The sequence below is a fragment of the Tunicatimonas pelagia genome, assembly GCF_030506325.1.
In the GTDB taxonomy this organism is placed as follows: domain Bacteria; phylum Bacteroidota; class Bacteroidia; order Cytophagales; family Cyclobacteriaceae; genus Tunicatimonas; species Tunicatimonas pelagia.
The window spans coordinates 4,328,432-4,386,102 of record NZ_CP120683.1; the positions used below are offsets into that span (position 1 = coordinate 4,328,432).

The window sequence follows — 57,671 nt, forward strand, 5'->3', positions numbered from 1 at the left end:
AATACCCGCAAAGTATTCCAGCCCGACGAGCAGCAGTACGCCGCCGGGATGTACTACCTCACCAAGTCGCTGGACACCACTCGGTTGGTAGATGATAACTCCATCCACAGCTACTGGTGTGCTGAGCATACGGTTACTGACCTAAATTCGTCGCACGACTACCTGATGGGAGTGGAATGGGAGCACCGCCTAAAAGTACGCAGCGATCAGAGCCATCTGGGCAGCACCTTTCAGTACGCCGATGGATTTGTGCAAGGCAATGTGCCGAGCATTAATGCTGAATGTGGCAATGTGTGGGGCTACGAAGGGACTACCGGAGATGTGGACTGGAGCTACGATTACCACCGCATGATGAACACCTTTCGGAAGTACCCCAAGATGGCCGGATGGCTTTACACCGAGCACCACGATGTGATCAAGGAGTGGAACGGTTACTGGCGAGCCGACCGATCACTGAAATTTACGGGGGTGGATGAGCTGGTAGAAGGTATGACGATGAACGACTTTCACGCGTTGGTGTACCTCTCAACCGGAAACGAAATCTGTCAGACGGTGCCGGCCGGGGCTACCGTAGATGTGCCGTTGTATTTATCCTCCATGACCGAGCAGGACTTAGGTGATTCGCTGGCTATTCGCTACGAGCTACAGCTTACCAATACCCTAGCAGAGACTTCGCTCGTCTCGAGAGGCACCCGGAACACGGCCTACCGTCCGTACATACAAGATTCATTATCGCCCCTTGCCCTTCAGATGCCTGAGCAAAAGGGGCTAGCTATCCTGAAGTTGTACCTGGATGATGCTCAGGGCAATACCGTTCATCGCAACTTTATGCACTTTGAGGTAGTAGACGGAGCGAACCCCGCGGATGTTCAGACTATTACGGTAGGCCCCGCCGACTTTAGCGAACAGCAGTGGAGCCAGCAGCAGTGGGCGGTGCTTGATGGTAAAAAAGTAAACGGCACGGGCAGCGGGCATTTTACCTATACCTTTGCCTTGCCGAATGACCTAGCCATCAGCGAAGCAACCGACGCTTACTTTCTGGCGGAGCTGTCGGCCAAACAACTGTTTATCAAAGACCTGACTGATGCAGAAAAGCAAGCCCGAGGGCTGGATCTCGATTATCGTAAGTACCCCGATAGCAATCCCAACGCCTACCCTATGTCGGACGAAATGATGTTTCCTTCTGAAATCAGTATCTCGGTAAATGGTCGGGTATTGACCACCGTAATGTTGCCCGATGACCCCGCCGATCATCGGGGCGTGCTTTCCTGGCACCATCAAAGTATTCCTGAGCCAGAGAAAGATCAGCACGATCTGGATAACTGGTGGTACACTTTATCAGGAACACTACATGAAGCTGGTTCTTATGGTTATCTAACCAAGGTGGCTATTCCGCTGGACATACTTCGGCAAGCACAAGCTGACTCGGGTACGCTTAGCGTGCAAATCCAAACCCGAGGCGAAGGCGGGGTAGCGGTGTATGGTCAATCATTTGGACGCTATCCGCTTGACCCCACGCTAGTTTTAGACTAAAAACTCAGAATGGTATTTGAAATCTAGGGGCTACACCACATATTCCGACTACCCAGTATGAGTAAATTATCCTCAATGCTGCCCTTAATTGTGCTAAGTTTAGTGACGTAAGATTTGAACGATCTTGGAGTATCCCTAGTCAAGACACTATACGGCTGATGGCCACGTTTACTGTTAGTCGTCTGAGTTTTATCCACAAAACTATGTAAGGTTTTGGGGCGTTTAGATGGCAACTTGCAATTTGCCCTGATTGGCATATTTTTTTTAAATAATCGGTAAACCTGTAACTTACAGCGTTTTTACCAAAATTTGCTATAAACCAGATACTATGATACCACGAGAACACCAAAACTATTCTCATTTGCTTCAGCTACGCCGCGTGAATTACGCTTGGATTATACTACTCTTCGGCGTCTTTGTGGCGTTAGGGCCAACCGGATGTAAAGCTAAAAAGGAAGCTAAGGCTGCTGAAAAAGCTCGTTTGGAGCGGATTGCTAAGGCACGGGCCGATTTACTGTCGGTGATTAATGACCAAGGCAGCATGTCTACTGATGAGAAGGAAGCGGTAGTAGAAGGAGTAAAAGATCTGAATCTGCAGGATGCTGAGATTCAAACCTTAATTGACCGAGCCGAGGGAATTATTGCTGATGAACGGGCGGCTGCCCGACGCGACGAAGAACGTCCGGAGGTGACCGAAAGCGGTCCTACTTCCGAATCTGATCTGAATAATCTGTTCCGCAATGTGGCTGGTGCCCGCAATACCGGCGACGCTAACGCTCAAATCCGCAATGCCATTGATATGTTCGCATCATCCGAAACTCCGGTGCTCATTATCATTAGCCAAAGTGGAGGGCAAACGGATTATGACGAACCCACCACAATCAGCAAGTACTTGAACTACCTGAAAGACACTAAAAATAGTCCTGACGAAGTGTACAACATGGTGTTTGATGCTAACGGAAAAATTAAAGAACTAGAACTTATTAAACGATAAACGAATGAAACTTTCTGCCGTATACTTTTGCGTACTTTTCATTGGAGTAGCCCTTCTTCCAGCGCATGCCCAAGAAACCATTAGCCCAGAACGCAAACTGGCTATTGACTCACTGGCATTGGAAAAAGTCCGCGATTTGAGTAAATACATCAGCATTATCGGAAATAAGGATACTCCTTTTTCCGAGGCTAACCGAGTAATTGACCGAGCCGAAGAGCTATTTGCTACTGGGGCTGAAATTGGGGTTTCATCGCTCACCACTGACGAAATTACTTACTACCAAACCAGAGGCTATTTTGAGCATCTTATGGCCTTAAATTACGACCGGGTAACCATTAAGTGGTACGACATTCAGTATATCAGTGATTTGGAACAACAGCCCGATGGCACGTTTGTTGGAGTGATTACGATCTACCAGCGATTTGAAGGCACCTCTGATGATGGCTTGGAATACAAAGACACTACTAAGAAAGATATTACTGTTTTTGTTCAGAAAAAAGAAACGCAAATCGGAGGGCGTATTATTGATTTTTGGGATGTGCTGCTGGGCGATATACGGGTTTCTGAAACCACCACATAACAACATTGATGCATAATAGTGAAAAGTTCTTGGTAAGACTACCGGAGGCCAACTGCCGAAACGTAGTCTTTTTTATCGTGTATTCAGTAGGTGTATTGCTTTGTGGCAATAATCTTCTTTTGGCTCAGGGCATTGGCGAATATTTAGGTGACGAAGATGTGCTATACGCCGAGACTAAGCAAGTAAACCAATTTTTTCGGCGGTTTAATGGTGAAGAAGATATTGAAGGAAAACGCTACTACAACGGCGATAAGGACTACCGCAACCCCAAGCTGCGTCAGAAATACTTAGAAAACTTATTTGATAACCAAACCCGTGAAATATCGGCTACTGAAAAACAAGCGTTTATTAAAACCGTCAATAATTCTTCCAGCCCTACTTATCTGAATTTTCACGGAGGGCAATGGTTTGCCGAAGTAAAAGCTCAGTTCAATTACCAAGGAAGACGGCAGGAAGCGACGCTATTCTTGCGACTGCAAGAAGAAAAAGTAGGGTCGAAGTGGATTTTTGCCAAAGCGTATTTCCCCCCGTTTGCTAAGCTGTTTGATAGCGATACTACCGGAGGAATGCCCTTTCTCCACCCTATGAGCCATGAACTAGATTTTATGAACCTACGGAGGGTGTTTCAGGATAACAAAGAAAAATTAGACCAATTTTTGGCCCGAGGGTATCAGCCTGATTATTTATCAATCTTGCTCTATGAAATTAAAAACTCTAACTTACGTTTCGAAACAGTTAACAACGTTAAGTTTCATTTCTTTCAAGTAGACGGCTGGTACTTTCAGCTAGCGAAGTTCAATCGGCCCGGCTACAATCGTGGTTGGCTCATTGCCGATTTATCCGAAGCAACACCCCAGGAAAAGGAGCTATTGACTAAGTACATTTTTTACGAAGATGAATAAGCGACTCGCTGCTACCTTACTGTCATTCTGGCTAAGCGTAATTACTTGCCCTCTCCTTATCGCTCAGTCAACCGGAAATGAGCTTTCGCCCAAGGCAATTGCTGAGTACCAAGAACAGTCGAAGGAGCTAGTGTCTTTTCTGGAGTACATGATGAACTTTCTGGGTAATCCCGAGGCAACTACCCAGCAAAAAGAAACCATTATTACCCAAAGTTATTTAAAAGCTTTCCGCGATGAGGATGTGCAAGTTGAAGATGATCTGGCCGAAGACCGCAGTGTGGTCACCAATAAAAATGTACAAGCCTATCTGAAAGATATTGATTTTTTCTTTCAGGAGGCCAAATTTGATTTGAGCGTAGATGATGTGAGCTACTACGTAAACAATGGTAAGAAATTTTTCCGAGTAACGCTGAGTCGCAATCTACAAGGTACCACTGTAGATGGCGATACAGTAAATGCTAACCAGATACGCTACGTAGAGATTAATCTGAATGAGTCAGAAAAAGACCTAAAAATTGCCAGTATCTATACCACCAAACTCAGTGAGCGGGAAGAGCTAGCCAATTGGTGGTCGGAAGTATCAACCCCTTGGCAGCAGTTTTTCAAAGCCCAAGTTGGTGCTCAAGATTGGGACTCGGTTAACTACCGAATGCTGCGAGAAATTGTGAGATTAGATGAGATTGATATTTCGGGCAATCAGGCAGTGTACAGTCTGGAGCCACTGGGCAAACTGATTGATTTGCGCTACCTGAATATTTCTGATACCCGACTGGATGATCTGTACCCGCTACGGAATCTCACCAAACTGGAGGTGCTTGATTGTAGTCAAACCTCAGTATCAGACTTATCACCGCTAAAATACGCCACTAGCCTGCGAGAAATTAGCTGTGAGCATACGCGCGTTGGTGACCTGAGCGTATTAGCCAATTTTACCAAGCTAGAGAAGCTGTACTGTAGCCACACCTACGTGAACCAGATACCTGTACTGAAGGGCTTACAAGATCTACGCTGTGCCAGCACGGCAATCACCAGCATAGAACCGCTGGCTTCTATGCGTAAGTTGGTTTACCTCGATGCCTCTGAAACCAGTATTAGCGATTTGCAACCGGTAGCAAGTACGGCCAGCGTTACCTGGCTCAACCTGGAAAATACTCCGGTAATAAACCTAGCACCGCTACAGGCACTGGTTAATCTGGAAACCCTCGTCATTAATAATACTCCTGTTGAGAACCTCGAGGCATTAAATGGTTTGCCTAAACTGCAAAAAGTATACTGCGATAATACGCCGATTAAGAAACCTGAAGCTAACCGCTTTATGGCAATTAACCCCCAAGTGCTGGTTATTTATGCCTCCGAGCAGATGCTAGACTGGTGGCAAGCCCTAGCCCCTGAGTGGCAAGAGATTTTTGGGAAATATGTGTCGTTAGAAACGGTTAATAAAGAAAATTTGGCTCAAGTGGCTAACTTGGCGGAGATAGACATTAGTGACCATCCTTCGGTGCAAACGTTGGAACCGCTGGCAGCCCTAACCAACCTCAAAATATTGCGCTGCCAAAATACTAATATTCGCGACCTAACGCCACTGGAAGGGATGGTGAACCTGGAGCAACTAAACTTGGCAGGTACTGAAGTGGATAGTATTGGAGCGCTGAGCAGTGCCCGTAATCTTAAGATACTGAATTTTGACCAAACCCAAGTTCGCAGTCTTTCGCCACTTAATAGCATCTCGGGTATCCAGCGGCTTAGTTGCGAAAACACTCCTATTGAGCCGGATACAATCCGGCAGTTTATTCGGGAGCATCCCAAAACCATCGTTATTTATAAAACTGAGCAACTGAGTTTGTGGTGGAACGCACTCTCTCCGGCTTGGAAAAAAGAATTGAAGGAACAAGTAGTGGTAGGCGATATTCCTGACCGAGAGCAACTACACGAATTGGCGTTCTTGAGTTCACTGACAATTGAAGATAATAGCCGAATTAACTCCCTGGCACCGCTAAGCGAATTTGTTCGGTTAACTGAGCTAACGCTTACGGGTACCCGGGTGGCTGACTTGTCGCCTTTGAGTGATATGCAAACCCTTCGGGCGTTAATCTGCGCTCGTAATCCTATTCGTAGCTTAGAACCACTTTCTTCCCTGACTGACCTGGTTTATCTCGACTTTCAGAACACCCCGGTAGAAGATTTGCGCCCAGTGCGGGATATGATATCATTAGAAACACTGAAATGTTCGGGCACTCAGGTAGACAAGCTGAAACACCTCTCTTCCCTAATTAACTTGCGACAGTTGGAGTGCTATAATACCGATGTGAAGAAACTGAAGCATCTTCGTGACTTGAACCAGCTAGAGATGCTACGTTGCTACAATACTCGGATTTCGGAACGAGAGGTGAGAAAGTTTCGTCAGGCCCACCCCGACTGTGAGGTAGTATATTACTAGCCTTAAAAGAGAAGAACCCATTCTAGCTATTCCGTTTTACCTAGGGTATGTGTTAATATTGCTCCTTCTTTAGCCCTGGTACCATCCTAAGAAGGGCTGTATTGCTAGCATCAACGTGTTTATTACATCTTTTCTTCTCTAGGTATATTCGTTCTACCACCTTCTATTCACCCCATTAGCTGTTTATCGGCTGTAAATTTTGCAGTGTTAGCATAGAACTTACAATATATTAATTTGTATTAATAATATATTATATTGCATAATATCAACAAACTAAAATTGCAATGAAGAAATTAGATTTTTGGCTCCTTTCGTTCACTATAGGAGTAGTCACATTCACTACAGCGTGTGAAGAACCCACTCTTGAAGAGATGAATTCAGGTGTTTCCTCGGATACAACATCTGTTGGAGAGGAGGAGAGAGTAGTAAATGACTCAGTATCCACTAAAACGGGGTTATTGGCCTATTATCCATTCAATGGAAATACGAATGATGAGAGTGGTAACAACCACCACGCTACGGCTACTGGAGGTGAGTTTGCTACAGATCGTTCGGGTAACACCAACAAGGCTTTCCGTCTCACCAGCAAAAGCGATGCACTCGATATCGATGACATCGCTAATGAACAACTTTCGGTATCTATGTGGTACTATTATGAAGGGACCGAAAGCTTTTGGAACACGTTGTTGTACGGCAATAATAGTCGTCATCACCTGTTAGTGAGTCATTCAGACAACCATGGCAGCAAAGGGGAGATTGGTACGTATGCCCCGGGTTTCCAGCAGTCAGATTATGTGCTGAAAGAGAAGCAGTGGTATCATATCGTACTAGTCAAAGATGGTAGCCAGACTAAACTGTATGTAGATAAGACCTTGGTAATGGAAACAACGGATTTCAGCAATGCTGACCATCCGTTAACAGTAATTGGTAACTTTGATGCTGGCAATGGTACTCAAGGCGCACTAGGTAAATTAGATGAAATCAGAATCTATGGTAAAGTACTTACCAGTAATGAGGTAGAGTATCTCTTTAGTAAATAACTAAAATCATAATTCTTGTTAAGGGGCTAGCTAATGCTTATTGGTTAGCCTTTTTATTTTATACTACTCAAATACCACCCATTAGGAATATTTTATAAAAGTATTGTTTTGCGAGTGTGCTTTCAAGAGCTTAGCCAAAAACTCTTTAGTTTATGAAGGTGTTATGGGAGACAATGATACCTAAACTTAATGAAGCTATTTTTTAAGGATACCTGGATGCTAATACGGGAAACTGCTCAGAAACTACAGGAACATGATCCGGTAGTATATGCAGCAGCTATTGCTTTTTTCACGGTTTTCTCTCTACCCTCAGTCCTTATTATTATTGCTCAGACGCTGGGTACTATTTTAGATGAAGAACTAGTGCGAAACCAGTTGGCTGACCAGGTTTCAGGGTTGATTGGCGCAGCCAGTACCGAAGAGGTTATCAAAATTATTCAGAACCGAGGTTGGAATACGTCTAACCTCTTCGTCAATATTCTAAGTATTATTTTTCTCCTGATAAGTGCTACGGTTATCTTCGGGTTTGTGCAGAAGGCACTAGATACCATCTGGGGAGTAAAGCCAAAGCCTAAGAAGGGGGTTATTAAATTCCTACGTGACCGACTGCTATCCTTCTCACTCATCGTCATCTTGGGTTTTCTTTTATTGGTATCATTAATTATTGATGCTTTAACATCTATCTTCCGCGATTTTCTTAATTCAGTTTTCATCAATGAATTTACAGTATACATCATTCAGGTAGCGAGTGGTATTGCATCACTAATGATTGTTTCTTTGATCTTCGCACTGATTTTTAAGTTTCTGCCTGATGCCAAGGTTCGTTGGAAAGACGTTAGCGTAGGTGCGCTAGTAACGGGTATCTTATTTACTATTGGCAAGTTTCTGATCGGTCTGCTACTGGCCAATACCCGCGTAGCCTCAACCTACGGTGCTGCCGGTTCGTTGGCGGGTATTTTAATTTGGGTATTTTACTCTTCGCTGCTATTACTGGTAGGGGCCATGTTTACTCGGGTATACGCCGCCAAGTTGGGCGAGCGAATTACTCCTAAAAAACATTCGGTACGGGTGGTGACCAAGGAAGTAGAAATGGGTGATTAACTACCTGCTCGGAGGCAGTTGCTTGAGGGAAATCGCCAAGAATTCTACTGAAAGTAAGAGCATTACTTAGTTTCTGTAGCATTGCTATTCCAAATATCGTGGGTGGTCTTCCAGCTACGTTAGGCTGGCGGCGAAGAATATTCAAATATTTAGACGTAGAAGTAGTCGGCTTACCACCCTCGTTCGGAGTCAGAGTCACAGTAGCCTCACCTCGTCCGTAGGCTAAATCTCCTTCAATTGAGACTTCCTCGTAATGGCTTTTCAGTACCGGTTGGTATTGATCAAAAATAGCTTGGTAGTATGCTTGCACTGAATCCCGCCCGACCATTACTGATTTACCGGGAGCCATCAGAAGAGCATCACTGGTAAAATACTTAGCAATGCCCGCCGCATCACTTTGGTTGAAAGCTTCAGCTCGGGCAGCACTCACTTGGGTAATGGCTTGCTCGTCGTTGGTGGCAGTGGTTAACGGTACTTCTTCAGGTTGAGATGTGCAATTGACCAATAGCAAGAAAAGAGATACATAGGTTCTAATAGCAAGCATTTGCTATGATTTAATAGTTCTACCAAATTTCACTGTGAGTTCTGGCAAGTTGTGGTCGGCAACTTACGTGTATGTTCTTTTCCCACTCTATTCTAGGTGATTTTAGGATACTCCCACGGATCGCGGTACTTGCGTTGCAATAGGGCATTGGCCTCGGGGTCATTTGGAATTACTCCTTTATCATCATCCCAGGTAACGCTTCGCCCTAGCTGGTGAGACAACATTCCTAACAAACTCATATTGGTAGAACGGTGGCCGATTTCAATATCACAAACCGGAAGCTTATCACTCTCAATAGACGATAGGAAGTCAGTCCACAGCTCTTTAATATTCTGTTTATCTGGGTCGCGCAACTGCGGTTCAACGTGAATAATTTCACCGCCTTTTTTGCTGGGGTAAAACGTCCAACCGTCCAACCAACCCATATGGAAGGTGCCCTCAGTTCCGTAGAAGTAGCAACCGATATTGTGTTTCTCAGCTTGGTTGGCCGCGTACTGCCGATGTTCCCAAACGGCAGTAAAGTCTTCAAACTCATAGTTCACTACCTGTGTATCGGGGGCAGTGGTACTGTCTTCTCTGATATGGCGAGCCGCCACCGAATGCACTGATTTAGGTGCTTTCTCCTCCGTCCACCACAAAACCTGATCCAGCCAATGGATACCCCAGTCGCCGATCTGCCCGTTGGCAAACTCCAGAAAATGTCGAAATCCCTTAGGGTGAATGCGTTCATTGTAGGGAACTAACGCAGCGGGGCCGCACCACATATCCCAATCTAAACCAGCCGGAGGTTCAGAATTAGGCGTAATCTCTCCAGCTCCTCCAGGATAGTGGACGAAAGCCCGTACCATTCCAATTTTTCCGGCTCGCCCCGACTTCAAAAATTCCATTCCAGAAATGTTATGAGGCGAAACCCGACGATGAGTACCTACCTGCACCATACGATTGTTGGCCCGAGCCGCCTGCACCATTGCCTTGCCTTCGTTAACAGTATGCCCGATAGGTTTTTCTACGTACACGTGCGCCCCGGCTTCTACTGCCGCAATGGTTTGCAGCGGGTGCCAGTGATCGGGGGTAGCTACAATAACGATCTCGGGCTTCTCAGCCGCCAGTAACTCTCGGTAGTCGGTATAACGCTTAGGGCGATCACTGGTAAGTTTTCCTGTTTCTTCCATAGCCTGATCGAGCTGGCGTTGATCTACATCGCAAAGAGCAACCACTTTAGATCGGTCAGCCGCGATGGCTTCGCGAAGAATATTCATGCCCCACCAACCACTACCAATTAGGGCGGTGGTATACTTTTTATTTTGGGAAGGAGAAGGTAAAGAGAAAGGCGAATAAGCCAAACTAGCTCCGGCGGTAGCCCCCGCACTAGATTTAATAAAGTCTCGTCGATTCATCCAGAATGTAGGTTGTGTATGGTTTATGACGAAGATACACAGGATTTTTGCAAAATGAAAAGTACTTTGCCCAAGGCGTAAGAAGCAAGATTACTGACTTTAGGCTATCGTTAAATGCGTGCTCTTACAAAAGCAAAATTTGACTGCCTTACTTCAAAAAGGTATAAAAAGTTACAAGGTAAGAACAGACTTTTGATAACAATGTATAAGTGAATTTAACCTTTCACCTTTGAATACTAGTTTTAGTAATCCTAAAACGTTATTAGACTGCAACATTGATGACCCCTTCAGAGAAATCGAGAAAGCTCATTGACTTACACCGAATCAAGGATAAAGTTGTGGCTTTAGTAGCTATTTCTGTATTAGTACTTATTGTCACATCGGTTACCCAATACTTTCTTGGTAAGAGCACCCAGCGCGTACTAAACACCATACAAACGCTCCGGATTCAGGTACCTATCGCTACATCGGAAATTATCAGTGGTGCCAATCGAGTAGCCGCATCGCAAAGAGCTTATCTGATGACGGGCAAAAATGATTTTAAAGAAGAAAGAAAAGCTGTATGGAAAGAACAGATAGAGCCTGCTGTGGAGAATCTATCTGAACTTCGGGAGCTAATGCAAGTAGAGGAACACCAACAAGCGGTTGACCAAGCGATAATAATAATTGACCAATACAACACAATACAGGAAGGAATAGACAAGTTTTTTGAGAGTCGTTTGAAGGGAATTAGTGCGGCTTCTATGATTAATGCAGATATTCCCCTAGAAGATGTTCAGCGAAAGATAGCCGAACGTGAGCAATTGGTTGACCAACTGAATGAGCTTATTGTTACGAAAGCGTCGCCAGCCAGGAAAGCACTCAGAAACTACCTGATGCCCTTGAAAAAGGCGCAAGAAGAGCTACTACGAAAAGATAATATCAGTGCAACGCGGAACATTGACCAATCTAATCTTATTGTTACACTGGTAGCCATTGTGGCCAATATTTTAGTGATTATTGTGGCGACTACCTTAATACGAAGCTTACGAAGATCAATCGCTCAGCCTACCAATCTACTCAAGAAAATGGCCAAGGGAGAATTAAACGAAAATATAGAAGCCTCTCATGACGAACTTAATGAAGTTATTGATGCTTCCCGAATACTAAGCTCTAACTTGGAGCGGGCTAGCGAGTTTGCCGTTGAAATTGGTGAAGGTAACTTTGACCATGAGTTTACTCCCGCCAGTGAAAATGACTTACTAGGTAATTCGCTACTGCAAATGCGAAATAAGCTACAGCAGGTAGCCGAACAAGACCGCCAAACAAATTGGGTAACGAACGGACAGGCTCAACTGAGTGATATCTTACGAAGGGAGGCTAAGCACGAAGATGAGCTGCACGATGCTATTATTCAGTTCTTAGTAAAATACTTTAATGCTAACCAAGGTGTACTGTTTTTACTGGAAACAGAAGAGGATCAGGAAGTACTAAAACTTACGGCATCTTACGCCTACGGAAGAAAGAAATTTATACAGAGTAGTTTTTTACCCGGTGAGGGGCTAATTGGTCAAATATTTTTGGAGAAGGAAATTACGGTGATGAATGAGATACCTGAAGATCATGTCAGCATCACCTCGGGTTTAGGCCAATCTCCACCAAACTACATTGTTATCTGTCCGCTAATTAGCAACGATGTCTGCTACGGTGTATTTGAAATTGCTTCATTCTCAGCGTTTGAAGAGTACCGAATTGAGCTGCTGGCCAAACTAGGAGAGCAAATTGCCACTACGCTGTCGAAGGTTAAAATTAACAATCAAACTCGGCTTCTTTTAGAAGAAGCCCGGCAGCAAACCGAAGAGCTGCGGTCGCAAGAGGAGGAGATGCAACAAAACATGGAGGAGCTATCGGCTACCCAGGAAGAAATGACTCGAAAAGAAAAAGAATATCAGCAGATTATTCAGGAATTGAAAGATAAAATTACTCAACAAGAAGCCTAGACAGTCAGCAGGTTGTTTATCTACCCAAGCAACCAAGTGCTTATTTCTCTTGGTGCATGACTACCGTCATCTTTTTTGTTATTGTTGAGCCAAGTATGGTATCTTGGCCGAATGGAAGGTGAGATCAGTTTGCACGCAATGGCTGGCTTGTACGTGGTAGCCGGTATATTTCATTTCGTAAAGCCCAACATGTACGAAGCGGTAATTCCACCTTATTTGCCAAACCCCAGAGCATTGGTGCTGATTAGTGGTTTTTTTGAGATTGCTTTCGGGGTAGGATTACTGTTTGAAGAAACGAGAGAATTATCTGCCTGGGGCATTATGCTCATGTTGCTGGTCTTTCTTCCGGCTCACATTTACATGCTGCAATCTGAGAAATTTGGGAGCATTCCGGCTTGGGCACTTTGGCTGCGAATCCCGCTACAGTTTGTACTGATCTACTGGGCGTATCAGTTTGCCTAGTTACTCGCTTCGGAGGGAATCTACCGGATTAGCCCGGGCAGTTCGTATCGACTGATAGCCGACCGTTAGCCAAGCGATGAGTAAAGCGGCTATGCCTGCTAAAGCAAAAATTCCTACCGATAATTCTACTTGGTACTCGAAGTCTTGCAGCCATTGTCTCATCAGATAATAAGCGATTGGGCTGGCAATTACGAAACTAATGGTTACTAGTCGGGTGAAATCACTGGACAGAAGCCAAACTAAGTGAGTGATTGAAGCCCCCAGTACCTTACGCACGCCAATTTCTTTAGTACGTTGCTCGGCAGTGAAGGAAGCTAACCCCAATAATCCCAAACAAGAAATAAGAATAGCTAGCGTGGCAAAAATAGTAGATAGCTTGCCAATCGTTTCTTCTCGCTGATACGCTTCCTGAAAGGTTTGGTCTAAAAACTTATACTCAAACGGATAGGCTGGATTAATCGCTTCGGCAACTTTTTTCATACTAGCGAGTGCTTCGGCAGTTTTTCCGGTTTCGGTACGAACAAATATAAGATACGTATCATCTGGAGTTAAACGCATAATGAGTGGGTCAATCTGCTCGTGTAGTGAGGCCGCGTGGAAATCTTCTACTATGCCAATGATCTTCCCAGACTCATCCCACACAGTTAGGCCTTCACCTACCGGATTGACTAAACCCATAGCTCGGGCAGCCGCCTCGTTGATAACATAGTTCGTAGTATCCGTAGAAAAATCAGGGGAGAAATATCTGCCATCCTTAAGCCTCATACCCATGGTTGATACAAAATCGTATTCCGCGTTAACGATCATGAATTCCATATCATCATCTTGCTGCTTTCCTTCCCACTCAACATTTCCGGTAGAGCGACCTACGCTAAGCGGACTTTGGCTACTGGACGTTACTGCTGATATTCCGGGTTGCTGCATAAGCTGTTGTTTATAGGTTTCGTACTGATCGAGGAGAGCACCTTCCCGGTAGGTATAAATCACATTTTCTTTCTCTAAGCCCAAGTCTTTATTTAGGATGTAATTGACCTGCTCGTATACAATGATGGTTCCGATTACCAGCAAAATAGATACGGCAAATTGGAAGACTACCAAGCCCTTTCTAAAGAGTGCTGCTCCCTGACTCTTCTGTACGGTTCCCTTTAGCACTCGGGCGGGTTGAAAAGAGGACAGAAATAAAGCGGGATAACTTCCGGCCAGTAGTCCAGTGAATAGAATAATGCCCGCAGCCATGCTGAGTATGGTGGGGTCAAGATAATTGATGGTGATGCTTTTATCGGTGAGCTGATTGAAAAAAGGAAGTGATAGCTCTACCAGCAGCACAGCTAGCGAAAGAGCAAACAATACCACCAGGGTTGACTCGGTCATGAACTGACCGATCAATGAATTTTTATTGGCGCCAATGGCTTTGCGTACCCCAACTTCTTTCGCTCGCTGACCAGACCGAGCCGTTGCGAGGTTCATGAAATTGATACAGGCGATTATCAGCATAAATACGGCTACTACCGAGAAAATCCGCACATACGTAATTCGCCCACCTATCAGGTGTCCGTTCTCGTACTTGCTGTACAAGTGGCGGTCAGCGTAGGGCTTAAGAAAGACATCAGCATCATCGTATGTCTGACGTTCATCGACTATATCTTTGATTTTACTATTCAGTTGGGTAATGTCAGTTTGGGCAGCGACCAGCACAAACAAACGAAGACCATTGCTACCCCAATCTTCTACCCAACTATTATCGCGGATAAATCGCTTCATCGGTCGCACAAAGTCAAAGTCAATGGAGGATTGCTTCGGTATATCGCGAAACACTCCGCTCACTCGCAAATCTTCCCGATCTTCAAAGCGAAGAATTTTACCTACGGCACTCTGATCGCCGAAATATTTCTGCGCCATTGTTTCCGATATCACAATAGCATTCATTTCGTTAAGCACCGTAGCCGGGTCGCCCTCCGTAAGCGGATAAGAAAATATCTCAAAGAAATCTTCTCCCACGTAGTTGCCCTGCTCACGGTAGCTATTTTCATCGTAAGCAAGTAATGACTCTTCTTCCCAAGAGATTAATTCCGCTGCTTTAATCTCCGGAAATTCGTCTTCTAATGCTTGCGCCAGCGGTTTAGGAGTTGTCTGGTAAGTAAGGGTTGGACCACTGGCGTAATGCACATTTCGCAATACCTGATACAACCTTTGCCCGTTAGCATGAAAACGATCTATCTGGTATTCGCTCTGAACCCATAGAAAAATGAGGAAGCTGCTGGCAAGCCCGATGGCTAAGCCTAGAATATTGATGAAAGTATAGTTTTTTTTCTTAGCAAAACTACGGAGTGCGGTCAGGAGGTAATTACGAAGCATAACGAGTAATGGCTAATGAGTGATGATTAATGGATAATGAGCGATGCTTCTTCATCAGTCATTAATCATAGCTAAGAAAAAGCTATGCCAATGTCCAGAAGAAAGCTACAACCATGTTTAGCCATTTTTTAGCTGTTCAGATGCGGACATTTTTGTACGAGGGCGAACATAGCGAAGCTACAATATGTCTTTCTCAGTTTTAAACTTTACCGCTCGCACCATTTCAGCTTTACCGGGAGGGCCTGGTAATGTTTCTACCTGCAAACTTAGCGACTTTAGGTCACGCTTTAATTGCCCCTTCGCTGAGTAGGTAACCCATATTCCCTCGGAGGATAATAAATTGGTAACTTTCTCAATAATAGGTTTTTCCCAGAGTTCAGGCTGTTTATTGGGAGCAAATGCGTCGAAGTAGATGAGATCATAATGCCCACTAAATTTGACACTTTGCAATTCAATCGGCCACTTTTCCAGGGAAAAGTTACTAGTTAGTGCAACCATTTGGTTTTCATCAGCCTGGTGAATTGCTTTGAAATACGCTTGCTGCTTTTGCGGTTCAGATTGAATATAATTGAGTTGCTGAAGAATTTCTTCCGCAATCGGATAAGGTTCTAGTGTAGTGTACTGAAACTGAATATGAGGAAGTTTATCGGCCTCCAGCATCGTGAGCCAAGCATTCAGACCCGTTCCTAATCCAATCTCTAATATTTTTATGGCCGTGTCGGACGGATGCAATTCCAACCAATGCTGTAACCCATGCTGAATAAACACGTGCTTGGACTCGCGTAACGCTCCGTGCCGAGAGTGGTAAGTTTCGTCTAAGTTGGTGTTGAGCAGGGTATAAGAGCCATCTCCCGTCTCGAGAATCTGAAGAGCAGACATACGATAGAAATTATGGTTGTTTCTCCTAACTTAACTAGGGCGAAGGACAAGAGTTAACAAAATAGCATGAGGCTCTAAATAGAAAGCCACCCTAGCGAGGCCAACGTGGCTAATCTGAATGATTTAGCATATTTGGACTAGCCAAGTGCGTCTGCTCCGGCTACAATCTCCAGAATTTCTTTGGTAATGGCGGCTTGGCGCGTACGGTTGTAGGTAAGTCGCAAATCTTTCAGCAGCTCTCCGGCATTTTCGGTGGCCTGATCCATGGCAGTCATGCGGGCACCCTGCTCAGCCGCGTTCGACTCGAGCATCGCCTTGTAAAACTGCACTTTCAAAGACTGCGGAATTAATTCTTCTACAATAAACGTTTCCGAAGGCTCGTAGATGTAATCAATATTACTCGCCTGATCTTCGTCGTTCGTATCTTCAATCGGCAGAAACTGCTCAAAAGTAGGAATTTGAGTAGCTACATTTTTGAACTGATTGTACACCAAGATCACCTTATCCACCTCACCTTCTTGGTAAAGCTTCATCACATACTCAGCAGCATGACGAGCATTCTCGAAGGTAGATGCAGAAAATAGATCTTTATAGTCATTAATAATAGTGTAGCCCCGGCGTTTATAGTAATCGAATGATTTCTGTCCAATTGTCATAACCGATAAACGCTCATTACGCTCGTAAAACTCGTACTCAGCAGCAATAAACTGCCGAGTGTTCCGAAAAAGGTTCGCATTGAAAGCTCCGCAAAGTCCCCGATCTGATGAGAAGGTAACCAACAATACATTTTTCACGTCGCGCGGTTGAGCGTACTCGCTCACGTTTTCTTCACTTAAATTAGAAGAAACATTGGCTAACAGTTGCGTTAGCTTCTGAGCGTACGGACGCATTTGTAACAAACGGTCTTGCGACTTTCTAAGCTTAGATGCCGCTACCATTTTCATGGCTTTGGTAATCTGCTGAGTAGATTTAACCGTTGCAATCCGGTTTTTAACTTCTTTTAAACTAGCCATTTTTTCTCAATTAGCAGAGAATAATGAACAATGTGCAATTGACTAAAATAACGGCAAGAGTTACGACCGTTAAATTGTTCATTGCACATTGCTAATTGTTCATTGTTGTTTGTAGTTCTTCGCTAGATCGGAGGCAACTTTTTTAATGGTTGCTTGCTGCTCTTCTCCCCACTTGCCCGAACGGATAGCATCTAGCGTATCTTTATGCTGAGCGTTCATGTACGACAAAAACTCTTTCTCAAAGTCTTTCGCTTTATCAATCGGCACTTTATCTAATAAGCCGCTGGTAGAGGCGTAAATAATGGCTACCTGATCTTCTACTGATACCGGAGCATACTGAGGTTGTTTCAGAATTTCTTGGTTACGTTGCCCTCGGTCAATGGTAAGCTGAGTAGCAGCGTCCAGGTCAGAACCAAATTTAGCAAATGCTTCCAACTCCCGGAATTGCGCTTGATCCAGTTTAAGTGTTCCCGCTACTTTCTTCATCGGCTTAATCTGTGCTGAGCCACCTACTCGCGATACCGAGATACCTACGTTAATTGCGGGGCGAATTCCCGAGTTAAATAGGTTAGTTTCCAGGAATATCTGCCCATCGGTAATAGAAATTACATTCGTTGGAATGTAGGCTGAAACGTCGCTAGCTTGGGTTTCAATAATGGGTAGTGCTGTTAATGACCCTCCCCCCTTCACCATCGGTTTGATGGCATCGGGCAAGTCATTCATTTGGGCTACGATTTCACCGTTATCGTTTAGCTTAGCTGCGCGCTCTAACAAGCGAGAGTGCAGGTAAAATACATCTCCGGGGTACGCTTCTCGCCCGGGAGGACGACGTAACAATAGTGATACTTCGCGGTAAGCTACCGCCTGCTTAGAAAGGTCGTCATACACTACCAGTGCCGGACGTCCGGTATCGCGGAAGTACTCCCCAATAACTGCTCCGGTGAAAGGAGCAAAAAACTGCATTGGAGCCGGATCAGAAGCAGTAGCCGCCACTACGGTAGTATAGTCCATCGCTCCATTTTTCTCTAGTGCAGCTACTACCCCAGCTATGGTAGAAGCTTTTTGTCCGCAGGCTACGTAGATACAATACACCGGCTCGCCCTTTTCGTAGAATTCCCGCTGGTTGATAATTGTGTCAATTACTACGGCCGTTTTCCCAGTTTGGCGGTCGCCAATTACCAGCTCTCGCTGTCCGCGACCAATCGGAATCATTGCATCAATAGATTTGATACCGGTTTGAAGAGGCTCACTTACTGGTTGGCGATAAATTACGCCGGGTGCCCGACGTTCTAGCGGAAGTTCAATTACCTCGCCTTGAATAGGACCTTTCCCGTCAATCGGTTCGCCTAGGGTGTTCACCACCCGGCCAACCAGGCCTTCACCTACTTTGATGGAAGCAATACGACCGGTACGGCGTACTGAATCGCCTTCTTTAATATCATCTTGCTCCCCTAAAAGTACGGCACCTACGTTATCTTCTTCCAAGTTAAGTACCAGAGCGTTCAGTCCGTTTTCAAATTCCAGCAATTCACCCGATTGAGCGTGGGTAAGTCCGTAAATTCGGGCTACCCCGTCACCAATCTGAAGGACGGTGCCTACTTCTTCAAGCTCGGCCTCGGTTTTAAAGTTAGATAGTTGTTCGCGTAGTATTGCGGAAACCTCGTCGGGTCTTACTTCTGCCATATTCTTGAATGGTTAAGGGTAAAGGGTTGAGGATAGAAGATGTACGGTAGAAGGTTATTACATTCTATACCTTCCACCCTATACCTTTTACCCTTCACCTTTCGTTTGTATTTGTTAAAATCCTTTTATGTAACTTTCGTCGGTAAATTCGTATTGTAGTGCTTTGAGCTTAGACTTTACTGAGTTGTCCATCATCCGATCACCAATTTGCAGTACGAAACCTCCGATCAAATCAGCATCAACTTTTTCGGTTAAATCTACTTGGTGTCCGGTGCGTTCTTTAATACTACTGATTAGCTTTTGTCGCAAATCAGGGGTAAGCGGAACCGATGAAGTCACCGTAACTTCGTCGATGTTTTTGTAATGATGGTACTGATGGATAAACTCATCAGCCAATGACGGTAAAATAGCTTCCCGGTTTTTGCGCGTAATGATATCGAAAATGGCTAGTGTTGCCTGATTTACCTTGCCATCAAAGATCTTGTAAAGTATTGCTTTTTTCTTTTCATGATTAATGATAGGGTTCTTTAGCATTAGCTGAAAATCGCGGTTAGATTGACACGTTTGAGCAAAGAGCTGCATATCTTGGTAGATTTCCTCCAAGGCATCTCGCTCAATGGCCAGTTCTATTAATGATTTAGCGTAACGCGACGCTACCCGAGAATCTGTCATAAGTAATAATCAAATAAATACTTGCGTTTAGTTTTCGTTAAGATCGTTCACCAACTTATCAATGTACGATTTCTGAGCGGTTTCACCCTGCAAGTTTTCCCGAAGAATCTTTTCAGCAATTTGCACCGACAGAGCAGCCACTTGCTGTTTCACATCAGCCAGTGCCGCCTTTTTCTGACTTTCTATCTCTAAACTAGCATCTTCCACCATGCGCTTTCGCTCCTTTTCTCCCTCTTCCCGAGCGGTGTCCTTAATTTTGTTGGCTGCTGAAGTAGCCTCCTTCAGCATAGTTTCTCGCTCTTTGCGAGCCTCGGCTAGTAGCTGTTCGTTGCTAGCTTGTAGCTGCTTCATTTCTTCTTTGGCTTTTTCGGCCGATAGCAGTGCCTCTTCAATAGAAGATTCTCGCTCGTTTAAGGCATTTAGTATAGGCTTCCAGGCGAATTTGCCCAGAATAAACAGCACTGCCAGAAAAATAAGCAGTTGCCAGATAATGAGTCCCGAAGCAGGTGATATTAAATCCATAGTATTGTTTTATTTTGATACTGACAGAGACACAAAATCTTGTGTCTCAACAGAAATTTTAAAGAACCCGAAGCCGCCTAACGCGGTCTTCGGGTGTCCATTCATTTAAGCAGTCGCAATGATTAGGCAGATAATTACCCCAAAGAGGGCAACCCCTTCAATTAGGGCAGCGGCGATAATCATAGCAGTTTGGATACGGCCAGTGGCTTCCGGCTGACGGGCAATTGCTTCCATGGCAGAGCCACCGATGCGACCAATACCCAGACCCGCGCCTAACGCAACGATTCCGGCACCGATACCAGCACCCATCAAACCATAACCTGCGGCAGCTTCCGCTGCTTGTAGTAAAAGAGCTAACAACATAGTGTTAAACATTTATATGAATTGAACAAAATTTTAAACCATGGCTGAGTCTTGCTGCATTTCGGGCATCTTCTCATCATGTTCGTGCTCGTGATCATGTTCCTCCACTGCCCCGCCAAAGTAAATGGCGGAAAGCAGCGTGAATACATACGCCTGTAAGAACGCCACCAACAACTCTAAGAAAGTCATGATAGTACCGAAAATCACACTCACCGGACCTAACGCAACACTTTTGAAAATAAAAACTAGACCAATCAAACTCAGAATAATAATGTGGCCCGCCGTAATATTAGCAAACAAACGAACCATTAGGGAGAATGGCTTGGTAAATAGACCAACAATCTCAATAGGAATCATAATCGGCAATAGCCACCAGGGTACCCCTGGGGTAGCAACAATGTGTTTCCAGTATCCTTTATTTCCATTGAACTGGGTAATTAAAAAGGTGATAAATGCCAACACAAATGTTACTGCAATATTTCCGGTCACATTAGCTGCACCAGGTAGTAATCCTAGTAGATTATTGATCAGAATAAAGAAGAAAACGGTTAGCAAGTAGGGCATAAACCGTTTGTATTTTTTTTCGCCAATCAGGGGGCGGGCAATATCATCGCGCACAAACAGAATAATAGGTTCTAGCAGCGATTGCAATCCTTTGGGCGGAGTACGCGGATCGCTTTTGTACCGCTTCGCAATCGATAGAAAGATAATGAGCATCACTGCCACGCTAATAAACATGGCAAATACGTTCTTGGTGATAGAGAAATCGTAGAAGGTGCGCCCTTCGTCTACCGCTTCTAGGTGCCCACCATCATCAGTTAGCATGTAGCCATTGTAAGGCGCGTAGTTATGGTCTTCATCTAAAAACTTAGAAGACATAAATACTTCCAACCCCCGATCGGGAGAGTAAAGAATGAGTGGTAGTGGCAGCGTAACGTGGGTATGCCCAATAGTAATAAAGTGCCACTCATAGGCATCTTTTACGTGGTGGAAGATGAACTCAGTAGACCCTTCGGTTTCCGGGTCGGCTTCTCCATCAGCTGCCCAAGTGGGTGAAGTAGAGAGTATAGTAAGTAAAAAAGTAAAAAGTACGGCTGTGATTGTGCGGTTACTGGCTTTCCCCATGTTGATCGGTATCCTTTTCCAAATGCGCGCGCAAGTTAGTCAACAAACCATAGATTTCAAACCCCAGAAAGGCTAAATACAAAACGGCAAAATTGATAACAAACGTAATTCGGTGAGGTACGTCTTGCATAAGCGCAAAAAATATGATTGCGACGCTAATAAGCAGGCGAAAAACGGTGGTAGCCAGATAGGTGAGAATCATTTGCTGCTGATCTTTTTGCAGGGATCGAAGCGTGACTAAGGAAGCTAGCCCGTTTATAATTAAAAAGAAAGGAACCCAATAAATGGCGGTTGGGTGAAGGTAAGGAACTTGAAGGTGCTGTAGTACAAAAATGATAACAGCGAGTGCAAGAGCAAGCACTACCAGTTGGGTTAGGTGAGAACGAGGCATCGGAAATTATTCGTTTTTCGGCAAGCCGCGGATTAGCGCGTAAAGCGAGGCAGCAAACGCCAGTAGGCCAAAGACCACTACAAAAATAGGAAAGCGATTATCTAATGAATCATCCAGGCGCATTCCACCCCAAACGGCTAGCCCCATTACGGCAATCATCTGAAAGGCCAGCCCTGAGTACTTAACGTACGCGCTAAATTGTGCGTGATTGGGCTTCTTCTTCTGATTCGGGTTCGGCGTATTCGTCGTCGGTGGTTGTTTCGGGTTCATCGGTATAGGAAAGGTCGCTGTCGCTCACCGAAACTCCCATGCGGCACGAACCGTTGAAGGTAGCTCCAGCTTCTACAATTAGTTTATTAGTGGTAATATCACCGTGAATAACGGCGGTAGGCTTCAATGTAAGAAGTTCGCCCACTTCAATCGATCCTTGAATTTCTCCGGCAATAATAGCATTTTCAGCCATTACCTTGCCTTCTACGTAGGAAGATGACCCCAAAGCCACTTTCGCCTGGCAATTCACGTTTCCTTTCACTTCGCCTTCCACACTAATGTTGCCAGAGGTGACAATATCTCCTTGAATGGTAGTGCCTTTACCAATATTACTGGTGCTGCTTGAATCTTCCATCCGGGGTTTTTTATCTTGATTATTGTTAAACATATTGGGTTGAAAGTTTAAAATGATACAAATTCTTCAGGGTTCATGGGATTTCCGTTGTACCACAACTCGAAGTGCAGGTGAGGTCCGGTAGTTAGTTCGCCTGTGTTTCCAATAATAGCTACCACATCACCCGCACTCACAAAATCGCCCGTTTTCTTCAGCAGGCTTGAGTTATGTTTATATACGGATATCACATTACTTCGGTGCTGTACGGCAATTACATAACCAGCGTCTTGCGTCCACGAAGCCATAATCACGGTGCCATCGGCAACACTTTTAATCGGCTCATTCTTCTTAGATACTACATCTACCCCGTAGTGCCCAATTTTAGGATTGTACGGTGCCGAAATAATTCCCCCCAAGGGTGAAAAGAAGAACAACTCATCCAACTGACTAGAAGGAGCTAACGAAGCCGAAGTTAGCATTTCTACGCCACTTTCTTCAAACTCTTCCCTAAATTCAGTATCAATCTTCGAAGGTTGAAGGTCACCCTCGGCCTGATCATTCACTGCGTTGCCATCTACCGAGCGATCATCTATACTCGCTAAATACGCATTTTCTGTTTCTAACGTACTATCGCCGCTCACAATATACTGAAACGAATTAAAAAACTGATTACTTTGCGCCACTACTTGCTCTAAAGAATCTACTGCCAGGGAAAGTTCAATCAGCTTACGATTTGCTTCGGCCTGAGCATAGCGAGGATCAAACCACTGTTTTAATAATGTGTTCACCAGAAAAAGACTGATAATAAAAATTATCATGCAGATAGATACAATGAACATTGTTAACTTGGCGTAAGTAAAGGTGAGAGTGGTTTTTTCGGCAAAATCCTCCTCATTCCGAACAATTACCAAGTATCGGTTCGTTAAGCGGCTAACAAATGTCTTTTTCGATTTCAAAGTATTATCATTATTTATCCAATTATCTGGCAGGTTTTGCTCGCGGCAAGCAGTTATAGCCAAGCTATACGAACAAATCTAACCATTTAGCAAAGAATACATAAATTGCACACCTTCAACACTGAGCTATAGTCCGTTAGCTTTATTTTAAATCTAAATATTATTCCATTGAAGGTAAAAGAATTTGGAAAATATTACATTCTAATTTGGTTGCTGGCTCTTTTGGCTGGTTCGGGCTGCGCCCCGGAAGCCACCGGACTGGTTTCCAGTGTATACCATAATACTACAGCCCGGTATAATGCCTACTTTTATGCTCGGCTGCAAATGGAAGAAATTCAGCAAGCAATTGCCGATAATGAAGAGGTTAACTACAACAAAACCCTTAGAATATTTCCTGAGCCAGATACCAATCTGATTAATGGATTGAGCGAGCAGCTCGATGATTGTATTAAAAAAGCGTCTGTCGCTATTGAGCGACATCCTAACAGCCGCTGGGCCGACGATTCTTATATTCTGGTAGGGCAAAGTCGGTCCATCAATCAGAACTACGGCGATGCGATCAAAACCTTCAAATTTGTTAACACCCACAGCGAAGATGATGAGGCTCGCCACCGGGCGTTAATTGCACTTATGCGAACCTTTATTGAAGCCGATGAGCAAAATAACGCGGTTGCGGTATCGGATTATTTACGTAAAGAAAAACTTAATCGTACGAATAAGATACAGTTTTATCTGACCCGGGCGTACCTGGCTCAGTTAAACGAAGATTATAATGCGATGGTAGGCAATTTGCTGCTAGCCTCTCCTCTTATGAAGAATACCGAAGGTCGAGCCAAGATATTTTTTATTCTCGGTCAGCTCTACCAAGAGTTGGGCTTTGATGCTCAAGCGTACCAAAACTACCAAGAGGTGCTGAAGAGTAATCCCGAATACGAGCTGTTCTTCTACGCCCGCCTGAACATGGCTCAGGTGTACGATCTTTCGAAAGAAAGTGATACTAAGAAGATTCGTAAGTACTTCGTCAAACTGCTGAAAGACCAAAAAAACGTAGAGTACCGCGACAAAATTTACTACGAAATGGCTCAGTTTGAGCAGAAGCAAGACGATCTGGAACTAGCCATTGAGTACTATAACGAATCAGTGCAAGCCAGCGTGAGCAATAATCGGCAAAAGGCGTATAGCTACTGGGAGCTAGGCAAAATTTACTACGACGAATACGCCAAGTACGAACTGGCCAAAGCCTACTACGATAGCACCATTGCCGTACTACCGCAGGATGAACCTCAATACGAAGCTATTGCGGCTCGCCAGCAAATTCTGACTAATTTTGTGGAGCAACTCACCATTATTAAAGTACAAGACAGCTTATTGGCACTAGCTGAGATGGATACGCTGGAGCTCAGTGCTTATTTGGATGAAGTGCTCGCTGAACGACAACAGCAGCAACAAGCTGAAGAGCGACTGGCTAACCGCCAAGCTCGGCGACAACGAGCAATTTCTCAGTTTGGGGCGGCGCCCAATCCGTTCGATACGGCTTCAGGCGAAGAGGCAGCATCGGCGGCGGTAGGTGAAAATTGGTACTTCTATAGCCCGGCGGCGATTAGTCAGGGGCAAACCGCGTTTGTTCGTAAGTGGGGCAACCGGCAGCTAGAAGATAACTGGCGTCGATCTAATAAAACTATTGAAGAAAATTTTGCGGCTAATGACGAAGAACGCATCGAGGTAGCCGACCCGGTGTTAGGTGACCCTTCGGCTGAAATAGCTGATGCCGCCGGCGAAAAACAGGCACTATACGCCGATATTCCGTTTACCGAAGAGCAGAAACAGGTCGCTTTTAAGCAAATTGACGATGCTTACTTTAAACTGGGTGGCATTTACAACTTTGACTTGGAAGAGAAAGCCAACGCTATTGAGACGTTTGAAACTTTGCTTTCCCGCTTCCCGGCTTCTGAGCACGAACCGGAGGTGCTGTACCAATTATATTTGCTGTACCAAGAGCAAGGCGATGATGCCACTGCTACCCGCTACAAAAATCAGCTACTCACCGATTTTCCCGACAGTATTTTTGCGAAGGTTATTCGCAACCCCAATTACCGGGAAGAAAGCAATTTAGCCAGTGCCCAGCTTCAGAAAATTTACGAAGAGGCATATCGGCTCTACCAAAAAGGAGCTTACCAACAAGCCGAACCGCTGGTGCAGTCTGCCTTACAAGAGTACGACGACAATGATTTTGTAGATAATATGGAACTGTTGCAAGTACTAATTTCAGGAAAACTTAGCAGTCAGTACGAGTATCAGTTTGCCTTACAAAATTTTATAGATGAACATCCCGAAAGTGAGGTGACTCCTTACGCTCAGGAATTACTTACCGCTGCCCAGGGCTTCGAAGAAAAATTAGTCGCCCAACAAGGAGCCAAGTTCATTCCTGCTTTTGATCAAAAGCACTCCTTTATTGTAGTGTATAATAGCAAGGGACGACTATCAACTGCGCTGCCAAAAGTAGTAGATGCATTTAATGCTGAGCACTTTGGGGAAGATCAACTTACTTCGGCCAATCTGATGCTGGAAGATGGACAAGTGATGATTATTGTGGAAGAATTTCCCGATCAGTCCACGGCTCAGCAATACTTCACGAAGTTTAATAGTGATGTATCGCCACTCAATAATATTCCCGAATCTAACCGCTATGACCGTAGTGATATTACCAGCAATTTTATCATTACTGAGGATAATCTGCCTATTTTGTACCGCACTAAGGATATAGAAAATTATCTTCGTTTTTTCGAAAAGCATTACACCTTCTAATCAACTCCATAATTTTTAAGAAATTTGTCTGATTTTTGTTCATCTCAAATACATAGCATTAAGGCTTAACCAACGTACCACCAAGAAATCAATTTTAATTAGCAGAAGCAGAAGATGGCTAGTACTCAAACCTCAAAGAAAGAAGTTGAGAAAAAAGATCGAACCCAACTGTACACTTGGCTTGTGCGTGGGGCTTGGTTTTCGTTTATATCTTTCTTCATTCTATTTCCCCTTTACATCTACACGGTAAGCATCGATTTTATGGGGCTGTACGGCGGGCTACCCAGTTGGTCAGCCCTGGAGAATCCTAAAAATGACGTTTCCTCCGAGCTCTACTCGGCCGATAATGTGCAACTAGGAAAATACTACCGCGAAAACCGTAGCCCGGTGACTTACGAGGAGTTATCACCCAATTTAGTAAATGCACTGGTGGCCACCGAAGATATTCGCTTCACCGAACATAGCGGTATCGATTTGCGAGGTATGGGTCGAGTTGCCTGGGGGGTATTTAAAAAGGCGATCACTTTTGGAGCCAGTAGCCTGGAAGGTGGAGGAAGTACACTGTCGCAGCAAACGGCTAAGAACCTATTTAAAACTCGGGGAGAAAATGAAGGCCCTCTAATGAAAATTCCCGGCTTAGGGATGCTCATCATCAAAACCAAAGAATGGATTTTGGCAGTGAAGCTGGAGCGGTACTATACCAAAAAAGAAATTCTGGCGATGTACCTTAACACCGCCCAATTTAGTGGCAGTTCTTACGGTATTAAAGTAGCGGCTAAAACTTTTTTTAACAAGCCTACTTACGATTTGGATGTAGAAGAGGCTGCCGTACTGGTTGGTATGCTAAAGGCTGCTACTTACTACAATCCGGCCCGAAACCCTAATAACTCTATGCGTCGACGCAATGTGGTGCTGAACCAAATGAGGAAGAATGGCTTTCTGGAACAAGAAGCGTACGATACGTTAACTCCTCAGCCCATTGTGCTCAATTATAAAGTGGAGAGCCATACCGAAGGTCCCGCTACGTACTTTCGGGCGGTAATTCGCCGTTGGCTGTACCGCTGGGCTGATGAGCATGGTTACGATCTGGATGAAGATGGATTGAAAATTTACACTACGCTAGATAGCCGGATGCAAGAGCATGCCGAAGAGGCAGTTAAAACGCATATGAGTTACCAGCAGAGTCTGTTCGAAAAACATTGGGGTAAAGAAAACCCCTGGCGAGACGAAAAAGGTAAAGAGATTAAAGGGTTTATTGATATGCTGGCCAAGCGCACCCATCGCTACAAAGGCCTAGAAAAGAGATACGGTAAAGATCACGATTCCATTAGCATTGTGATGAATACCCCGGTACCCACCACCTTGTTCACTTGGGAGAAAGAAGATTATCATCTGGATACCATCATCAGTCCAATTGATTCTATCAAGTATACCCAACGTTTTCTGCACGCCGGATTTATGTCAATGGACCCATACAGCGGACATATTAAAGCTTGGGTTGGTGGTATTAATTACGAGTACTTTAAGTACGACCACGTAAAGCAGGGAAAGCGCCAGCCTGGTTCCACTTTCAAGCCGTTTGTATACGCCGCAGCGGTCGACAATGGCTATTCACCCTGCTACGAAGTAGTAGATGCTCCAGTAACATTCAGTGTGTATACCAATGGGGAAGAAGATACCTGGACTCCGAAAAATGCTGATGGTCGCTATTCGGGAGATAAAATGACTATTCGGCGAGCCATGGCTCAGTCTATCAATTCGGTAACAGCGTTCGTAATGAAGCGACTCGGGCCAGAAACCGTAGTGAGTTACGCCAAGCGGATGGGGATTACCAGTAATATTGAAGCCGTGCCGAGTTTATCCCTAGGTGGTGGCGGAGATGTATCCGTTTACGAAATGGTGGGTGCCTACAGCACCTTTGTGAATCACGGCACCTGGACTGAACCCGTATTTATTACCCGAATTGAAGATAAAGATGGTAATGTGGTGTACGATCATCCGGTAAAAACGCGGGAAGCCCTAAGTGAAGAAACGGCTTACCTAATGCTGTACATGCTACGGGGAGCCACCGAAGAAGACGGTGGAACCGGACGAGGCATTCCTCTGGAAATCCGAGATGGCAATGAAGTAGGAGCCAAAACCGGAACTACTTCCAATTACTCCGACGGCTGGTTTATGGGCGTAACCAAGGATTTGGTATCAGGAGCTTGGGTAGGTGGCGATAACCGCAGTGTACACTTTAAAACTTTAGCACTGGGGCAAGGTGCTCGAATGGCCATGCCTATCTGGGTAGAATACATGAAGCGGGTGTACGACGATGATCGACTTGACTACGAAAAAGGAGCTTTTGAACGACCTCGTACCGGGTTATCGGTTGAAATTGACTGCGATCAGTACGGTTCTTTTGGCGAAGAAGCTGATTCTTTAGAAATAGAAGATTCCCTACGAATTATTGACCGGGATGAAATTTTCTAAAAGTTAGTGCTGAATAACGTTAAAAGAACCTCATTCAGTCATATCTATCTGATATTCATTTATATACCCAGAGCATTATTTGATAGCTCCGATGTTGTATGATAATATTTTTGCAAAGACCACTCAAATGAGTGGTTTTTTTGCTTCTTTAGTAGAAATTATCTAATTAATTACATCCGAAAAGAAAATCGGCCTTCTAGAACAGTAATTGTTTCTTTTTTACTGACTTTTTCGTAGCAATAACCCGCATTAGCTGTGGAGCAAACGTATACCGAAGATCAAACGCTTATTCAGCGCATCAAAGATGGCGATGAAACTAGCTTAATTAAAATTTATAAAGAATATCGACCGGCTTTTCAGCAGTGGGCGCAGCATAGCTACCGTATTGATGAAGAACAATCGGCCGATGCCTTTCAGGATGCGGTAGTGTGCCTCTACCGAAACATCGTTCAGGGTAAGCTAGAATCACTAACCAGCTCATTAAAGACTTACTTATTTGCCATTGGCAAAAACGTTATCCGTAAGAAGCTACAGCAACCGGTTGCCCTAGAGAGTAGCGAACTAGGTCTGGTAGAAAGCCTCCACGCCGACCCTATTGACCAATTTGCCACCAATGATCGCCAACGCTTGGTAGCTCGACTGATGGAGACCATAGGTGAACCCTGTAAAAGTATTCTGGAGCTGTTCTACTTCCGTGGTTTTAGCATGGAAGCCATTGCGGAACGGTTACAATATAAAAACGAAAACGTAGTAAAAACCCAGAAGCTACGCTGCCTAACCAGTTTGAAAAGCATGGTACGCGAACGGTACCAAAACGAAGATTTTGTTTAAGACAATAAGGGAGACGATGGCAGAAAATCGCTTTAACCAAATTGATAGATACGTTAGCGGGTCAATGGCTGGAGAAGAACTGGCTGAGTTTGAGAAGCGGATGCGAGAACACGTAGAATTGGCCGAGGGGGTGCACCTTCATCGTGATATTTTGGCTGGAATGGAGCTACAGTTTATGCGCGAACTCAAAGAGCGCCTCATACTAGCCGACCGCCCTGAAAAGAAAATCAACTGGAAACTTATTGCCCTGATTGTCGGTGGGATGGCTGTTCTGGGAGCAGCCGGGTACGCCATCTACTACTATTATTTGCTATAATTGAACTTGGGTTAGCAGAGAATTTCAGATACCGCTATTTGATCTGTAAACTTACTGAGTACTGCCGAAGCACGCTATTTTCCCAGTGTCGCTTCAAATCAAGGTTTAGTTTGTATTCCCCTTTTTCTATTGCTGAGAAGCAAAATTGCTGCAAAGCCTCTCCACCGGGTCTGCTTTGTTCAGACAGAACCTCTTCGCCGATAAGCTTTAGCTTGTTGGGGATACTATCAGCTTGCTGCCAAACCCAATAATAGCCGATGCCCGGCTGGTGAGATAACTCTACCAGTAGGGTATCTTTGTAGGCTACCTCCACTTGCTGATTATGATGCTGTTCATCTAATATTATTTCAGTTGTATTCATTGGTTGGTGATATAATGCTGATAACCACAGGTAAAAGAATAGAACTACTTGTTTCATAACTGATACGAATGAAGGCTTCCCTTACGCAGTGAAGGTAAGGGAAGTCCCCAAGTTGGATAAATTATCCCTCAATCTTTTCAAATTCTTCAGGATGAAGAAACGGGTTAATAATTTCAAAGCGTTCTCTGATAACCTCCAATAAATAATCATCAGGAATGTAAAACCGGCTTTGAGCTTGCACCCAGGTGGCAGCATACCCTACGTTGTTGGTGTTGTAGTCAATCCACATATAGCCATTGTCGCCCCAGCCACTACCCCAAGAATTTTTGATAAGCCAAGCGTTTTTGTTGTCATCCCAGCCTACCAATGTTATAGCGTGATTTATTCCTTTGCCAGCTTCTTCTTCCTTAAATACTCCATCAGCCGGATTGTACCGCATAAAAGCGGAAGTAGCTTTCACCGCTATTGACAATGAACCATACTTACACAACGCATCTTTTAGCTCTTGTACCGAAGGTATTTCACGTTTTACCGTTACAAAGCCCCAGTTTATGGCTCGGAAAGGTTTATAAAGTCGAGGAGAACAGAAGTCATCTAGTGCTAGATACGGTTCGCTGGCTTCGCTGGCCACCCCGTTTGTCAGCATGTATTTAAACACAGGATCATACCAGCCACCGCGGCAACTTCCTGCGCCTGCACAGTTCAAGACATCCTGCTCCGACACATCAGCGGTGATATTATTGCGGATCATATTACTGCTCTCGTAAGCACCCATAGCGGCAAATGCCCAGCAACTACCGCAGCCACCCTGATTACGAACCGCAGTTACCTTACCCACATCGCGCCAGTTAAAGGCAGTACGGCTGGCAAAACACATATCCTTAAATAAGTAATCGTAGTCAACTAACCGCTCGTAATCCAATTCATAAATAATCTCGGCGTACTTATTCTGGATTTCAGCAATCTCTTGCCAGTTTTCCGGTAGTTCAAATTGCGCCAGCACTTCTAGAGGATACTGTTCTGCGGCGTTATCATTCTCTCGGTCACGGTACTTGTCTTCAAATTTAGGATTGTTAAGCAAGGGGTAATGGGAAGAAATCTGTTCGCTGCTATCTTCGCAAGCAGTGAAGCTGATTCCAATAATGGTAAAAGCAATGATAATGGGAAATAGTGATTTACTTAGCTTTTGCATGAGAGTAGTATTAAAGTGAATAATTATTGAGGCGATCGATCAGGTATTGGTACACCAAAGAGTAAAAATGTAACTACCGTCAAAAAAATAATAGTAAAAAAGCATAATTCTAGACACACTATAAGCCAAACTTGATAGTATATTACTCTGCATTTCCTACCAGAAAGAAATTGTATTACAAATGTCCCATAACATATTTTGTGCGGTAATAGGTCAATGAGAAAAGCTGATTTCTACTCGCCGATTCTTAGCTCGAAGCACTTCGTCAGCGTTAGGGTACAAAGGCTCTTCTTCTCCCCTTCCTCCTACTTTAATTCGCTGATAATCAATTTGGTAATTCAGTAAAAATTGACGAACTGCATTCGCTCGGGCTAGCGATAACCGCTGATTACCTTCTCGACTACCAACATTATCGGTATGCCCGGTGAGGGTTACTATTAAATTTGAGTTCTGCCGTAGAAAGCGCGCGATAGCTTGTAGGGAACTTCGCGATTCTTCCCCTACGGAAGTCTGACCGAAAGGAAACTCAATAAATAAATTAAGGGTAGATGTTTCTATTCTACCCCGAAAATCATTCGAAGATAAAGGCACCACTACACGAGTTACTGAAAATTCTCTCACTGAATCGGTAAACGAAGCGGGCGGTAGTGAGGTAAGTAAAGGTATGGCTACGGATATTTTTTCTGTTGAGCGGTTCCGGCGACTGGATTTGCGTTTCTTACGGCGTTTTCGCTTGTTTTTATTTTTGGGGGTTACGGGCTGATGCCAAGCCAATGCAACTTCAAACGCACTTCGCAACGGATTAGCCCGGTGGCTACTTGCTCCCGTATCAAAGCTCACTCCCAGTGTGTAGTTGGACTGATGCCACTGTAGGGCTAAAGCTAAGCTACGATTGAGGGTGTAGCGAGGAATAAAATCAACTCGAGGCGCACTATCAGCAATTCCAAAGGCATTCCTTAGTTCGTAGGAGAAGCGACTGCCTACGTTCAAAATGCTCACCCCAGCCTGGTGCAGCAGTAACAACTCAGGAAACAGCGTAAAGCGATTTTTTTGGTACGCCCGCAAACCGCTTTGTAAACTCAATGTAGACGGCAACGGCTGGGCATCGCCAAAAAATGACTCATCCGGTCGGTTAAGATCCAACCAGCTTATTCCGGCATAGAACGTAGTATTTTCGTGGCGATCTAGAGCGTACCACAGCACTCCGGTTCCTAGAGAGAGGTAGTTGGCTTGTAGATCATTCATGTTTTCGCCCGAGCCTAGTGCTGGGTCAAAACCCTGGCCGGGGCGAAACTGGCTACCGGTACGAATATTTTCAGTAGAGATTCGCTTGATCTGATAATGAGCCTGAACCCCTAAACTGAGTCGCTGATACCGAGAAAGCGAAATGTCGTGCGCCAATAAAGCCCCCAACCGCTGAAAACGGTACCAACCCGATTCGCCGGTGTTATCATCCAGTACCGAAATACCTACGCCCCCGTACCGACGTTTGCCCTGTAGTAGCGGACGGGTTACTGTAAGTTGAGAAGATTGAAAAATATACCCACCATCAAAATTCTGACGGCGATAGTGAGCCACAACCCACCAGTCGGGTGAAGCTGCTGCCCAAGCCGGGTTTGTATTAACCGGAGCCAGTTGGTACTGGGTGAATAATGGGTTTTGGGCAAAGGAGTGAAGTGCGCTGAGTAAAAAGAAAAGTAGCAGAAAAGTGCGAATCATACCGATGAGTTATCAATAATTTACCGAACCAGGCGCAACGTACCAGACTGATTTCCTTCAAACACCAGCGGAGTGCCATCCTCAAAAGAACCAGAAATCTTCCAGAGATATAGCCCGTTGGGTAGTGATTGATTACGGTATTTTCCGTCCCAGCCTTCTGCCAAGCGATTGGTTTCAAACAGTAGCGTACCCTGCCGGTCGTATACCTGAAAAGTTAGCGTTTCAACTCGTTGTCCGTACAGACGAAATTCATCGTTCTTACCATCGCCATTCGGCGAAAACAGGTTCGGGACAAACAGCGTAGTGAGCACCCGCGCTGGCTCTAGTATCACGGTAATGCTATCCGTAACGGAGCAACCGTTTAGGGTAACTGCCTGAAGAAAATAGGTAGTCGTTTGAGTGGGTGAGGCTGTTACCGATTGCTGAGTGGTATCGCTTAAGTTATCTGCTGGAAACCAAGTGTAGCCAAGAGCCTCTTCGGCGCGCAAGGTCACCAATGAACCAGACTCTACACTTACCTGGGTGTCGGCAATTAGCTCTTCTTCTGGAAAGAGGTCGATTATCATGGTATCGTACACCAAACAGGCCGAAGGCAGCGTTGCCTCCAGCCACAGCGTATCGGGTTCAATTACTTCAAATGCCAGCGTATCCTCCGAACCCACTAACCCCTGACGAGCCGAGTGCCAGTTGACTGCTGAAAAAACGGAATCCGTTACCAAGACTAACGGTTCGTTTCGGCAAACGGTAGTATCGCTGGGAAGTAAATCAAATTCTTCGTCGGTAGTGACAGTGATTGTATAGTTGATAGCACAATTGGTTTCCGATTGAATAGCGTAGTAGAGCGTATCGGATTTAACCACTGTGTAATCTAACTGCCGACTGGTTTGCAGGTAGCCCTGCTGGGTGGAGTACCAATCTACCGCCTGCCTGGCTCCTAAACGCAGCGTAGTATTGACGCAAACTGCCGTATCTTCTCGCGTAATGGTAAAGCATACTTCGCGCCCGCCACCGCCTTCGCAGGGTTCACTCATCCGAAAGGAGTTATCTACGGCGGCTACTCCCCAGTGAAAGGTGCCTTCCGGCAGGTTACGAACGATGTGCTCAGTACCGTACCCTGCTCGTCCGTAATCAGCCCGATGTTTAAATTCATCCGAAAATTCCGGTGAAACATCATAAACTACATTACCTTCTTGCTGAACGTACAGATCAAATGTTAGCGCAGCTAGTTGTGTGGTATCATCGGGCGAAGCCTGCCAGTTGAGGAACGTCTTGTTGGCAATCGTGCGTACCTCAGGAGCTGAAGGGCGACCGGGGCCGGCATTTTCGGTATTAGTTTCGTTCCACAGTAGAAATAAGGAGTCCGGTGAATTGGGGTAGTTGGCTACTATCAGCCCATCTAAATTTCCGTCATTATTCATATCACCCACTGTCTGATAAAAATCAGAGGCCAACAATAATAAATCGTACACTTCTTCCCGAACGGTACTATCTTGATTGAAGTACCAGCGTAGCACGTTCTGCCCGCTAGCGTCCTGTCCAGCCAAACTAATATCGGCCAGACCATCGTGGTTGTAATCGGCCAGCGAAGCGAAGTCGCCCCGAATGGAAGGCATCTCTAATTTTAGCAACTCATAATTCTGATTGGTATACTGGTACAAAGTAGTTGCCGGTTCGTTCTGAGCATTCTGTCCCGAGAGTAGTATATCGTTGCGGCCATCGTGGTTATAGTCACCAATGGCTACCGCGGTGCCGATTACCGAATCAGGAACAACATTTTTAGGGGCAAAGGCAAAATTTGTTTGGTTCTGGTAGAGTTGGGTAACTGCTTCTCCATTTTCCGTGGTTCCACTCAGCAGTAGGTCAATCTCATCGTCGTTATTCCAATCGTAGGCGGTGGCTACACCGGCTTGTAGGGCGATAAGTAGTGTGTCTTGAACAATAAAAGCCGTATCTACATTCTGATAGACTAAGGCAACCAGAGAATCTGCTTTGGTACCGTTGAGCATTAGGTCGCGCCTACCATCGTTATCGAAATCGGCACATGTGATAATACTGGCTTGCAGACTATCTACCTGCATTCTCAAACCAGTGCCCGGATCGGTTAAAGAATAAAAAACATTTGTAGTTCTGTCGTCAACACTGTCTCTACCCGAGATCACCACGTCTAGCAAGTTATCTCGATTAAGGTCAGCAAAAGCGAAAGTAGCTTCGGTAATGGTAGGCAGAGAGAGTTGTCTTAGCGTAAATGTTTGGTTACCCTGGTTCTCGTAAATCCAGTAGCCAATATTTCCTGCCGAATTGGTTCCGTAGAAGAAATAATCCAAAAAGGTATCACCGCTTAGTTCGGCAGCAGTGGCGTACTCAATATTGAGGGGCAACGTCAACGTATCGGGTTTGAAATTTTGGGCAGATACGGTTATGGTCAGGGTGAAGCAAAATATGATGGGAAATAAAAAGTGAAGAAAAATCCCCCTCAATCCCCGCTCCACGGCGGTCACTTTGTCAAAGGGGGAATTGTATAACGTGTTTTTGCTCTGGTGTTTATCGATAGACACTTTCATGTTGTTGAGCTTAAAGATTGTCGTCTAGTTGAAAGGTGAGCGGCATGGTATGTTTGGTGGCTACGGGTTTGCCGTTTACCTGAGCCGGAGCCCACTCGGGCATGGATTTTATCAGCCGGATGGCCTCCTCATCAATATCTTCGCGTACACTTTGCAAAATGCGGATCTGATCGGGGTGGCCTTCCTCATTAATATAAAATTCAACTAGCACACTGCCTTCGGCCTGATCCCGCCGGGCTGCTTCGGGGTATTGTAGGTGGTCGGCAAAGTATTCGTACAAAGCGGGGTAACCTCCTATCGGTTGGGCTTCTTCAAATTGGCTGGTAGCTTTCGCCGGTGTTTTTGCTTTAGGTTTTGAAGGTAAAGCTTCCGTATTCAGGGTGGAAGAAGTTTTTCTTTCTGGTAATGGCACCGCCTGAATTTGGGACGTAAAGCCTTCATTCCGGAGTGGATTCTCTGGGCCAGATAGCTGCGGAGGAAGCGCAGTAACTTTGGTAGGCAGATCGGCGACCTGAGGCGCATCAATCCAGTAGATGATTCCCCAACCGGCCAACCCCAATCCCATCGCTATTATGGCTCCGTACAACCATCGGCGGTAGTTAGAGCGAGTTTGCTGGGCTTGTTGATACTGGATCAGAAGCTGGTCAAAATCTTGCCACTGGGCCGGATCAGAAGGAGGGCGATCGTTAAACATACAGCGATACGTTAATTTCATGATACTGGTATTTACATTTCCAACTGTTTGCGAAGTTTAGCCAGCAGTCGGTAGGTTCTTACTTTGGCATTGTTCTCGGTAATGTTGAGAATGAAGCTGATTTCCCGGAAAGGCTTTTGTTCAAAGAAGCGAAGCTCTAAAAGTTGTACTTCCTCCAGACGAAGCGTGTTGATAGCTGCAATTAAGTGATCTCGCCACTTCTCCAGATAATCTGGTGAATATTCCTCTTCACTCTTTAGCTCAGCCAGTAGATTTTCGTCGATAACAATTTTGCGAACATGCTTCGTGTTACGAAAAAACTGCATCACTTCATTGTGAGCAATGCGGTAGAGCCACGACAGAAAAGGAGCTTTAGTGATTTTGTACTTCTTCAGATGAAGCAGCGCACTAAGAAATACCTGAGAGGTAATATCGGCGGCTACGCTTTCATTATCTACCCGTCGGTACACAAACAAAAAGATAGGCCGATGATACTTTTCGTACAACGGACGAAATGCCTGCGGATCTCGCTGAGCTTCTCGAATATGCTGTTCCTCTTCGATAATGAATGATGGTTAGTGAATAATGCCGACGTAACGCGGACTGATGACTTGTAATAAATCATTCATTAATCATTAGTCATCAATCATTCATTAGAATACCAAACCTTGGAAAAGATACAGCCTCAGGCGAAATTTTTTATCGAAGCACGAGTGAGGCTACGTTTTCTACGTGGTGGGTATGCGGAAACATATCGACGGGTTGCAATTTATCCACCCGATATTTTTCGTGCAGTAGCGCAATATCTCGAGCCTGAGTAGCTGGATTACAACTTACGTAAACGATACGGGGAGCACCTACTTCTAGTAATTGCTTCACTACATCGGCGTGCATCCCTACCCGGGGCGGGTCCGTAATAATTACGTCGGGCCGACCGTGTTGCTGAAGAAACTCCGAGTTCAGCAAATCCCGCATGTCTCCGGCGAAAAAATCGGTATTGCTCACATTGTTAATCTGCGAGTTCACTTTAGCATCTTGGGTAGCGGTTTCTACGTACTCCACGCCAATTACTTTTTTTGCTTGGGCAGCAACAAAATTGGCAATAGTGCCAGTACCGGAGTACAAATCATACACCACTTCTTCGCCACTCAACTGAGCAAAATTGCGCGTAACCCGGTACAACTGATACGCCTGCTCAGAATTTGTCTGGTAGAATGACTGGGCACTTACCCGGAACTGCAAGCCTTCCATTTGCTCGGTAATGTACGATTGCCCGGCAAACAAGGTCACCTCTAAGTCGTGAAAAGTATCGTTCATTTTCCGATTGATTACGTACTGTAGTGAAGTAATCATTGGAAATTTCTCCCGCAAATGATTCAATAGCCCATCAATTGCCTCAGGGGCGTTATCTGCATCGCGACCAAACTGTACCATTACCATAAGCTCACCAGTGTTGGCCGTACGAATCATCAGTGTACGCAGCACTCCGGTATGCTGTCGCATGTTGTAGTACGGCAACCCCTGTTCTTTGGCGTACTGGTCAACCGCCATACGAATATCATTAGAAGGGTCAGCCTGTAAATGGCAGTGCTCAATCGGCAGAATTTTCTCAAAACTACCCGGAATATGAAAGCCTAATGCTCGCTTATCGAGCTCTTCACCCGAAGCTATTTCTTCGCGGGTAAACCAGCGTTGGTCAGAGAAAGCAAACTCCAGCTTGTTGCGGTAGTAGCGCGTATTTTGAGAAGGCAGAATAGGTGCAACCTCGGGAAAAGGTATTTTACCAATACGCTCAAACTGATCAATCACTTGCTGACGCTTGTAGACTAACTGCTGCTCGTAGGGGATGTGCTGCCACTTGCAGCCCCCGCAAATACTAAAATGAGCACAAAACGGCTCGGTACGCTGGGGCGAATACTGATGAAAGGTAATGGCTTTGCCCTCCCAAAATTTTTTGCGGGCTTTGGTTACTTTAATATCAACTACATCGCCGGGGGCAGTGTAGGGCACAAACACGGCTCTTCCATTGGCGTGAACCACACATTTTCCTTCCGCCGCCATCCGCTCAATGGTTATATTCTCTAGTAGGGGTAATTTATCTCTTCTTGCCATAGCGTGAGCAAAGGTACGCTATTTGTACTATCTGATTAGCTGATTAAGATAATTGTAAGTAGTCCGACTAACTTTTTAGGGAAAATAAGTATCTTTAGCATTGAGGGAAGTAAAAATTACGGTTTTTACAGGTGTTAGACTTAACCTTTGGCGAATGAAGAAGTGTCTACTAAGCTTGCTCCTTTGCTTTGTTTTTCTCAAAACAATAGAGGCGAGCCACATTGTGGGAGGAGAGTTTGAATTACGGCATATTGATGGTTTTCAGTATCAGTTGAACCTAATTCAGTACTTTGACGATGTAAATGGCGATCCGGATGCGGAAGATCTGGTGGCGGAAGTACATATTTTTCGGAAGAGCGACAATGCCTTTATGACGGCCGTTCAACTCAGAAACGTCGGTTCCGAGTTTGTTGATTATACCAACCCAGAGTGTACCATTCCCGAGCTTTCTACCCGAAAAATCTTGTATACGGAAAGCATCACGCTTCCCGCCGACCGATACAACGACCCGGAAGGCTACTACATAGTGTACGAACGCTGTTGCCGTAACAATCTTATTGATAACATTGCCCCTTCGGTGAAAGAACGATCTGGTCAAACCTTTTACCTGGAATTTCCACCGGTGGTTAAAAATGGCCGCCCCTTCGTAGATACCACCCCCATTTTATTTCCACCCTTGAGCGACTACGCGGTTATCAATAATCCGTTTTATTTCGATTTTTCAGGAAACGATCCTGACGGAGATTCGCTGGTGTATTCTCTAACGCACCCCCTGAATAGCTCTTTAACCGACCGCGGGCTTCCGCCACCCACTCCGGCTCCGCATCCGCTGGTTGACCTAGCCGACGGGTATACGCTTAGCAACATCATTGCTGGAACTCCGCCCTTACGCATTAGTCAGGAAGGGCTGCTTACTGTAACTCCTTCAGAGCTTGGCTTGTTTGTATTTGCTATTAAAGTAGAGGAGTTTCGCGATGGCGAAAAAATTGGGGAGGTAAGACGAGATTTTCAGATGTTTGTAGTAGACGCTGACCCTGGCGAAACGCCCCGAGTGCAGGCTAAGGTAAAGGGAAATTCCAACTTTTATGAGGAAGGTAATATTATAAACTTTGGTTTGGAAGACGAAAAGTGCCTGGAACTTTTTATTACCGATGCTGATCCGGAAGAAGTAATTACCGTAGAGGCAAAAGGAGTAAATTTTGACCAGGATATTCAAGACCTAATCTCTACCAAGTTAAGCATTCTGAACGGCTCTACCGACACACTTAAACTAGATTTTTGTCTGCCCGATTGCCCCTACGTGCGCGGCCCTATGCTAATTGATATCATTGCTTACGATGATGCCTGTAGTGTGCCGCTGCGCGATACACTTCGGCTCACGGTAGAAGTAGAGGGACCACAAAACAGCGATCCGGTTATTGTCGGAAATCCCAACGTACTCAATGTAGATCTTAATGTAGGTGAAAACTACGAACTGGAAATTCAGGGGTTAGATGAGGATGATGATTTGCTGGTGCTAACTGCCGAAGGCGATGGTTTTAGTTTACAGGACTTGGGCATTGAGCTGCAAGAACGGCTGCTAGTGCCCGGCGAAGTCCGCAAGGTGCTGACTTGGACTCCTGACTGTTCGGCATTCGATTTTCGTTCCCAGAATGAGTTTACGGTACTGGTAGAACTAGACGATCTAAGCGAGTGTCAGCTAGGCGAGCCTGATCGGCTACAAATTCGCTTTCGGGTGAACTTACCGGATAACAATCGCCCAAAAATAACCCTAGATGGCCTGGAAGAAACTGAGGTAACTGTGCGAATTAATGAGCTACTAGCGTTTGATGTACTGGCCGAAGATGTTGATAACGATCTGCTCGATCTACGCGCCATTGGCGACGGATTTGATTTGGCTGACTACGCTATCAACTTTCCGGGTAACACAGGTATTCGGAACATTAGCTCGCCCTTTAGTTGGCGACTTTCCTGCAACAATATTGATTTGGCCGAACGCAGCTCGTTTGATATTATTTTCCTTTCTACCGACCAAACCGGTTGTAGCGATCCGGCGACCGACTCACTTCGCATCCGTATTAATGTACTACCGCCCGACAATGAAGCCCCTACCGTTTTTATACAAAACATTGAATCGGATACCGTGCGGGCTGCGGTGGGTTTTCCGGTAGTGCTCGATGTGGTGGGTGCCGATGAAAATCAATCAGACATTCTAACCCTTCGCTTAGCCGAAGTTACCCTCGATGGGGAGCCAATTGACCTGGAAGTAGTAAATTTCCAATTTAACAACGCTCGCGCCCGAGGCAGGGTACAGTCGCGTTTTTTCTGGAACCCTGATTGTTTCTTACTACCCCCTGATTTTGAGGAAGCTACTTTTGAACTCATGTTTACGATAGAAGACGATCAGTGCTTCAACAGTAAGAACGATACTACTACCGTAACGTTGGAGCTAGGCGTAGCCCCGCTCAATTTTGATGAATTTGAACCTCGCAATGCTTTCACCCCCAATGGTGATGGCACCGGAGATTTTTTCCACCTAAATTTCTGTAACGAAATTAGTAGAGACTGTGATCTGCCCCTAGGCACTTGCGCTAACCAGTTTCAACGTATCGAGGTTTTCAATCGGTGGGGAAAATTAGTCTACCAATCCAGTGATCCTAACTTTCAGTGGTACGCTCAAGACATGGCTCCGGGGCCTTATTTCTATTTGGTGTATTACTCCCGAGAAGTGTTTAAGGAAAGGGTGTACATCTATTCTCCGGATACTGAGTAATCTATGAATCCACTAGATAGACTAAGCGAAGTCGGACTAAAACTTCCTAAGGTGTCTAACCCAGGTGGCAACTATGTTTCAGTAAACGTTAGGAACAATATTGCCTACGTTGCAATTCAATTTCCAATTTTGGATGAGAAATACTTGTACACGGGACGTCTGGGAAATGAACTGACGACTAACGAAGGTTACGAAGCTATGAAATTGTGTGCTATGAATGTACTGGCGCAGATAGATAGGAAAGTTGGCTTTGATTATTTGATTGGGCTAAATCATGTTGATGCGTATTATCAAGCGGGTGATAATTGGGACGACTCGCCAAGAGTTGTGGACGGTGCTTCTGACTTATTTATAGATGTTTTAGGAGATAAAGGGCGACACTCAAGGGCAATATTCGGTGTTGAGAAACTACCTAGAAATTTCAGTGTCGGATTAACTACAACATTTACGATTTCTGCTGAGTCATAAGAATTGTTTCAATAAAGAGTAGAATAACTACTCAAACCGCAACGACTCAATCGGGTCAAGCTTAGACGCTTTGTAGGCAGGGTAGTATCCGGAAAAGATACCGACACCAATACAAATTACAAGTGCGCTCAAAATCCAGACCCAGGGTACAATAAACTGACCTACATCCATAAACTGGGCTACGATGTTGCCTATTCCCATTCCAAGTAATACTCCGACTATTCCTCCAATCTGGCAAATCACAATGGCTTCCATCAGGAATTGCTGACGGATGCGCTGCGGAGTAGCTCCTAGGGCTTTACGAACCCCAATTTCGCGAGTGCGCTCGGTGACTGAAACCATCATAATATTCATTAGCGCAATGGAGGCACCCAACAGAGTAATTAGTCCGATGGAAAATCCACCAATCCGCAGGTAACCAGTAATTTCACCTAGTTCTTCGCTCAGCGATTTTTTTTCTTCAAGTTCAAAGGAAAGCTCACTACCAATAGGATCCTGACGAATAGCTTGCATCATGCTGGTAGCCTCGCCCATGGCTACATCTATCTGATTACCAGCCGTAACCGAGACAGTAATCGTATACCTTAGCGTACTGCTAGTAGCCAATTGCCGTCCTTTACTTAGCGGGATGATAACTTTTCTATCGACATTTCCACCCGGCCCCGAACCCACCTCTTCCAATACGCCAATAATCTTAAAAGGTGATCCTAGCAGGGAGATAGTCTGATTTATTGGGTTTGCCTGGGCATCAAACAGAGCATCTACGATATTAGCTCCTACAATAACCACATTAGTACCTTTTTCTACCTCAAGACGCGAGAAGTTACGTCCGCTCTGCAAGCGATATCCCTCGATGCCTAAATAGTATTCGTCGGTACCTTCTACCTGAATGTTAGGATTGGTTTTGTTAGAACCCCGTTTAACTTCTGCTCCCCCGGTAACCCGAGTTCGAACCGACACTTGTGCCGGAAAGTTGTAGCGTTTAACAAAAGATCTTACATCATTGTAGCGAATAGGTGGGTAGCTTTTCTCAGTACGCCCTTGCTGACTACGACGGTTCCCTCCTCGCTTCTCCTTAATGGTAAACGAATTAACGCCTAAGCTAGCAAAACTGTCGTCTACTGAGGCCTGAATACCATCGATAGCTGTTAAAATACCCACTAGAGCGGTAATGCCCAGCGCAATAATCAAAGCAGTGAGGGTAGTTCGCAGCAAATTATCTTTAATCGCCTTCAGGCTTTCTTGTATATTATTAATTAGATTCATAAAGAACAGTACATACGTAAGATAAATTTGGCAAACTATCGATAGCTGATTTATATTGTTCGCAATTTTTCTGTACTTTCAAAATAATACCTCGCCGATAATATTCCGCATTTTTTGGCAATAAATCGTAAGGATTACTCATTAAAATAGTAACAGGATAGCTTATGAATATGAAATTTGTGTTAACCGGCTTATTGTTGGCGTTTATCTGTGGGTGCGCTCAGGCATCCTACATTTTGCTCCCGATGGATCAAGTGCAATCCAACCACCTAAAAGCCTACGGAATTGCTTACTGGGTGTTGCAGCAGGACGGAGAAGTTGACTGGCTGCTAAACTACCGAGGCGGAAGTTTCGCCAGCAAGCACTACCAGAAGCTAGAGAACGAATGCGTGATTCGGGGAGTGAGTTACGAAGTAATCTCTGATGCCCAGTACAATCAAATTATCAGCGTAATTGCCAGCCCATCATCTAACAAAGACTTGATGAAACTGGAGAAGCACCCAAAAATTGCGGTCTATTCTCCTAAAAGTAAACAACCTTGGGATGATGCTGTAACCTTAGCATTAACTTATGCCGAAATTCCTTACGAAGTATTGTTTGACGATGAGGTAATGTACGGTAAACTACCCGAGTACGATTGGTTGCATCTGCACCACGAGGATTTTACCGGGCAGTACGGAAAGTTCTACCGAATTTACCGGAACGCACCCTGGTACATTGAACGGCAGCGTAAGTACGAAGAAACCGCTCATGAGCATGGGTTCGATAAAGTTTCTCAACTGAAGCTGGGCGTAGTGAAGAAGATTCGTGATTTTGTTTCCGGGGGCGGCTTTATGTTTGCTATGTGCTCGGCTACCGATACTTACGATATTGCCCTGGCGGCTGATGGGGTAGATATTTGCGGCCCGATGTACGACGGCGATAATGCTGATCCTAACGCTCAGGAGAAACTGAAGTTCGATAATACTTTTGCTTTCCAAGATTTTCAGATTGTTTACAATCCTTACGAGTACGAATACTCCAATATTGATGTTGATCCGCGCTCGCGGGGCTTAAGTCAGGATAATGATTTCTTTAATCTGTTCGAGTTTTCGGCTAAGTGGGACCCAATCCCGACCATGCTTACTCAGAACCACGAGCGAATTGTAAAAGGATTTATGGGGCAGACCACCGCCTTTCGCAAAAGCCTAATTCGCCCCGATGTAGTAGTACTGGGTGAAACCAAGTCAGCCGGAGAGGCGAAGTACATCCACGGCGTGTTCGGCAAAGGGTTCTGGACATTCTACGGCGGGCACGACCCCGAAGACTACCAGCACCGGGTAGGCGAGGCTCCCACTGATTTAAATCTCCACCCCAACTCCCCGGGGTACCGGCTTATTCTGAACAATATCTTATTCCCCGCGGCGAAGAAAAAGAAGCAGAAGACATAATGGTAGGCTAATGAAAATATTACCTGACTACCAGCGTCTGACAATTCAGTACCCTTCTACAATTATTGTAAAGCGTTTGATCGGAATCAGCCGAACGATTGATCTGGATAACGATCTAGCCTATTGGGAAGAAAAGCTACGAATAAACAGAGGGCAGCGTAGTCGTATATTATTACTAAATTCAACCAAGGGATACGTAACCTATTCAGATAGCAATAACTTAGAGAAATATGAGCGACTTTACCACCTACTAAAAAATAGATGTCCAGCACTAGAAGCTCGTTAGAATCACTATCTCTCTACATATACAATTTTCTTCGTCTCGAGGAAATCCTCATTAAAAAACTTAGAAAGTTCGTAAAGGCGATACGGTAGGTTCGTTTCTTTCAACTCATCGGTAAGATCTCCCCCCTTCAAGGCAATTAGCCCGTTGGGGAGAGAATGATTTGATTCATCTTTCATTTTTCGGCGACACCAGTGAAGGAGCACACTCAAGCGAGCTACGGCTCTGGTTACAATAAAGTCATAACTGCCCTTTACTTTTTCGGCTCGGATGTGTTCCGCTGAGACATTTTTTAGTGCCAATGAATCAGCTACGGCTTTCACTACATTAATTTTCTTGCCAATAGAATCTACTAAGTGAAACTGCGTTTCTGGAAATAAGATAGCCAGCGGAATGCCCGGAAAGCCACCGCCAGTACCAACATCCAGCACTTTAGCTCCTGAATTAAACGAAACCACCTTGGTAATAGCCAGTGAGTGAAGCACGTGGTGCAGATAAATGTTCTCAATATCTCTCCGAGAGATGACGTTGATTTTTTCGTTCCAATTTTGGTACAATGGAGCAAGTTCCGCCAACTGCTGTTTTTGACGATCTGTCAGATCAGGAAAGTAGGCAAAAATCCGGTCAAGCTGCTGAGAAGATGTCATGGAAATGAATGATTAATGACGAATGAATAGTGATTAATTATTACTCATTCATCATCACTCATTATTCATTATATATGTTCTTTCTTATTTTTCACTAATTCGTACATCAGTTCGCGGGCGCGGTGGAGCTGGGCTTTTACGGTGCCAAGCGGAGCATCCAGTTCCTTGGCAATTTCGTCATAAGAGAATTCTTGGAAGTAGCGAAGCTTCACCAAACGTTGATACTTGGGCGGTAGTTTGGTTACAAAAGCACGTACTAGCTCCTTTTTCTGTTCTTTAATCGCTTCTTCTTGGGGATCGAGGTTATTGTCTTCCACATCAATATTTACCGCATCGCCGTTGTCATCCTTGAATGAGGTATTCAGGCTCAGCGTTTCCAGCTTTTTCTTCCGAATAAAGTCAATAGCGTTGTTAGTAGCAATCCGAAACAGCCAAGTACTGAAGGTATAGTCTTTCTTGAAACGATGTAGGCTTTTGAATGCTTTGGCAAAGGCTTCAATGGTCAGATCTTCCGCATCGTCCACATTACGCACCATTTTCAGTACCATATGATAGACCGGTTTCTTATAGCGACGCATCAGTTCCGCGTAGGCTTGCTCGTCATTCTTTTTGGTAGCCTCGTCAATTAGTCTAAAATCTTCTAACGCCTTTTTGGAAAAATCCTTTTTTATTTCCATCGGATATGTTTTGAAAGTAGGGCAATGGGGCCAATGCTCATATAGTAAATAACGTATAAAAAATCGAATATTGGCAGCATATGTAAGGGAATTGAATCATTCAACTTATTGGCAGTACTGCGAAAAGCCAAAGCCATCATCCCCCAGCGTACTAGCAAGCTAAGTACGGCCACCATCCACGCTCCGGTAAACAATAAAAATAAGCACACTAACCAGAATCCGATCGTTGTTACTGAAAATACCCCCAACCACCGTTTGTCCTGCTTTTTATAGTATTTGCCTACGCTCAGATGGCGAATTTTCTGCCGGATATACGCTCGCCAGCTCGTTTTAGGAACCGAAACCATCTGGCTTTCCACATGAATAGCGATGGTCGTATTCCTGCCGGTTGCGTGCCGATTTACAAAAATATCGTCATCTCCCCCAGTAAGGTGCCAAAATCCTCGGAAACCTCCACTCTCTAAGAAAAACAATTTTCGGTACGCTAAGTTCCGGCCAACCCCCATATACGGATAACCTTTCAGGGCGGCACCTAAGTACATCATGCCTGTGTGCAGCGTTTCGTAACGAATAAACCCATTTAATAATCCGGGCTGAGTTTGATAAGGAGAGTATCCTAATACAAATTCGTGCTCAGCTGCCCAAGACTGAATCATGCTACGCACCCAGAAAGGACTGGAAGGGCGACAGTCGGCATCAGTTAGTAGTAGGTGCGGGTAGCGGGCGGCTCGTATTCCCAAGGTTAGGGCGTATTTTTTACCTCCCACATGCTCAGGATGATCGCGCAACCAAACAATTTTTAGGTTGCTATGCTGCTCTTTTTGGGCTAATAAAAAATCCAAACTGCCGTCGTATGAAGTATCTTCTACTACGACGATTTCATAAGTAGGATATTGTTGCTGATATAGTAGTGGCAATAGAATTTTCAGGTTATTTATTTCGTTATGAGCACAGACAATGATGGAAACAGAAGGTTGCTTAGCGGTATTTGAAGTGGAAGGGTGATAGTTTCTCCAAATTGAATAGAGCGTATAGTACCAATATAATTGAAAAGCCCAAGTGGCAACAAAAACAAGCACAGCAACCCACTCCATAAATTTATTGGACTTAGCAATTTTGGAACATAATTTGTAGATTTAAACAAAAGCACAAAACTACTCCTTCCTTTGTTTTATGACAAATAGCTCAATCCGAGGCTAGACTAAGATGCTAACCTTGGTTAATTAAAATAAGGTTAGCAAAATTTTAGTACCGTGACAATAGATTTCTTTCTGGTAGCCATCATTATCCTCTTTGTTCAATATACAGGAGTGTACCTTTTTATTCGGCTGGGTAGCCGGTGGGCTCAGCAGCGTTCAGTGCTGTTCTATATTACCGCCGCACTGGTGGGCACATTGGGGTTTAGTTTGATTTTTTCGTTATACAAATGGCACTTTGGATTCACCTTCGTTAGTGCCGACTATGAATTTGCCCGAAATTGCTTAGGCTTGCTTACTTTCTTAATGATCGGCAAAATATACGGCATGATGCCGGTAGAATTTCTGGTTCGTCATTTACCGATTCATCTTAATTGATTTACCGCTTTCTGCTCTATAAGTTAGCTATCAGCTAAGGCTGCTACCAATGCATCGGCTCCTTGCTTCAAATCTTCCCAGGGAGCATTTAGTGCTGGGACAAAGCGAATAGTATCTTTCCCTACGGCACTAGCAATTACTCCATGTTTCAGCATTCGTTCGGCTACTGGGCGAGCGGGTTGATTAAGTTTTGCTCCAATCATCAGTCCCATACCGCTTACTTGTGTAATTGCTGGATGTTTGGCAGAAAGTTCGCAGAGATACCCCATCAGTTGAGAGCCCGAAACTTCGGCTTGCTGAGCTAGATTTTCTTCTTTAATTACCGCTAAGGTGGCTAGAGCGGTAGCACAGGCCAGCGGATTACCTCCAAAAGTAGACCCATGATCGCCTTTATTTAAAGCATCCGCAATTTTCTGAACACATAGCGTGGCTCCAATCGGGAAACCACTACCCAGTGCTTTAGCCATGGTGATCACGTCTGGTTTTACGCCAAATCGCTGCCACGCCATAGCTTTACCCGTACGCCCCACTCCACACTGAATTTCATCAAAGATCAGTACAATATTATGTTCATCGCACCACTGGCGCACTGCTTGGAGAAACTCCAGTTGGGCTACTCGTATGCCTTCGGCCCACTGCACTGGCTCTACCAATACAGCGGTCGCATCATCGGAGTAAGCCTTTTCTAAAGCCTCGATATCGTTGTAGGGAATCTTTACAAAACCAGATGGAATAGGTTCATATCCTTCCTGGTATTTGGGACTACCTGCTGCTGCCGTAGCCAACGTTCTTCCGTGAAAAGCTCCTTCAAACGTAATAATCGTTCCGCCCCGGTCGTGAGCGTGGGCGTACTTTCGCGCAATTTTAACTGCTCCTTCTACCGCTTCGGCCCCGGAGTTAGATAGAAATATCCGATCCATACCCGAAAACTGAGCAAGCGTTTGCGTAAGCTCAGCCTGCGGTTCGGTCAGTAACAAGTTAGAAACGTGCATCAATTGCCCCGCTTGCTGCCGAATAGCTTCCACTACCTTAGGATGGCAGTGGCCTACGCTGGTTACGGCAATACCCGCCAGCATATCCACGTATTCTTTACCATCAGTATCCCACAACCGACTACCCTCGCCCTTTGCCAGCGTAATCGGGTAACGGTTGAAAACGGGTAGGTAGTATTGTTGGTCGAGTTCGGTGAGGTTCATAGAAACTGGGAGTTAGGGGTTAGGTTTTGTGAATTAAACGGAGCCGGGAGACCGGAGTCCGAAGACCGGAAAATAGGATAGAGTATAATTGAACGAATACGAACTTTCCTGGTTGGTCTGTACATCTTCCCCGTCTTCGGTTTCCGGTCTCCGACTATGGGGCTAAACGTTGAATTTGCCACTGGTCATCCGTAAGTTGGTAGTATATGCGATCGTGCAAACGGCTGGGGCGACCTTGCCAGAACTCGATAGATAGTGGGCTGACTGCGTATCCTCCCCAGTGCGGAGGGCGCGGCACTTCTTGGTTAGCAAACTTTTCGGTAAACTGGGTCTTGCGTTGGTCAAGTACTTCCCGATTCTCAATGGGTTCGCTCTGGGGAGAAACCCACGCGCCAATTTGACTTGCCCTCGGACGACTATGAAAATATTCTGTTGAAGTAACCTCATCTACTTTGGCGATAGTCCCCGCAATACGAACCTGACGTTCTAACTCAGCCCAGAAGAACGTGAGAGCTACGTTAGGGTTCTTCTCCATCTCATCTCCCTTCCGGCTTTGGTAGTTGGTGTAGAAGATAAATTGGGGGCGGTATCCCGTTTGGCTTTCTATTCCTTTCAACAAAACTATTCTTCCGGAAGGCCTACCCTCAGAGTCCGCCGTTGCTAGGTGCATAGCGTTAGGTTCCGGTAGTTGCGCGTTACGGGCTTCTTCAAACCATTGGTGGAACTGCTCAACGGGGTCAGAAGCAGCATCAGATATATCAAGAGATTTCTGAGAATATTCCTGTCGCATATCGGCAATAGAGGCACTCATAATTGTTTCTTTTAGAAAGGTGGGGCGTCTTCCGAAGGGGGCACCGGAGAATCGCTGTCAGAATCATTTTTCTTAAAATCGGGGTTATTCGCCTTGCTGGTGTAGGTGATAATGTTAGATGAGTCATTAAACTCCTGACCACCACTGGCACTTACCAGTGAACTTCCGTAGTTGGTGTTGCCCATCGGGTCGTCCAGATTGGTAAAGCGAGTGTATTTTCCAATAAACTTCAGGTTGACCGTATCGAGTGCCCCGTTCCGGTGTTTAGCAATCATTACTTCCCCTACGCCTTGCACCGACTGCCCTTCTTCGTTTTCGGTAAGCCCGTAGTACTCAGGACGGTACAGAAACATCACCATGTCAGCATCCTGCTCGATTGATCCACTTTCACGAAGGTCAGATAACTGCGGACGTTTGTCGCCGCCCCGGGTTTCTACCGCCCGGCTTAACTGCGAGAGGGCAATTACCGGAACATTCAGCTCTTTGGCCAAATTCTTCATCGCTCGCGAGATGGAGGCAATTTCCTGCTCTCGATTTCCGCCACTATTTTTGGAAGAGTCACCCGACATGAGTTGAAGATAATCCACCACAATCAGTTCAATATCGTTTTGGGCTTTCAGACGGCGGCATTTGGAGCGCAACTCCCGGATAGACAAAGCTGGGGTGTCGTCAATGAAAATAGGAGCCTCAGTTAAAGAGGCCGTTTTACTGTATAACTGCTGCCATTCATGATCCAGCAGATTTCCTTTTTTAATTTTTTCACTCTCCAGTTCGGCTTCCGCACTAATCAGACGATTCACCAACTGTACCGACGACATTTCCAGCGAAAAAATAGCTACCGAATGCTTGAAATCAACCGCTGCATTTCGCAGTGCCGAGAGAATGAAGGCCGTTTTTCCCATGCCCGGCCGCGCAGCGATAATAACCAAGTCGGACCGCTGCCAACCGGAGGTGAGCCGATCGAGTACGGTGAATCCGGTAGGTACTCCGGTTAAGCCATCTTTGCGGAGTTTTTTAGCTTCTAGCTCACTCAGTGCTTCGCGCATCATGGAGCGCATATCGGCGTAATTTTTTCGGATGTTGGCTTCCGATACGCTGAAGATGCGCTGTTCCATTTTGTCGAGCAGCGAAAATGTATCGGTCGTATCTTCGTAGGCCTCTTGCTGAATTTCGGCCGCAATGGTGATAAGCTCTCGCTTGATGGCCATTTCGGACACAATACGAGCATGGTACTCAATATTAGCGGCTGAGCTTACCCGCTGGGTCAATCCACTAATCTCAAAAGCTCCCCCGGCTAAGTCTAGCGTACCGTTTTTACGAAGCTGACTGGTAACGGTGAGGATGTCTACCGGCTCAGATTTATCAAAAAGTTCAAGAATAGCTTTGTATATCTCTTGGTGGGCTTCCCGGTAAAAGCTTTCTACCTGGAGAATCTCAATAACGGTAGTAAGAGCATCTTTCTCCAGCATGAGGGCACCCAGCACGGCCTCTTCCAGGTCAACGGCCTGCGGCTGTACTTTCCCGGTAGCCGCGTTGTTCTCCAGAATCTTACGCATCCGGTTTCGGGTGTAATCGCCACTTCTTGCTGAAAAGTCACGACGGTTCTCGTTAGACGACGTTCCGCTATTTCGGGAGTTTCCGTTACCAGGCCCGGTAGTATTCATAGATATTGGTTAGCGATTTTCATTTAGAACGTCTACCGCCGTAGCGGTAATCTCATAAGTTATAAAAAATAGCCTAAGCACCCAACCACTTTCAGGATTTCCTTTTCTGATTCGGGGGCTGCAAACATACTAAAAAGTCAGCCCAAAATTTATAGATTAGGCTGACTAAAATTAAGAAGCTGCGCTCTATAATGAAGTGACCGTTCTCATGGGTGAGGCTGATTTTCTGATGCTCAGTTGATTACGATTTACAGACTGAGCAGTGCCTCGAGAAAACTCATGTTGCTATTTTTTTCTTTTACCATAAACAGCGGAATGTTGGTATGGTATGCGAGCAGTCGCTCCGCTACACTACCCAGTAAGATAGAAGCCGCGGCGGTGCGCCCTCGGGAGCCAATAATCATGAGATCTACGTCTTTCTGCTGGGCGAAGCCAAAAAGCTCATCATCAATTTTGGTATCTTCACTTAGCTGGTAACGCATTTCGCAAATGTTTTTGTCTAAATTGTGGTTGTCAAAAAACTTCTTAGATTCTTTTTTGGCGTTCTCTTCCATAATCTGGCTAAAATCCTCGTAGCTTTTACCCGTCTTAGAATAACCCTTTGGAATTTGATAAACATGGTGTCCGTAGATTGTTACATCTTTCCCCTCTTCAGTAAATTTAATCGCCTGTGAAAGTGCCCTCTGGGCATGGTCGGAGAAATCGAGAGCAACCGCAATTTTATCAATTTTTATGTCAGCCCCCTCCGGTACGAAAAGCACGGAGCAAGTACTAATCTCAGCTACTTTACGGAGTTTTGGCTTTCTAGGAAACCCATCAGGTTTTCCCAAAATAATTAGGTCAGCATCTTTCTGTTTTCCGTAGCGGATTAGCTCATCAGTAGGGTTGCCCTGAAGCACATCAATGGATACTTGCGTATGCTCTCCGTGAGGAAAATAATCATCTACAAGGTGTTGCATTTCGTGCTGAATGGTTTCGTCTACCGGCGCCAATACCTGACGATACTCCTCAGCTAAGTCGTCGGGTAAATCGAGCGTTTCAGCTACATGAACGAAGTAAACCGAGTCAGCATCCATAATACGACTTACGATAGATGCGTAGCGTACCACTTCTTCGTCTAATTCCGTCAGATTTACCGCAACTACGATGCGTTTTAATTCATACATACAAAAAAATTATAGATTGTAAGCTAAACCAGCTAATGTGCTGCCTAAATTATGAATAATGCTGACGAACGGCAATTATCAGCCAGACACTTTCTATTTGAAGAGCCATTTTTTAAACTCATTTTTGTAAATTAACTTCCCTATTAAAACAACCTAAATTATGAATTCATCCCGAAGAAATTTCTTGGCAAAATTAGGTAGTGGCACGGTGGCGGCCATGGCTTCTCCTGTCTTCCTCAATGCTCAATCTCGTCCCCGGATAGCACCCAGCGATCAGGTGAATATTGCGGTGGTAGGAGTGCGAAATATTGGTTGGGCCAACCTACGCTCCCATCTACAAATACCGGGCGTTAACTGCGTAGCTCTCTGTGACGTAGACCAGCGCGAGCTAGATAAGCGCGTGAGCGATGTAGAGAAAATGGCGGGCAACCGACCGGATACCTATACCGACTTCCGTAAACTGTACGAGCACCCCGATTTGGATGCGGTGATTTTGGGTACCCCTGACCACTGGCACGCCGTACAAACCATTCAGGCCTGCGAAGCGGGATTAGATGTGTACGTGGAAAAGCCACTGGCAAACTCTATTGAAGAATGCCAGGTGATGGCTAAGGCAGTTAAGAAGCATAACCGCATTGTGCAAGTAGGTCAGCAGCAACGGAGCAGCGATCACTGGCAACCAGCGATGAAACTAATCCGGGACGGGAAAATCGGGCGAGTAAACTTTGTGCGCGCCTGGAACCACAGTGGCCCGGAACGCATTGTACAACCTGTATCCAATCAAGCAGCTCCGTCGGAGGTTGATTATAAAATGTGGCTAGGCCCAGCTCCCGATCGACCATTTAACGAAAACCGCTTTCACGGCTCGTTCCGATGGTACTGGGACTACGCCGGAGGTAAGATGACTGATTGGGGCGTCCATTTGATTGATATGGTACTATTAGGAATGGATGCCACTGCCCCCAATTCGGTAATGGCTTCGGGGGGTAAGTTTGCTGACCCCGGTAGCGATATGGAAACCCCCGATACCATGAGTGCTATCTACGAATTTGATGATTTTGTGATGGTGTGGGAGCATAATATGATTAACCGCAATGGCCCCTACGGAAAAGATCACGGCATTGAGTTTGTAGGTGAACAAGGCCGGATGATTATTGATCGACGGGGTTGGGAAATCACTCCCGTAACCGAGCGCACCGAGGACGGCAACTCTCGCTACGTGATGGAAAAGATGCCGTATCAGCCCCGTCGAGGTAACCCTCGGGATGCTCATGCAGTGGATTTTATCAACAGTATCAAGACCCGCGAGCAGCCCATTTGCCCCATTGAAATTGGTAGTCATGTAGCGGTAGTAGCTCACTTAGGCAATATCTCTTACCGATTAGGCCGTAAAGTTTACTGGGACTCAGATGCCTATGCCTTTAGAGATGATGATGCCGCACAAAAAATGGTACAAGCCCAGTACCACAACGGTTGGAAGCTATCGGTATAAAACCCAATTGCTTGAAAAGAACGTTTAAGTGAAATATGAATCTACTAGAGAAGTTAAGCACAGAAGACTATATTCAACTGGAAAATGAAACTGGCTTGAAGCATGAGTATCATGACGGATGGGTAGTGGCTATGGCTGGCGTAACTGAAGAGCACGATCTGATTAGGAACGATAACACAATCGCGCGGCGACCGTAAAGTATCCATTTGAACTCGTTCTTTTGGGGCAGTACTGCGTTACGAAAAGCCTCATATAGCCCGGCTATGCTCGGTTTTCGCGTCCCGGCGGGGAACCGCTTGTCCCGCCCCAAAAATCCAGCGTTCAATTTGAATACTTTATTATCTCATCGTTCCTCACATCGGCGATCCGTGACCATTTAAGGAGATGTTTACGAAAAAAAGGTTGTCGTATTTACAGCAGTGATATTCGGGTGTTTGTGCCGGAGTGCAACAAATTCGTGTACCCCGAAAAGTACAATGTGCAGGAGAAATATGATTGTTACCGAACGCTTCCATCGTTTCGGGAACACCTGCTGGTTTCATCCCAAAAAGCTGAAGTAGAAGTACGCAAAAAGAATGCAGATGAAAAATGGGAAACTCAAACCCTTCAACAGCCCCAGCAAACAATAGAAATCCTAGGGTGCAAGCTTAGCCTGAAGGAAATTTATGAAGATGCAGCCCTCTGATAAAACTTATCAACGCAGCATTCACCACGAACAGGCTCCTGGCTGGGATCATTGTCCCGAAAGGCGAGCAACCTCTTGCTTTAGCTTATCTTCCTGAATTTCATCGCGCCACTGGTGACTGACTGCCTTTCCCTTATGAACTACAATTGTCTGAGGACTTTGGTGCTCTACATCTAGTTTCTCGGCAATTTCCGTTTTCAAATCCGATGTATACTGTAGTACGATTCCGTAAATATCAATAGCGGGTTTGGCGTTGGCAACCTCCACCTGCGCTGCGGCACTGAAGGGACAGGTTGCCGAGTGCTTGAAAATCACAATAGGCTTTTCGTAACTGGCTTCAATAGCTGCTTCGAAATCCTGAGAAGTATGCATAATGGTAAACATAATTACTGTTTTAAGTACTGTTGAGTAATTCAATCGTGTTAAATACCAACCTAATTATTAGAGCGTGTTTGTATTTTATATTTAGAATTTATTGTGAGCTATTTTTTGGTCAGACGAAGCTCTTTTTGAGGGAGATAGCCTAAGCTATCGCCTGAGAAAAAGCTGAAGTATGAACGGAAAATAGTCATTAGAAAACTAAAAGATAAAGTTCAAACACGCTCTAATGGTTACATAGTTTTTGTATTCAATACAATGCAACAGCTTCGCTTGTTCTAAACTGCTGATGTTTTGTTAACATTAAATGCCCGTAATCGGACATTCGTGATCGCCTACGTACACTTTCTTTTAAACCAGATGCAGCAATCAGCCGTTTTTGAAGCATTTGGAAGGTGGCATAGTATTGTTAATAAATAGTGACTAATGATTGGTGAGTAATATTCTTTCATCAGTCATCAATCGCTACTCATCAGTTATTATGCTCAAAAACTACTTTACCGTTGCCCTACGGAGTCTGCTTAAATACAAGGGCTACTCCGCCATTAATCTTTTGGGGCTCACCGCGGGTATCACTACCTGTGTTCTAATCTACCTTTATATCCAGCATGAACTGAGTTACGATCGTTTTCACGAGCAGGCTGATCGGATTTATCGGGTAGATAATACCTATCTGGCGGAGGGGGTAGATTCTTATCCCACCGTTTCATCGGCCTTGGCAGTAGGTGCTAAAGAAACCATTCCGGATGTAGAAGAAGCGGTACGCATAAGCCGACTAGGTAGCGGACTAAATAGCGCGGTAGTTATTCAGGTAGAAGATGAATTTTATCGAGAGCAACAAGTATATTTCGCTGATCCTTCTTTCTTTCAATTGTTTTCTTTTCCGTTGATAGAAGGAAATGCAGTTGCTGCATTAGCTGAGCCTTTCTCAGCCGTATTAACCGAAGAAACCGTTAAAAAATACTTCGGGCGTACCGATGTGGTAGGTCAATCGTTTCGCTTTGCCAGCGATAGGGAGCACGAGTACCAAGTAACCGGGGTAACGGCTACATCACCTACTAACAGTCATTTTACGTTCTCTATACTGACCTCTACGGAAACCGTAGCATCGCTCAACCCTGACACCGATTTAGCATCTACCTGGAACAACGACGGTTGGTATACTTACTTGTTGCTTAAAGGCCAAAGTTCGCCCAATGAAGTAGTAGCCCAAATTGACGCACTTAACGCCGAGCATTTGTCCTCGCAAGATATAGCGCGCAAATCATCACTAACGGCTCTTACCGATATTCATCTGCACTCTAATATGCTCAATGAGGTGAAGCCCAATGGCAGCATGGCGCAAGTTTACGTATTTATGGCGATCGCTTTGTTTGTGCTATTTATCGCTGTCGTAAACTACATGAACCTAGCCACAGCCCGATCGGCTCGTCGGTCGAAAGAAGTAGGTCTGCGTAAAACACTAGGGGCGGAACGCTGGCAACTGATTGGGCAATTTCTAAGCGAATCGGTACTGCTGGTGCTGATAGCCACGCTGGTTTCGCTGCTATTGGCCCAACTCCTACTACCTACCTTCAATCAACTGGCGGGAAAAGAACTCGCGCTACACTTAGATCAGAATTTCGGACTTTGGCAGGGATTAATGCTGGTGGTTCTACTGACGGGTTTGGTATCAGGTAGTTACCCAGCTTTGTTTTTGTCGGGGTTCAAACCTGCCGAAGTACTCAAGGGGAAGTTAGCCGTAGGTATGAACAGTTCGCCTTGGCTACGGAAAGGACTGGTGGTATTTCAATTTATGGTTTCCATTGTGCTAATTATTGGGGCGTGGGTGGTGTACAGCCAAATTGATTATCTAAAGAATAAGGATTTAGGTTTTCAGAAAGAGCATGTAGTGGTTATTGAAAACGATAACAACGCGGTGACTGCTCAGCTCAGCACCTTTAAGCGAGAACTAACCCAGCACCCGGGGGTGCTATCTGCGGCTGCTTCGCTGAGCGTTCCGGGAGGGCTACGGCCCATTGTTCCGATTAAAACCGACCAGATGGGTGAAGAAGAACAAGTGAACATGGCTGCCATCAATATTGACTTTGAGTACCTACAAACGATGGGAATAGAAGTAGCTACTGGCCGCGATTTTGACCCACGCTTTACGACCGATTCTACGCAGTCAATTATCATTAACCGCCAAGCAATTAAAGAACTCAACTTAGTAGGTGAACCGGTAGGGCAAACTGTACGAATTAATCTGGCATTTCCTGATAAAGACTATCAAGAGAAACGGATTATTGGGGTGGTAGATGATATTAACTTTGAGCCCTTGTACCGGGCTACCGCAGGAGCTTTCTTCGCCCCGCTACTACCGGTGTACAATTATGTCTTCGTAAAGATTAATCCGCAGGAACGAGAAGAAGCTCTACATCACCTAGAAAATACCTGGACGGCGATGGTGCCCGATCAACCATTTACCTTTTCATTTCTGGATGACGACCTGAACCAACTTTATCAAGCCGAAGAGAAACTAAGTACTATCGTCACCTATTTTTCGGGGTTAGCAGTCATTATT

The 57,671-nt window shown here is 45.2% G+C and carries 52 protein-coding genes (2 of these 52 running past the window's edge); 22 read left to right on the forward strand and 30 right to left on the reverse strand.

Features of this window, described 5'->3' with window-relative positions:
* The 7 genes from P0M28_RS18605 to P0M28_RS18635 all read left to right on the forward strand — a co-directional run.
* Nucleotides 1-1,533, forward strand: the 3' portion of a protein-coding gene (locus P0M28_RS18605; RefSeq protein ID WP_302204169.1) for a glycoside hydrolase family 2 protein. 1,284 nt of this gene lie to the left of the window's left edge; 1,533 of the gene's 2,817 nt are visible here — the last part of the coding sequence; its start codon lies beyond the left edge, outside the window; it ends in the stop codon at nt 1,531-1,533.
* Between the two features lie 328 nt (nt 1,534-1,861).
* Complete coding sequence (locus P0M28_RS18610) at nt 1,862-2,527, forward strand: hypothetical protein (RefSeq protein ID WP_302204171.1); 666 nt, start codon at nt 1,862-1,864, stop codon at nt 2,525-2,527.
* A gap of 4 nt (nt 2,528-2,531) precedes the next feature.
* Nucleotides 2,532-3,107, forward strand: coding sequence for a hypothetical protein (locus P0M28_RS18615; protein WP_302204172.1), 576 nt, complete (start codon nt 2,532-2,534; stop codon nt 3,105-3,107).
* A gap of 8 nt (nt 3,108-3,115) precedes the next feature.
* Complete coding sequence (locus P0M28_RS18620; RefSeq protein ID WP_302204174.1) at nt 3,116-4,009, forward strand: hypothetical protein; 894 nt, start codon at nt 3,116-3,118, stop codon at nt 4,007-4,009.
* The gene (locus tag P0M28_RS18625; protein WP_302204176.1) at nt 4,002-6,446 is read left to right on the forward strand and encodes a leucine-rich repeat domain-containing protein; all 2,445 of its coding nucleotides are present in this window, start codon (nt 4,002-4,004) and stop codon (nt 6,444-6,446) included. Before P0M28_RS18620 ends, P0M28_RS18625 begins: the two co-directional genes overlap by 8 nt.
* A gap of 284 nt (nt 6,447-6,730) precedes the next feature.
* The gene (locus P0M28_RS18630) at nt 6,731-7,486 is read left to right on the forward strand and encodes a LamG domain-containing protein (RefSeq protein WP_302204177.1); all 756 of its coding nucleotides are present in this window, start codon (nt 6,731-6,733) and stop codon (nt 7,484-7,486) included.
* A gap of 189 nt (nt 7,487-7,675) precedes the next feature.
* Entirely contained in the window at nt 7,676-8,587 is a 912-nt protein-coding gene (locus P0M28_RS18635) for a YihY/virulence factor BrkB family protein (protein ID WP_302204178.1), read from the forward strand.
* Here the strand turns inward: P0M28_RS18635 and P0M28_RS18640 are convergent.
* Together P0M28_RS18640 and P0M28_RS18645 are read right to left on the reverse strand one after the other, a co-directional pair.
* Complete coding sequence (locus P0M28_RS18640; RefSeq protein WP_302204179.1) at nt 8,535-9,131, reverse strand: YybH family protein; 597 nt, start codon at nt 9,129-9,131, stop codon at nt 8,535-8,537. The genes P0M28_RS18635 and P0M28_RS18640 overlap by 53 nt on opposite strands.
* Nucleotides 9,132-9,223: 92 nt before the next feature.
* A complete protein-coding gene (locus P0M28_RS18645) occupies nt 9,224-10,528 on the reverse strand; it encodes a Gfo/Idh/MocA family oxidoreductase (RefSeq protein WP_302204180.1) in 1,305 nt (434 codons plus the stop codon).
* A 278-nt stretch (nt 10,529-10,806) separates the two neighbouring features.
* On the opposite strand from P0M28_RS18645, the gene P0M28_RS18650 reads away from it, so the two are divergent.
* Both P0M28_RS18650 and P0M28_RS18655 read left to right on the forward strand, forming a co-directional pair.
* A complete protein-coding gene (locus tag P0M28_RS18650; RefSeq protein WP_302204181.1) occupies nt 10,807-12,507 on the forward strand; it encodes a GAF domain-containing protein in 1,701 nt (566 codons plus the stop codon).
* Nucleotides 12,508-12,618: 111 nt separating this feature from the next.
* Complete coding sequence (locus P0M28_RS18655) at nt 12,619-12,969, forward strand: DoxX family protein (protein ID WP_302204183.1); 351 nt, start codon at nt 12,619-12,621, stop codon at nt 12,967-12,969.
* Here P0M28_RS18655 and P0M28_RS18660 read toward each other — a convergent pair whose 3' ends face one another.
* The 12 genes from P0M28_RS18660 to P0M28_RS18715 form a co-directional block, all read right to left on the reverse strand.
* Nucleotides 12,970-15,324: an ABC transporter permease gene (locus tag P0M28_RS18660; RefSeq protein WP_302204185.1), complete on the reverse strand. Its 2,355-nt coding sequence runs from the start codon at nt 15,322-15,324 to the stop codon at nt 12,970-12,972.
* Between the two features lie 177 nt (nt 15,325-15,501).
* Nucleotides 15,502-16,203 carry a tRNA (5-methylaminomethyl-2-thiouridine)(34)-methyltransferase MnmC2 gene (mnmC2, locus tag P0M28_RS18665; protein ID WP_302204187.1) on the reverse strand — a complete coding sequence of 234 codons (702 nt, stop codon included), beginning with the start codon at nt 16,201-16,203 and terminating at the stop codon, nt 15,502-15,504.
* Nucleotides 16,204-16,340: 137 nt separating this feature from the next.
* Complete coding sequence (gene atpG / locus P0M28_RS18670) at nt 16,341-17,216, reverse strand: ATP synthase F1 subunit gamma (RefSeq protein WP_302204188.1); 876 nt, start codon at nt 17,214-17,216, stop codon at nt 16,341-16,343.
* Between the two features lie 99 nt (nt 17,217-17,315).
* Entirely contained in the window at nt 17,316-18,899 is a 1,584-nt protein-coding gene (gene atpA / locus P0M28_RS18675; RefSeq protein WP_302204189.1) for a F0F1 ATP synthase subunit alpha, read from the reverse strand.
* 114 nt (nt 18,900-19,013) lie between these two features.
* The gene (gene atpH / locus P0M28_RS18680; protein WP_302204190.1) at nt 19,014-19,571 is read right to left on the reverse strand and encodes an ATP synthase F1 subunit delta; all 558 of its coding nucleotides are present in this window, start codon (nt 19,569-19,571) and stop codon (nt 19,014-19,016) included.
* A 27-nt stretch (nt 19,572-19,598) separates the two neighbouring features.
* The gene (atpF, locus tag P0M28_RS18685) at nt 19,599-20,093 is read right to left on the reverse strand and encodes a F0F1 ATP synthase subunit B (RefSeq protein ID WP_302204191.1); all 495 of its coding nucleotides are present in this window, start codon (nt 20,091-20,093) and stop codon (nt 19,599-19,601) included.
* Nucleotides 20,094-20,198: 105 nt separating this feature from the next.
* On the reverse strand, nt 20,199-20,456 hold the full coding sequence (gene atpE / locus P0M28_RS18690; protein ID WP_302204192.1) for an ATP synthase F0 subunit C: 258 nt from the start codon (nt 20,454-20,456) through the stop codon (nt 20,199-20,201).
* A 33-nt stretch (nt 20,457-20,489) separates the two neighbouring features.
* Nucleotides 20,490-21,581 (reverse strand): F0F1 ATP synthase subunit A, encoded by a 1,092-nt coding sequence (gene atpB, locus P0M28_RS18695; RefSeq protein ID WP_302204194.1) that lies wholly within the window; start codon nt 21,579-21,581, stop codon nt 20,490-20,492.
* Nucleotides 21,565-21,972 carry a hypothetical protein gene (locus P0M28_RS18700; protein ID WP_302204196.1) on the reverse strand — a complete coding sequence of 136 codons (408 nt, stop codon included), beginning with the start codon at nt 21,970-21,972 and terminating at the stop codon, nt 21,565-21,567. Before P0M28_RS18700 ends, atpB begins: the two co-directional genes overlap by 17 nt.
* A 6-nt stretch (nt 21,973-21,978) precedes the next feature.
* Nucleotides 21,979-22,242, reverse strand: coding sequence for an AtpZ/AtpI family protein (locus tag P0M28_RS18705; RefSeq protein ID WP_302204197.1), 264 nt, complete (start codon nt 22,240-22,242; stop codon nt 21,979-21,981).
* The gene (locus P0M28_RS18710) at nt 22,166-22,630 is read right to left on the reverse strand and encodes a bactofilin family protein (protein ID WP_302204198.1); all 465 of its coding nucleotides are present in this window, start codon (nt 22,628-22,630) and stop codon (nt 22,166-22,168) included. The genes P0M28_RS18705 and P0M28_RS18710 overlap by 77 nt, the downstream gene beginning before the upstream one ends.
* Nucleotides 22,631-22,644: 14 nt before the next feature.
* A complete protein-coding gene (locus P0M28_RS18715; protein WP_302204199.1) occupies nt 22,645-23,532 on the reverse strand; it encodes a M23 family metallopeptidase in 888 nt (295 codons plus the stop codon).
* 168 nt (nt 23,533-23,700) lie between these two features.
* On the opposite strand from P0M28_RS18715, the gene porW reads away from it, so the two are divergent.
* The 4 genes from porW to P0M28_RS18735 all read left to right on the forward strand — a co-directional run bounded on the left by porW (nt 23,701) and on the right by P0M28_RS18735 (nt 29,959).
* A complete protein-coding gene (gene porW, locus P0M28_RS18720; protein WP_302204200.1) occupies nt 23,701-26,337 on the forward strand; it encodes a type IX secretion system periplasmic lipoprotein PorW/SprE in 2,637 nt (878 codons plus the stop codon).
* Nucleotides 26,338-26,451: 114 nt separating this feature from the next.
* Complete coding sequence (locus P0M28_RS18725; RefSeq protein ID WP_302204202.1) at nt 26,452-28,812, forward strand: penicillin-binding protein 1A; 2,361 nt, start codon at nt 26,452-26,454, stop codon at nt 28,810-28,812.
* A 255-nt stretch (nt 28,813-29,067) separates the two neighbouring features.
* Entirely contained in the window at nt 29,068-29,643 is a 576-nt protein-coding gene (locus P0M28_RS18730; RefSeq protein ID WP_302204203.1) for an RNA polymerase sigma factor, read from the forward strand.
* Between the two features lie 16 nt (nt 29,644-29,659).
* Entirely contained in the window at nt 29,660-29,959 is a 300-nt protein-coding gene (locus P0M28_RS18735) for a hypothetical protein (RefSeq protein WP_302204204.1), read from the forward strand.
* 34 nt (nt 29,960-29,993) lie between these two features.
* On the opposite strand, the gene P0M28_RS18740 is transcribed toward P0M28_RS18735, so the two are convergent.
* From P0M28_RS18740 to rlmD, 7 genes are all read right to left on the reverse strand, one after another.
* Entirely contained in the window at nt 29,994-30,320 is a 327-nt protein-coding gene (locus P0M28_RS18740) for a protease inhibitor I42 family protein (protein WP_302204205.1), read from the reverse strand.
* Between the two features lie 121 nt (nt 30,321-30,441).
* Complete coding sequence (locus tag P0M28_RS18745; RefSeq protein ID WP_302204207.1) at nt 30,442-31,512, reverse strand: C1 family peptidase; 1,071 nt, start codon at nt 31,510-31,512, stop codon at nt 30,442-30,444.
* 213 nt (nt 31,513-31,725) lie between these two features.
* On the reverse strand, nt 31,726-33,231 hold the full coding sequence (locus P0M28_RS18750; protein ID WP_302204208.1) for a PorP/SprF family type IX secretion system membrane protein: 1,506 nt from the start codon (nt 33,229-33,231) through the stop codon (nt 31,726-31,728).
* A gap of 20 nt (nt 33,232-33,251) precedes the next feature.
* Complete coding sequence (locus P0M28_RS18755; RefSeq protein WP_302204209.1) at nt 33,252-35,792, reverse strand: FG-GAP-like repeat-containing protein; 2,541 nt, start codon at nt 35,790-35,792, stop codon at nt 33,252-33,254.
* 10 nt (nt 35,793-35,802) lie between these two features.
* A complete protein-coding gene (locus P0M28_RS18760) occupies nt 35,803-36,507 on the reverse strand; it encodes an energy transducer TonB (RefSeq protein WP_302204210.1) in 705 nt (234 codons plus the stop codon).
* An 11-nt stretch (nt 36,508-36,518) separates the two neighbouring features.
* Nucleotides 36,519-36,992, reverse strand: coding sequence for an RNA polymerase sigma factor (locus tag P0M28_RS18765; RefSeq protein WP_302204212.1), 474 nt, complete (start codon nt 36,990-36,992; stop codon nt 36,519-36,521).
* A gap of 193 nt (nt 36,993-37,185) precedes the next feature.
* The gene (rlmD, locus tag P0M28_RS18770) at nt 37,186-38,598 is read right to left on the reverse strand and encodes a 23S rRNA (uracil(1939)-C(5))-methyltransferase RlmD (RefSeq protein ID WP_302204213.1); all 1,413 of its coding nucleotides are present in this window, start codon (nt 38,596-38,598) and stop codon (nt 37,186-37,188) included.
* Between the two features lie 154 nt (nt 38,599-38,752).
* Between rlmD and P0M28_RS18775 the strand changes: the two genes are divergently transcribed.
* Entirely contained in the window at nt 38,753-41,371 is a 2,619-nt protein-coding gene (locus P0M28_RS18775) for a T9SS type B sorting domain-containing protein (protein WP_302204215.1), read from the forward strand.
* Nucleotides 41,372-41,374: 3 nt separating this feature from the next.
* Entirely contained in the window at nt 41,375-41,839 is a 465-nt protein-coding gene (locus tag P0M28_RS18780) for a RidA family protein (RefSeq protein WP_302204216.1), read from the forward strand.
* 27 nt (nt 41,840-41,866) lie between these two features.
* Here P0M28_RS18780 and P0M28_RS18785 read toward each other — a convergent pair whose 3' ends face one another.
* A complete protein-coding gene (locus tag P0M28_RS18785; RefSeq protein ID WP_302204217.1) occupies nt 41,867-43,105 on the reverse strand; it encodes an ABC transporter permease in 1,239 nt (412 codons plus the stop codon).
* Nucleotides 43,106-43,269: 164 nt separating this feature from the next.
* On the opposite strand from P0M28_RS18785, the gene P0M28_RS18790 reads away from it, so the two are divergent.
* A complete protein-coding gene (locus P0M28_RS18790; protein WP_302204218.1) occupies nt 43,270-44,535 on the forward strand; it encodes an asparagine synthetase B in 1,266 nt (421 codons plus the stop codon).
* A gap of 10 nt (nt 44,536-44,545) precedes the next feature.
* Complete coding sequence (locus P0M28_RS18795; RefSeq protein ID WP_302204219.1) at nt 44,546-44,821, forward strand: hypothetical protein; 276 nt, start codon at nt 44,546-44,548, stop codon at nt 44,819-44,821.
* A 5-nt stretch (nt 44,822-44,826) separates the two neighbouring features.
* On the opposite strand, the gene rsmG is transcribed toward P0M28_RS18795, so the two are convergent.
* The 3 genes from rsmG to P0M28_RS18810 all read right to left on the reverse strand — a co-directional run bounded on the left by rsmG (nt 44,827) and on the right by P0M28_RS18810 (nt 47,236).
* A complete protein-coding gene (gene rsmG, locus P0M28_RS18800) occupies nt 44,827-45,465 on the reverse strand; it encodes a 16S rRNA (guanine(527)-N(7))-methyltransferase RsmG (RefSeq protein ID WP_302204220.1) in 639 nt (212 codons plus the stop codon).
* A 68-nt stretch (nt 45,466-45,533) separates the two neighbouring features.
* Nucleotides 45,534-46,142 (reverse strand): RNA polymerase sigma factor, encoded by a 609-nt coding sequence (locus P0M28_RS18805; RefSeq protein WP_302204221.1) that lies wholly within the window; start codon nt 46,140-46,142, stop codon nt 45,534-45,536.
* Nucleotides 46,133-47,236, reverse strand: a complete 1,104-nt coding sequence (locus tag P0M28_RS18810; protein ID WP_302204222.1) for a glycosyltransferase — start codon at nt 47,234-47,236, stop codon at nt 46,133-46,135. Before P0M28_RS18810 ends, P0M28_RS18805 begins: the two co-directional genes overlap by 10 nt.
* 159 nt (nt 47,237-47,395) lie before the next feature.
* Here P0M28_RS18810 and P0M28_RS18815 point away from each other — a divergent pair, with 159 nt between their 5' ends.
* Nucleotides 47,396-47,716, forward strand: coding sequence for a hypothetical protein (locus P0M28_RS18815; protein ID WP_302204223.1), 321 nt, complete (start codon nt 47,396-47,398; stop codon nt 47,714-47,716).
* Between the two features lie 23 nt (nt 47,717-47,739).
* Here the strand turns inward: P0M28_RS18815 and P0M28_RS18820 are convergent, their stop codons facing one another.
* From P0M28_RS18820 to P0M28_RS18835, 4 genes are all read right to left on the reverse strand, one after another.
* Nucleotides 47,740-48,912: an aspartate aminotransferase family protein gene (locus P0M28_RS18820; RefSeq protein WP_302204225.1), complete on the reverse strand. Its 1,173-nt coding sequence runs from the start codon at nt 48,910-48,912 to the stop codon at nt 47,740-47,742.
* 154 nt (nt 48,913-49,066) lie between these two features.
* Nucleotides 49,067-49,723, reverse strand: a complete 657-nt coding sequence (pdxH, locus tag P0M28_RS18825) for a pyridoxamine 5'-phosphate oxidase (RefSeq protein ID WP_302204226.1) — start codon at nt 49,721-49,723, stop codon at nt 49,067-49,069.
* An 11-nt stretch (nt 49,724-49,734) separates the two neighbouring features.
* Nucleotides 49,735-51,279: a replicative DNA helicase gene (dnaB, locus tag P0M28_RS18830; RefSeq protein WP_302210921.1), complete on the reverse strand. Its 1,545-nt coding sequence runs from the start codon at nt 51,277-51,279 to the stop codon at nt 49,735-49,737.
* Nucleotides 51,280-51,635: 356 nt separating this feature from the next.
* Complete coding sequence (locus tag P0M28_RS18835; protein ID WP_302204227.1) at nt 51,636-52,553, reverse strand: universal stress protein; 918 nt, start codon at nt 52,551-52,553, stop codon at nt 51,636-51,638.
* Between the two features lie 160 nt (nt 52,554-52,713).
* Here P0M28_RS18835 and P0M28_RS18840 point away from each other — a divergent pair, with 160 nt between their 5' ends.
* The 3 genes from P0M28_RS18840 (at nt 52,714) to P0M28_RS18850 (ending at nt 54,730) form a co-directional block, all read left to right on the forward strand.
* A complete protein-coding gene (locus P0M28_RS18840; RefSeq protein ID WP_302204229.1) occupies nt 52,714-54,045 on the forward strand; it encodes a Gfo/Idh/MocA family protein in 1,332 nt (443 codons plus the stop codon).
* Nucleotides 54,046-54,080: 35 nt separating this feature from the next.
* Nucleotides 54,081-54,242 (forward strand): PDDEXK family nuclease, encoded by a 162-nt coding sequence (locus P0M28_RS18845; protein ID WP_302204230.1) that lies wholly within the window; start codon nt 54,081-54,083, stop codon nt 54,240-54,242.
* A 239-nt stretch (nt 54,243-54,481) separates the two neighbouring features.
* The gene (locus tag P0M28_RS18850) at nt 54,482-54,730 is read left to right on the forward strand and encodes a hypothetical protein (protein WP_302204231.1); all 249 of its coding nucleotides are present in this window, start codon (nt 54,482-54,484) and stop codon (nt 54,728-54,730) included.
* Nucleotides 54,731-54,778: 48 nt separating this feature from the next.
* Here the strand turns inward: P0M28_RS18850 and P0M28_RS18855 are convergent, their stop codons facing one another.
* Nucleotides 54,779-55,114, reverse strand: coding sequence for a monothiol bacilliredoxin BrxC family protein (locus P0M28_RS18855; RefSeq protein WP_302204232.1), 336 nt, complete (start codon nt 55,112-55,114; stop codon nt 54,779-54,781).
* 427 nt (nt 55,115-55,541) lie between these two features.
* Between P0M28_RS18855 and P0M28_RS18860 the strand changes: the two genes are divergently transcribed.
* Nucleotides 55,542-57,671, forward strand: partial view of an ABC transporter permease gene (locus P0M28_RS18860; protein WP_302204234.1) — the 5' portion only. It continues 339 nt past the right edge of the window; only the first 2,130 of its 2,469 coding nucleotides appear in the window; it begins with the start codon at nt 55,542-55,544; its stop codon lies beyond the right edge, outside the window.

Coding starts and splice junctions, on each gene's coding strand:
- P0M28_RS18660 (WP_302204185.1), bottom strand. CDS start 15,324: ATGCTTCGTAATTACCTCCTGACCGCACTCCGTAGTTTTGCTAAGAAA.
- P0M28_RS18840 (WP_302204229.1), top strand. CDS start 52,714: ATGAATTCATCCCGAAGAAATTTCTTGGCAAAATTAGGTAGTGGCACG.
- P0M28_RS18735 (WP_302204204.1), top strand. CDS start 29,660: ATGGCAGAAAATCGCTTTAACCAAATTGATAGATACGTTAGCGGGTCA.
- pdxH (WP_302204226.1), bottom strand. CDS start 49,723: ATGAGTGCCTCTATTGCCGATATGCGACAGGAATATTCTCAGAAATCT.
- P0M28_RS18630 (WP_302204177.1), top strand. CDS start 6,731: ATGAAGAAATTAGATTTTTGGCTCCTTTCGTTCACTATAGGAGTAGTC.
- P0M28_RS18615 (WP_302204172.1), top strand. CDS start 2,532: ATGAAACTTTCTGCCGTATACTTTTGCGTACTTTTCATTGGAGTAGCC.
- rlmD (WP_302204213.1), bottom strand. CDS start 38,598: ATGGCAAGAAGAGATAAATTACCCCTACTAGAGAATATAACCATTGAG.
- P0M28_RS18795 (WP_302204219.1), top strand. CDS start 44,546: ATGAAAATATTACCTGACTACCAGCGTCTGACAATTCAGTACCCTTCT.
- P0M28_RS18845 (WP_302204230.1), top strand. CDS start 54,081: ATGAATCTACTAGAGAAGTTAAGCACAGAAGACTATATTCAACTGGAA.
- P0M28_RS18785 (WP_302204217.1), bottom strand. CDS start 43,105: ATGAATCTAATTAATAATATACAAGAAAGCCTGAAGGCGATTAAAGAT.
- mnmC2 (WP_302204187.1), bottom strand. CDS start 16,203: ATGTCTGCTCTTCAGATTCTCGAGACGGGAGATGGCTCTTATACCCTG.
- P0M28_RS18760 (WP_302204210.1), bottom strand. CDS start 36,507: ATGAAATTAACGTATCGCTGTATGTTTAACGATCGCCCTCCTTCTGAT.
- P0M28_RS18640 (WP_302204179.1), bottom strand. CDS start 9,131: ATGCTTGCTATTAGAACCTATGTATCTCTTTTCTTGCTATTGGTCAAT.
- P0M28_RS18755 (WP_302204209.1), bottom strand. CDS start 35,792: ATGAAAGTGTCTATCGATAAACACCAGAGCAAAAACACGTTATACAAT.
- dnaB (WP_302210921.1), bottom strand. CDS start 51,279: ATGCGTAAGATTCTGGAGAACAACGCGGCTACCGGGAAAGTACAGCCG.
- P0M28_RS18810 (WP_302204222.1), bottom strand. CDS start 47,236: ATGGAGTGGGTTGCTGTGCTTGTTTTTGTTGCCACTTGGGCTTTTCAA.
- P0M28_RS18635 (WP_302204178.1), top strand. CDS start 7,676: ATGAAGCTATTTTTTAAGGATACCTGGATGCTAATACGGGAAACTGCT.
- P0M28_RS18835 (WP_302204227.1), bottom strand. CDS start 52,553: ATGTATGAATTAAAACGCATCGTAGTTGCGGTAAATCTGACGGAATTA.
- P0M28_RS18780 (WP_302204216.1), top strand. CDS start 41,375: ATGAATCCACTAGATAGACTAAGCGAAGTCGGACTAAAACTTCCTAAG.
- P0M28_RS18725 (WP_302204202.1), top strand. CDS start 26,452: ATGGCTAGTACTCAAACCTCAAAGAAAGAAGTTGAGAAAAAAGATCGA.
- P0M28_RS18855 (WP_302204232.1), bottom strand. CDS start 55,114: ATGTTTACCATTATGCATACTTCTCAGGATTTCGAAGCAGCTATTGAA.
- atpG (WP_302204188.1), bottom strand. CDS start 17,216: ATGGCTAGTTTAAAAGAAGTTAAAAACCGGATTGCAACGGTTAAATCT.
- P0M28_RS18650 (WP_302204181.1), top strand. CDS start 10,807: ATGACCCCTTCAGAGAAATCGAGAAAGCTCATTGACTTACACCGAATC.
- atpF (WP_302204191.1), bottom strand. CDS start 20,093: ATGGATTTAATATCACCTGCTTCGGGACTCATTATCTGGCAACTGCTT.
- P0M28_RS18610 (WP_302204171.1), top strand. CDS start 1,862: ATGATACCACGAGAACACCAAAACTATTCTCATTTGCTTCAGCTACGC.
- P0M28_RS18645 (WP_302204180.1), bottom strand. CDS start 10,528: ATGAATCGACGAGACTTTATTAAATCTAGTGCGGGGGCTACCGCCGGA.
- P0M28_RS18625 (WP_302204176.1), top strand. CDS start 4,002: ATGAATAAGCGACTCGCTGCTACCTTACTGTCATTCTGGCTAAGCGTA.
- P0M28_RS18775 (WP_302204215.1), top strand. CDS start 38,753: ATGAAGAAGTGTCTACTAAGCTTGCTCCTTTGCTTTGTTTTTCTCAAA.
- P0M28_RS18805 (WP_302204221.1), bottom strand. CDS start 46,142: ATGGAAATAAAAAAGGATTTTTCCAAAAAGGCGTTAGAAGATTTTAGA.
- atpH (WP_302204190.1), bottom strand. CDS start 19,571: ATGACAGATTCTCGGGTAGCGTCGCGTTACGCTAAATCATTAATAGAA.
- P0M28_RS18620 (WP_302204174.1), top strand. CDS start 3,116: ATGCATAATAGTGAAAAGTTCTTGGTAAGACTACCGGAGGCCAACTGC.
- atpE (WP_302204192.1), bottom strand. CDS start 20,456: ATGTTGTTAGCTCTTTTACTACAAGCAGCGGAAGCTGCCGCAGGTTAT.
- P0M28_RS18745 (WP_302204207.1), bottom strand. CDS start 31,512: ATGCAAAAGCTAAGTAAATCACTATTTCCCATTATCATTGCTTTTACC.
- atpA (WP_302204189.1), bottom strand. CDS start 18,899: ATGGCAGAAGTAAGACCCGACGAGGTTTCCGCAATACTACGCGAACAA.
- P0M28_RS18790 (WP_302204218.1), top strand. CDS start 43,270: ATGAATATGAAATTTGTGTTAACCGGCTTATTGTTGGCGTTTATCTGT.
- P0M28_RS18740 (WP_302204205.1), bottom strand. CDS start 30,320: ATGAATACAACTGAAATAATATTAGATGAACAGCATCATAATCAGCAA.
- rsmG (WP_302204220.1), bottom strand. CDS start 45,465: ATGACATCTTCTCAGCAGCTTGACCGGATTTTTGCCTACTTTCCTGAT.
- atpB (WP_302204194.1), bottom strand. CDS start 21,581: ATGGGGAAAGCCAGTAACCGCACAATCACAGCCGTACTTTTTACTTTT.
- P0M28_RS18705 (WP_302204197.1), bottom strand. CDS start 22,242: ATGAACCCGAAACAACCACCGACGACGAATACGCCGAACCCGAATCAG.
- P0M28_RS18710 (WP_302204198.1), bottom strand. CDS start 22,630: ATGTTTAACAATAATCAAGATAAAAAACCCCGGATGGAAGATTCAAGC.
- P0M28_RS18655 (WP_302204183.1), top strand. CDS start 12,619: ATGGAAGGTGAGATCAGTTTGCACGCAATGGCTGGCTTGTACGTGGTA.
- P0M28_RS18820 (WP_302204225.1), bottom strand. CDS start 48,912: ATGAACCTCACCGAACTCGACCAACAATACTACCTACCCGTTTTCAAC.
- P0M28_RS18750 (WP_302204208.1), bottom strand. CDS start 33,231: ATGATTCGCACTTTTCTGCTACTTTTCTTTTTACTCAGCGCACTTCAC.
- P0M28_RS18700 (WP_302204196.1), bottom strand. CDS start 21,972: ATGCCTCGTTCTCACCTAACCCAACTGGTAGTGCTTGCTCTTGCACTC.